This is a genomic window from Segatella salivae DSM 15606 (genome assembly GCF_000185845.1).
GTDB lineage: Bacteria > Bacteroidota > Bacteroidia > Bacteroidales > Bacteroidaceae > Prevotella > Prevotella salivae.
This window is the reverse complement of sequence record NZ_GL629647.1, coordinates 2568202-2608576: the sequence shown is the minus strand read 5'-3', so window position 1 is coordinate 2608576 and position 40375 is coordinate 2568202. Positions and strand designations below refer to the sequence as shown.

At 43.2% G+C, this 40375-nt stretch carries 34 protein-coding genes, 2 tRNA genes, 1 other RNA gene and 1 pseudogene; 18 read left to right on the top strand and 20 right to left on the bottom strand.

Annotation, left to right across the window (positions count from 1 at the left end; genetic code table 11):
* Positions 1-13: 13 nt before the first annotated feature.
* The 4 genes from ssrA to HMPREF9420_RS10300 all read right to left on the bottom strand — a co-directional run bounded on the left by ssrA (position 14) and on the right by HMPREF9420_RS10300 (position 2584).
* Positions 14-412, bottom strand: a transfer-messenger RNA (tmRNA) gene (gene ssrA, locus HMPREF9420_RS13635).
* A gap of 475 nt (positions 413-887) precedes the next feature.
* Positions 888-1442, bottom strand: coding sequence for a hypothetical protein (locus tag HMPREF9420_RS10310; protein ID WP_007135608.1), 555 nt, complete (start codon positions 1440-1442; stop codon positions 888-890).
* The gene (locus HMPREF9420_RS10305) at positions 1439-1720 is read right to left on the bottom strand and encodes a hypothetical protein (protein ID WP_007135607.1); all 282 of its coding nucleotides are present in this window, start codon (positions 1718-1720) and stop codon (positions 1439-1441) included. The genes HMPREF9420_RS10310 and HMPREF9420_RS10305 overlap by 4 nt, the downstream gene beginning before the upstream one ends.
* A 129-nt stretch (positions 1721-1849) precedes the next feature.
* Entirely contained in the window at positions 1850-2584 is a 735-nt protein-coding gene (locus tag HMPREF9420_RS10300; protein ID WP_007135606.1) for a helix-turn-helix domain-containing protein, read from the bottom strand.
* A gap of 271 nt (positions 2585-2855) precedes the next feature.
* Between HMPREF9420_RS10300 and HMPREF9420_RS10295 the strand changes: the two genes are divergently transcribed.
* The 8 genes from HMPREF9420_RS10295 (at position 2856) to HMPREF9420_RS10260 (ending at position 11758) form a co-directional block, all read left to right on the top strand.
* Positions 2856-4328 carry a leucine-rich repeat domain-containing protein gene (locus HMPREF9420_RS10295; RefSeq protein WP_052297294.1) on the top strand — a complete coding sequence of 491 codons (1473 nt, stop codon included), beginning with the start codon at positions 2856-2858 and terminating at the stop codon, positions 4326-4328.
* A gap of 11 nt (positions 4329-4339) precedes the next feature.
* Positions 4340-4789 (top strand): hypothetical protein, encoded by a 450-nt coding sequence (locus tag HMPREF9420_RS10290; RefSeq protein ID WP_007135604.1) that lies wholly within the window; start codon positions 4340-4342, stop codon positions 4787-4789.
* 7 nt (positions 4790-4796) lie between these two features.
* Positions 4797-5432, top strand: a complete 636-nt coding sequence (locus HMPREF9420_RS10285) for a DUF4903 family protein (RefSeq protein ID WP_044079232.1) — start codon at positions 4797-4799, stop codon at positions 5430-5432.
* 85 nt (positions 5433-5517) lie between these two features.
* Complete coding sequence (locus HMPREF9420_RS10280) at positions 5518-7869, top strand: TonB-dependent receptor (protein ID WP_007135602.1); 2352 nt, start codon at positions 5518-5520, stop codon at positions 7867-7869.
* Positions 7869-8567: an HmuY family protein gene (locus HMPREF9420_RS10275; RefSeq protein ID WP_007135601.1), complete on the top strand. Its 699-nt coding sequence runs from the start codon at positions 7869-7871 to the stop codon at positions 8565-8567. Before HMPREF9420_RS10280 ends, HMPREF9420_RS10275 begins: the two co-directional genes overlap by 1 nt.
* A gap of 47 nt (positions 8568-8614) precedes the next feature.
* Positions 8615-9478, top strand: a complete 864-nt coding sequence (locus HMPREF9420_RS10270; RefSeq protein ID WP_007135600.1) for a hypothetical protein — start codon at positions 8615-8617, stop codon at positions 9476-9478.
* A 72-nt stretch (positions 9479-9550) separates the two neighbouring features.
* The gene (locus tag HMPREF9420_RS10265; protein WP_007135599.1) at positions 9551-10609 is read left to right on the top strand and encodes a glycerate kinase family protein; all 1059 of its coding nucleotides are present in this window, start codon (positions 9551-9553) and stop codon (positions 10607-10609) included.
* A 111-nt stretch (positions 10610-10720) separates the two neighbouring features.
* Positions 10721-11758, top strand: coding sequence for a hypothetical protein (locus HMPREF9420_RS10260; RefSeq protein ID WP_007135598.1), 1038 nt, complete (start codon positions 10721-10723; stop codon positions 11756-11758).
* Between the two features lie 131 nt (positions 11759-11889).
* Here the strand turns inward: HMPREF9420_RS10260 and HMPREF9420_RS10255 are convergent, their stop codons facing one another.
* Positions 11890-12396, bottom strand: a complete 507-nt coding sequence (locus HMPREF9420_RS10255) for a histidine phosphatase family protein (RefSeq protein ID WP_007135597.1) — start codon at positions 12394-12396, stop codon at positions 11890-11892.
* Positions 12397-12495: 99 nt separating this feature from the next.
* Here HMPREF9420_RS10255 and HMPREF9420_RS10250 point away from each other — a divergent pair, with 99 nt between their 5' ends.
* From HMPREF9420_RS10250 to HMPREF9420_RS10230, 5 genes are all read left to right on the top strand, one after another.
* The gene (locus HMPREF9420_RS10250; protein ID WP_007135596.1) at positions 12496-13140 is read left to right on the top strand and encodes an HdeD family acid-resistance protein; all 645 of its coding nucleotides are present in this window, start codon (positions 12496-12498) and stop codon (positions 13138-13140) included.
* Positions 13141-13929: 789 nt separating this feature from the next.
* A complete protein-coding gene (locus tag HMPREF9420_RS10245; RefSeq protein WP_007135594.1) occupies positions 13930-14799 on the top strand; it encodes an electron transfer flavoprotein subunit beta/FixA family protein in 870 nt (289 codons plus the stop codon).
* 146 nt (positions 14800-14945) lie between these two features.
* The gene (locus tag HMPREF9420_RS10240; protein ID WP_007135593.1) at positions 14946-15968 is read left to right on the top strand and encodes an electron transfer flavoprotein subunit alpha/FixB family protein; all 1023 of its coding nucleotides are present in this window, start codon (positions 14946-14948) and stop codon (positions 15966-15968) included.
* 91 nt (positions 15969-16059) lie between these two features.
* A complete protein-coding gene (locus HMPREF9420_RS10235) occupies positions 16060-16452 on the top strand; it encodes an endonuclease domain-containing protein (RefSeq protein ID WP_007135592.1) in 393 nt (130 codons plus the stop codon).
* A gap of 94 nt (positions 16453-16546) precedes the next feature.
* Complete coding sequence (locus HMPREF9420_RS10230; RefSeq protein ID WP_007135591.1) at positions 16547-18277, top strand: acyl-CoA dehydrogenase family protein; 1731 nt, start codon at positions 16547-16549, stop codon at positions 18275-18277.
* Between the two features lie 510 nt (positions 18278-18787).
* Here HMPREF9420_RS10230 and HMPREF9420_RS10225 read toward each other — a convergent pair.
* Entirely contained in the window at positions 18788-19780 is a 993-nt protein-coding gene (locus tag HMPREF9420_RS10225) for a malate dehydrogenase (RefSeq protein ID WP_044079231.1), read from the bottom strand.
* A gap of 163 nt (positions 19781-19943) precedes the next feature.
* Between HMPREF9420_RS10225 and HMPREF9420_RS10220 the strand changes: the two genes are divergently transcribed.
* From HMPREF9420_RS10220 to HMPREF9420_RS10205, 4 genes are all read left to right on the top strand, one after another.
* Positions 19944-21746: an aminopeptidase P family protein gene (locus tag HMPREF9420_RS10220; protein WP_007135589.1), complete on the top strand. Its 1803-nt coding sequence runs from the start codon at positions 19944-19946 to the stop codon at positions 21744-21746.
* Between the two features lie 147 nt (positions 21747-21893).
* A tRNA-Val gene (locus HMPREF9420_RS10215) sits at positions 21894-21971 on the top strand.
* 7 nt (positions 21972-21978) lie between these two features.
* Positions 21979-22060: transfer RNA gene (locus HMPREF9420_RS10210), tRNA-Tyr, on the top strand.
* 89 nt (positions 22061-22149) lie between these two features.
* Complete coding sequence (locus HMPREF9420_RS10205) at positions 22150-22716, top strand: helix-turn-helix domain-containing protein (protein WP_187116449.1); 567 nt, start codon at positions 22150-22152, stop codon at positions 22714-22716.
* Between the two features lie 19 nt (positions 22717-22735).
* Here the strand turns inward: HMPREF9420_RS10205 and HMPREF9420_RS10200 are convergent, their stop codons facing one another.
* Both HMPREF9420_RS10200 and HMPREF9420_RS10195 read right to left on the bottom strand, forming a co-directional pair.
* Positions 22736-23650 (bottom strand): patatin-like phospholipase family protein, encoded by a 915-nt coding sequence (locus tag HMPREF9420_RS10200; protein ID WP_007135587.1) that lies wholly within the window; start codon positions 23648-23650, stop codon positions 22736-22738.
* Positions 23651-23805: 155 nt separating this feature from the next.
* Positions 23806-24663: an enoyl-ACP reductase FabI gene (locus HMPREF9420_RS10195; protein WP_007135586.1), complete on the bottom strand. Its 858-nt coding sequence runs from the start codon at positions 24661-24663 to the stop codon at positions 23806-23808.
* 804 nt (positions 24664-25467) lie between these two features.
* On the opposite strand from HMPREF9420_RS10195, the gene HMPREF9420_RS10190 reads away from it, so the two are divergent.
* Entirely contained in the window at positions 25468-27489 is a 2022-nt protein-coding gene (locus HMPREF9420_RS10190; protein ID WP_007135584.1) for a glycoside hydrolase family 127 protein, read from the top strand.
* Between the two features lie 99 nt (positions 27490-27588).
* Here the strand turns inward: HMPREF9420_RS10190 and HMPREF9420_RS10185 are convergent, their stop codons facing one another.
* From HMPREF9420_RS10185 to HMPREF9420_RS10125, 12 genes and pseudogenes are all read right to left on the bottom strand, one after another.
* Positions 27589-28707, bottom strand: a complete 1119-nt coding sequence (locus HMPREF9420_RS10185; RefSeq protein ID WP_007135583.1) for a TerC/Alx family metal homeostasis membrane protein — start codon at positions 28705-28707, stop codon at positions 27589-27591.
* 40 nt (positions 28708-28747) lie between these two features.
* Entirely contained in the window at positions 28748-29818 is a 1071-nt protein-coding gene (locus HMPREF9420_RS10180; protein ID WP_007135582.1) for a GumC domain-containing protein, read from the bottom strand.
* A 37-nt stretch (positions 29819-29855) separates the two neighbouring features.
* A complete protein-coding gene (locus HMPREF9420_RS10175; RefSeq protein ID WP_007135581.1) occupies positions 29856-32291 on the bottom strand; it encodes an SLBB domain-containing protein in 2436 nt (811 codons plus the stop codon).
* A gap of 782 nt (positions 32292-33073) precedes the next feature.
* Positions 33074-33730: a TonB-dependent receptor plug domain-containing protein gene (locus HMPREF9420_RS10165; RefSeq protein WP_007135579.1), complete on the bottom strand. Its 657-nt coding sequence runs from the start codon at positions 33728-33730 to the stop codon at positions 33074-33076.
* Between the two features lie 108 nt (positions 33731-33838).
* On the bottom strand, positions 33839-34570 hold the full coding sequence (locus tag HMPREF9420_RS10160; RefSeq protein WP_007135578.1) for a hypothetical protein: 732 nt from the start codon (positions 34568-34570) through the stop codon (positions 33839-33841).
* A complete protein-coding gene (locus HMPREF9420_RS10155; RefSeq protein WP_007135577.1) occupies positions 34567-35070 on the bottom strand; it encodes an RNA polymerase sigma factor in 504 nt (167 codons plus the stop codon). Before HMPREF9420_RS10155 ends, HMPREF9420_RS10160 begins: the two co-directional genes overlap by 4 nt.
* A gap of 171 nt (positions 35071-35241) precedes the next feature.
* Positions 35242-35880, bottom strand: a complete 639-nt coding sequence (locus tag HMPREF9420_RS10150; protein ID WP_007135576.1) for a thymidylate synthase — start codon at positions 35878-35880, stop codon at positions 35242-35244.
* 25 nt (positions 35881-35905) lie between these two features.
* Complete coding sequence (locus tag HMPREF9420_RS10145; protein WP_044078919.1) at positions 35906-36736, bottom strand: DNA adenine methylase; 831 nt, start codon at positions 36734-36736, stop codon at positions 35906-35908.
* 66 nt (positions 36737-36802) lie between these two features.
* Complete coding sequence (locus HMPREF9420_RS10140) at positions 36803-37045, bottom strand: hypothetical protein (protein WP_007135574.1); 243 nt, start codon at positions 37043-37045, stop codon at positions 36803-36805.
* Between the two features lie 186 nt (positions 37046-37231).
* Positions 37232-37717 (bottom strand): DUF4376 domain-containing protein, encoded by a 486-nt coding sequence (locus HMPREF9420_RS10135; RefSeq protein WP_044079228.1) that lies wholly within the window; start codon positions 37715-37717, stop codon positions 37232-37234.
* A gap of 10 nt (positions 37718-37727) precedes the next feature.
* On the bottom strand, positions 37728-39032 hold the full coding sequence (locus tag HMPREF9420_RS10130) for a reverse transcriptase domain-containing protein (protein ID WP_044078918.1): 1305 nt from the start codon (positions 39030-39032) through the stop codon (positions 37728-37730).
* A 473-nt stretch (positions 39033-39505) separates the two neighbouring features.
* Positions 39506-40375: pseudogene (locus HMPREF9420_RS10125) on the bottom strand (hypothetical protein); the annotation flags it as partial.

Below are 40375 nucleotides of genomic sequence, written 5' to 3'. Positions count from 1 at the left end.
TTTAGAGTACATCAAGTGGAGCTGGTGGGATTCGAACCCACGTCCGCACAAGGAAACCATACGCTTTCTACACGTTTATTCCGGCCTTCTTTTTCGTGCCATAGCAAGACCCGGACCACCAACTATGACCTTATCCTCTAAAGTTTCACGCATGAAACGAGGCATTCAAGCGCTATTTCCGATTTACCTGCACCGCTAAACCCTTAGATTCGGAACAACATCCTTGGAGCGATGTCTCGTCGCATCACCTTGTAACGCGATAAAGCCAGTAATCTACTATACTTCGATTAGGCAGCGAGAGCGTAATTGTTTTCGCCAATTAATTTTTTGACTACTCTGATTTAGGAGCGAATAATCGAGGCTCCGCGTGCTTACGTACCATTTCATCTCGCCGTCAAATCCAGTCAACCCCGAGATAAACTGCCTGAGTATATACAACAGGCAACTACGAAGATTTGTCTTTTCTGTTAGTATTTTCTCGCCTTAATGAACGAGAATGATTCTCACATACAGACAAACTCTGCTGCAAAAGTAAGTGATTTTGAGAGAAAAACAAAATAAATCGAAAGATTTTATCCTAAAAAGCTTTGTCTGCATCGCAAAGGAAAGGGGATTATAAACAGCCATAACCTGATTGAACATGCGCTATCTTTCGTGATTCTCTTTTGCACATCGCCTTACCATCATCAGCAAAGCAAATTGCAAACTGCATCAAAACATCCCACAAAATGCCTCATTTCACGACACAATCTCCGTCATTTTACCGCATGAAATCATGCACTTTACTTTCCCATGTGACTTACATCAAATCATCTCTCAAGCTTTTTAGAAAAACAGAACGATAGGAAACCTCATTCAACCGAAAAATAACAATGATGTTTCTTTTCTCATCTCGCACACTGATTCTCGTGCGTTGCGCCATGTTTTTGTTTGCTTTTCAAGCGCAATATACGCTGAAGCGACCCACCATTCGCTTGCGCAGCCTGCCAATGTTGAATCTTGTAAAGAATCCGCCCCACAGCTTTACGATAGTCAAAGGGATAGAACAGCGTCAAAACATACCAACGTTTATCCTTCCGAATATAATGAGAAGCAAACGCAATATCGGGCATATCTTGTAGCCGTCCGCGTTTAACAAAGTTGCATTCTTGATAGGTGTAGACACTCTCGGGCACCACTTTGCACTCCATAACGATATCAACGCCACTATGATATCCAAACTGCACGTGGCCGCATCCATAGCTTTCAACAAATTCTTGGCGTAAAAACGAAGGATATTCAAACTGATAACCAAAGTCCGAGTCTGTGTAAACACTAAACTGTTCGAAGTCCATCCCCTCCTTAAATCGTTGTTGTGGCGCACGCCGATCGGGCACAATGAGAAACATAACGCCACAACAAGCAGCGACAAACAACAATATAAAAAGCAATAGTTTCTTCATTTCAATATCCACATTTGTTTGTTTTCATGCCGCAATTTCCCGTCCATCGCACAATAATTCATACTCCGATGCCATCTCCATACAATGTTCAACATCTGCAGCTTGCCATTATCGGCATTGCGAGCCCACATGCCTTTACGAATCAAAGCATTACATAAACGTGTATGAAAGTCCTTTGAATGAGCCATAAAAGGACGCAGAAAACTCAATATAAAACTCCAATTTGCAACACGATAACTGCAAAATAAGTCTACAATCAACAAGATTTGTTTTTCCATTGGCTTGCATTTTATGATGCAAAGTTAGGCGAAATGCATCATAAAACACAAAAAACAAGGCTGACATTTGTCTGACAACAGGCTGACAAAGGCAGTTTCAGCAGAAATGAAGTGTTATAAACCTATCCCCTACTTCATTATTTCGAGCCGATAATCACGCCCACGTTCCGACGTGACTTTCAGTCTTCCTTCGGTTTCAAGCACAGGTTTGATGCGCTTGATAAGCGTATAAAGTGTGTCGCTTGCATCAGGTTTCTTCGGCCAAAGGGCTTCGCAGATGTGCTGTTTCGTAAGCTGATGGCGCGGGTTTTGAAAGAACATGAGAAGCAAAGCATGTTGCATCGGAGTGAGTTTCACCGTTTGATGACTCAGCGTATAAAAGCGATTTTCGGCCTCAGAGAACATTAAATTTCCATAGACTTGCATGCCTTTGTGCTGACGTTTGAAGTAACCAATGGAGAAAAGTGCCCACAACAAGGCCACTGCAGAAAACGAAAGTGGTAGTCGCTGGTCGGAGAAGGCAAACACAGAAGCCATCGAACAATTGGCAAGTCCCTGAAACTCGATGTCTGCTTTCATCCCTTTCCTGCGCATAGGTTGGGTAGAAAGTCTGTTCTCTTCATCCCCTAAGGCATAACAAACGATAGAGTTTTTGCGCAAAGCAGCTATGCGAAGATAACTGCGATAGGCCTGAATCGTGTCTAAAGTGATAGCCTCATCGTGTTTCTCTGCCAATGTTTGCCTCAATGCTTGATTCATATCAGCCACCATTTCACGTTCAGCACTGCGATAACTGTGCATGCTCGACAATGCTGCACAAGCCAAAATAATGATAAAAACAACTAAAGAATGATATGCTTTCATACGTTCTTCTCCTTCTTAAAGCCTGTTGTCACGGCTTAAAATACGATTACTTCTGTGCAAAAATAATGAAAAAACAGAAATAAACAAAATGAAAATACGATTTGTTTAAGGCTGTATAGATATATAATCGGTGGAAAACCTATACTCAAACGAGGGGACGTTTACAGAAATGAATAGTCAAATAGGACTCTATTTTATAAAAAAATCCTAAAAAATGGGTATTGTTTTATCTATTTTTAAGTTCTATCTTTGCACCAATATAATTATAGTCATGAAAAAGAAATCAATTTTATTGTCCCTCGTGGCACTATGTGTATTGGCCTTGTCCTCTTGTAGTGACAAGAACGATGCACCCTCTTTTAGTTCGCAGGCATTGCAAAATGCTGAGTTAGTAAATGTTTTGAAAGCGAAAGGGTTTACCTTTAATGAGAAGGGACAACTGGAACTTAACGACTTAGCCCAAAACACCCAGTCGCTTGATTTAAGTGGAACAAAGTTGAAAGACCTCACCGGGCTTGACGTGTTCCCCAATCTTCACGAGTTGAAACTCGCCAATAATGGGTATGGCCCAACGTTTGATTTCGATTCTATTCCCGCGAAAATCACGGCCATTGACCTCACAGGTAATGAGATATATGACTACAATCATTTGGTGAAAGTGGATGTGGCTGAGAACGGAGAGGAAACTGTTACGCCCCAACATTCCATCAATAAGCTCTTGTTACCTGCCACAGCACGTTTCAACAGCCGTGATTTAGTACCTTTCTATCGTCACAACCAAAATGATATTGTGAGTGGAAAGGTTGAAATGAAGATGGTCGATGAGCACGGAAAGGTACAGCCTTATAACACATTGCGCACCATACCTGATGTAGCTGTTCTAAAATATATCAAGGAAACATTCCCATCAATTATGGCTTCTGACGGACAGCATGTTGACTTGAGTAAGCATTTGAGTTTAGCCGACAAATCAAAAACGTTCTATTTGATTGTAGGAGCTACGATAGCGCAACAACCAACTTCAGTCGAAGGGATGCAATATATTGTTTCCAATCCATCTTGGGAGGGCATAGATTGCAGAATTATACTCAAAGAAAAGTTGCCATTGCCTTATTTTTATGTGAGCAGTAAGCTACAGAAACTCTTTCTACAGAATGTAAAGACATCCATCATCAACACACAAGATGCACATGACTTGTACGAGATGGCTGTGAGAAAAGTTGATGGTCTGCGTGATATAGACCTTTCAGTAAGTACGCTGTTTGGCCAACGCGACAAGGATAAAGAAATGAGTGACATGGTAGGATCTTTTGTAGAGATTATAGACTGTCCGGATGTTGAAAATTTAAAGCTCCCTAATAAGACAGACTTACATGCTTTGCATCTGGGTGTCTTAGTCGCTCCAAAGCTAAGAGCCCTTGATTTTTCGAACTTTATAGGTATAAGTACCATTGAGTTAGGACGCTTAAATCCTGCTTGTAAATTAACCTATCCCACAACCTTGAAGCATTGGTATGATTATGGAGGCTATGTGCCAGATGCCGATTTGAATACGACTTTTGTGATTACTGAAGATGTTTTCAACCGACAGGAAACAAAAAGTTTCATCAAGAAGTTCTATTTAGACCGCACGCCACAGCGCCTTTCTGATTACGATGCCTTTTTGTATGGTGATTTGTTCAAACCTGAAATACGAGGGATTTTTTGGACACATGAAAAATATATCTCACAAATTAAGAAATAAAGACTAAGGAAATGAAACAGAAATTTTTCTCAATACTTATTATCTTTACATGTTTATTTGGTTTTATTGCTTCTGCAAATGCTGAAAATTATGTAGGAACGCTGTCAAATGTAACGATGAATGGTAAGCATTTTAATGATGTTGCCAATACGTTTTTTTCATTGACTGATAATGGAGATGGAACTTATCTGTTGCAAGGGGAAATCCAAAAAATAGGGAAAATGCCAGGAACAATCTCTATCAATGTTCCCGTGTATATCATAAATGGCACTATTTCTCCAACAGCTAAAAATAGAGAAGCGGGGATTCTGAAGACTGCTTTTATGAAACAAAAAATCAAATTGCGTAATATTTCAGGAAGTTTGCAAGGAGGGTTATTACATTTTGTTATCGAAACTTATGCGGGATGGGACATTTTTCCAATGTTCCCAGCTTCTGTGACTTTTGATGGAACGAAGTAATAAAGATATGAAAAGAGAATTTAAATGTCTATTGTGGGGCGGCCTATTCATAGCCGTCTTTACCCTAATGGGGTGCAGCAGTGACCACAATCTTGACGAACGGCCTGTAGATGAGAGTAGCATTGAGACTGCACATCAGATTCTTGATGGTGACATTGTTCTATCTACAAAAGCTACACTCAACGGCGATGACAAGACTTTGTTGCCCGAAGGCTGCCCCACAAAATTCAGATTTGCGTGGGAGGATGCTAAAACTTTACGCTTGCAGTTACTTAACTTCACCGTAGGCAATATGCCACTAAAGATTACTTTCACCAGCTTGTGCAAGTTTATGCAACTTAATTCATGGGAGAAAGACGAGTACAGTGGTGACGGATGGTTGAAATTTAAAGGAGTTGATGGCGTGGTTTCTGCCGATGATAAGGGTACGGGTGCTGTTTCAAAGGGTAGCGGCGCCAAGGTTGATGGTTATCTCAACGTGAAAACTCATCAGATAAACTTCATCGTTAACTACAACATGATGAATGTGCGTTCGGAGTGTTTCCTGCAAACCATTGATAAAAATCGCATCAAAACATACGATGAAGACTTTAAGAAATATGAAGAAGATTTGAAGAAATACAAAGAGGAACATGGTCTGTAGTAACCACATCTCTACATAATGACATGAAAGAAATGTGGGTAATGCATGTATTATCCACATTTCTTTTTGTATAGAAAAAGTGCACATGAGAAGAAAAAAACTATTCCTTACGCTGCTTTTTTGCTTCAGCTTCATGACTTTATGGGCTCAGCAGCAAGTAAAATTCAAAGTAGAGGAACAAGGAACACAGCAACCTTTAGTAGGTGTTTATATCTCGCTTACAACCAAAAACAGCACTAAAGCAGAATTTAATGCCGTGACCGATGCTACAGGAAAAGCCGTTTTCAACATTGAAAGGCGAGGTACTTACCACTATCAGACTACAGCTGTAGGCTATATTTCAGTCTCTGGAGATATACAACTGCCGCAGAACACTACAATAAATATTGTGATGCGGGAGGATGTTATGCACCTGAATGATGTTGTTGTAACAGGTTCCCGCACTGAACGCCCTATAAAACTGTCGGCCGTTACTACGCAAGTGCTGGGTGGAAAAGCTTTAGTGGATGCCGGATACAGCGACCTTCAGCATGCACTTCAACAGGAAACGCCCGGTATGAACATCCAGAAAGTGGGCTTTGGCAATGAAATATCCATGCAAGGATTAGATGCTCGACACGTGCTTTTCCTACAAGATGGCGAACGAATGACGGGAGAAATGGCGGGAAACCTTGACTATGAGCGTTTTAATCTGCACGCAATAGACCGCATAGAGATTGTAAAAGGTGCCAGCAGTACGCTCTATGGAAGTCGTGCTTCAGGTGCAGTGATCAACCTTATCTCCAAGAAAGCCACGAAACCGATAGACATTCAAGCGGGTTTTCGCTGGGGACAGATGAACCAACGTAATTACAAACAGCCTTCAAAGCATGACTTTCTTTATATGTTTGAGAAGAATAGCGACCGTCCAAACCTACAAGCATGGGTGTCTGCAGGTATGAAATACAAGAAAATTACTTCGCAGACAGACATTTGGTACAGTGAAAGTGATGCCTTTTATATGTATCAATCCAAACATGATAAAAAGGTATACACGAAAGAAGCCAATCCTTTCTTACCGCATGACATTATTTTAAACAGCGTGGCTGAGCGCTCTCCAATGGGTATCGAGGGTACGGAACACGTTTCTATTGCACAGAAATTCTATATCGACCCTATCAAAAACCTGTCTATTGAGACTTATGGTACATTGTTTTTCATGAATTCCTATGACTTGATTCAAGACATGACATTCACACAGAGCCGTGACTTTATGACGGGATTCAAAGCAAAATACGATGTAAAAGACTGGTTTTCTGTCCACTTAAGTATGCATGCAGACTTTTATGATCGCTTCAAAAGGCATGAAAGACTTGATGAACGCAAGAAGGTTTACAAGAGCTGTATCCTCGAACCACGCCTGACTGTCACGAGTAATTACTTCAATCACCACAGTCTTATCTTCGGAATAGAGCATACCAGCGATGAATTGACGAGCGATCGCTTTGTGAATCGCAAGATGACAACACGTGCTTTGCACGAAACTGAATACTTCTTACAAGATGAATGGATACCCAATACACATTGGTTACTATCAACTGGTGTGCGTACAAACTTCTCAAAAGCTTTTGGTTTCATGTGGATGCCGAAGCTTGCCGCCAAGTATTCACTCAACAATCACTGGGCTTTTCGTGCCAATTACTCCATGGGCTACCGTGCACCGAGCATCAAAGAGCTATTCTTTAACTGGGATCATTTAGGCATGTTTCAAATCCGCGGTAACGAAGAATTACGCCCGGAGAAGAACCATTATATTTCATTCGGCACAGAATACACCACAGATCGTTTCTTCATCAACGTGAATGCATACGGAAACTTCTTCAGAAAGAAGATCGAAGGTATATGGCATATTTACGACATGCAATATAACTTTGAATATACAAATCTAAGAAATCAGCGCATGTTGGGCATTGAAGCAATTCTCAAATGGCATTTCGCGAAAGGCTTTACCCTTAATGGAACCTACAGCTATGTGAATGTAAGTAAGCAGCAAGGCATACAGGTAAACACCACATCTCCACATGCGGCAACTGGCAGTTTAGACTATACGCTCAACCAAAAGAACTATCGTTTGAAAAGCATTCTCAGTGCATCGCTCATGGGACAGAAGCAATTTGATGTGCAAGACCGCGTGTGGGTAGACGAACATCACAAGAGTTACGATGCCTATTTCCGCTGTACATTGCCTACATATGTACTTTGTAATTTAGCCGTCGTGCAGACTTTCTGCAATAAAGTAAAAGTAACCTTGGGCGTTGACAACCTATTCAACTACGTTCCTCATACCTTAGGATCGGGAATCACGATGTTCAATGTACCGGCGACATGCGGCACAAGAGGCTATATTCAAGTGGAATTCTTAGTCGATGACATTATCAAAACCTTGAAACATAAATAATGAAAACAACACTATATATACTTTTAGGCGCGCTCTTTACATTCACCTCATGTGTAAAATACGATGCCGAGCCTTTCACGGGGAAGACACTTCCCCGTGTCAGTGGTTATTCTACAGGTGTTACCAATGATTGGATTTATTTCAATCTACGTACAGGCGAGATATTCAACAGCTATCAGCCAGGCAGCGACATCAAAGAAGGTGAACAGAGAAACCGTTTGGACTGGGATCTCGCTTTCTGTGGCTACCGTCTCAGAACGAATAGTGGGACTTCGGGAAACGGTCAAGGTGGGGCTGCCGATTTAGGCAGTGGAAACTATGAAAAATGGCAAACCGTTTCACAACTTCCCAACACCATCCAATGGGCTGTAGATGATCACACAGTATCAATTACCTATTCACGCAACGACTGGAATAAGTATCTCATTGCCAATCACCTTGATTTTAATGAGAATCCATGGTTTGATCCCAACCGAGGACCAGCCACAACACAGACTGATGCCAATCCACTACTGGCACGAGCCATGACGTTTACCGGGCCACCACCCGTATATTCGCCTTCTTTCCACACCTATGTTGTGCGCACCGCCGATGGTAAACGCTACTTCAAGCTGCAGATTATAAGTTGGTATAAAGGCGACATTGAGGTCGGAGATACAGGAGGTCAGATTAGTTATTACTGTGATGAATTAAAATAAAACAAGTTTTTCAAAGTAAAATAAATAGTAGATAACGAATAGAAAAAATGGGAAATAACAAGAAGTGGTATATCAAACAGACGCTCATCTCATTCTTAGTAGTACTCTTTGCCATGCCTTTGGGACACGGAGCCATGAAGTTAATGGAAAGATTCATGAATGAGGGAAGCCTGCATGTGGCTGGTTTCATGATTGGATTGATAGGACTTGTGATGGTGATTATCGGCGTCTTTGTGAAAGGCGACACCCGACAGACTTTATGGGGACTATTCGGTGGGCTCCTCTTCTGGACGGGATGGGTAGAGTTTCTCTTTATGTATTATGCCCGCCGCTATGGAGTCCAGCCTGAAATAGAATATGGGAAGACGGTCACACAACCTGAATATCTCATCCTTCCTGCATCGTTTGGCATGTGGATGATGACGATGGTGATGTATGTGTTCAGCACAAAGAATGGCTGTCTTTTCATCACATGGGTGCAGAAAGTGTGCTTCCGCAGTCAGCGAAAAACAATTGTCGTGCAGCCCATGACACGTCACACCTCAATCGTAACCTTCATGGAAACCAACATGATGCTGTGGGCTTCCTATCTCTTGTTGATGTTCTGTTACGACAAAAACTTCTTTGGTGATCATCATCCTGTTACGTTCTTGGTTGGCTTAGGCTGTCTTGTGGGGTCGCTGTTCATGTTAGAAAGGCAACTGCATATTGCTTCCTGGGGTGCCAATATCCGTATGGCAGTAGCCACAGTGATTGTGTTTTGGGTGCCCGTAGAGATACTTGGCCGCATCAATTTCTTCAAAGAGTTCTGGGTCGAGCCTGAAAAATACGCGCTCCCCATGCTGATTATCCTGACAGCTTTTGCGGTCTTGGGCGTTTATCTATGGCGAAAAGGTCAGGTGAAGCAATAACAACAGGACTTTTCCTCTACAGAAGTATCATAAAAAAGAAGTTTTCAAAGAAGAAAAAATCAGCGTAGTGCTATGAGATATATTATTGCTATGGACTCTTTCAAAGGGAGTCTTACCTCTGAAGAAGCAGGAAAAGCGGTGGCCGATAATTTGAAAAGCCACGATGAAGAAGCAGAAATTAAAGTACTTTCGGTCTCAGATGGTGGCGAAGGTATGCTTGATGCATTCTGCAAAGCCACACATGCCACACGACTTTCTGTACCTACTCGTGATGCACTGATGCGTCGGATTGAGGCACAATATGCCATAACTCCTGACGGGACCGCTATCATAGAAGTGGCTCAAGCCTGTGGACTCATGCACATAGAACACGAGCAACGCAATCCCATGCGCACCACTTCATATGGTGTGGGCTTGCTTGTTGCAGATGCTTTGCGCCATAATTGCCACAAGATGATTATCGGATTAGGTGGTAGTGCCACAAGCGATGCTGGCATAGGGATGCTTCGTGCATTGATTGATACCTTTGCTCCAGAAGACCATTTTAATGCCATTCGCCCCTTATTCGACAATTGTGAGGTAATCTTGGCAAGCGATGTGACAAATCCTCTCTATGGAATTAATGGCGCAGCCCATGTCTTTGCGAAGCAGAAAGGGGCTACTCCATCGATGATTGAGGCCTTAGATGCACGGGCTAAACAGTTTGCTTTGCACACAAAAAGAGCCATGGGGTTTGACAAAAGCATGCAGCCCGGAGCAGGAGCAGCAGGTGGTTTGGGCTACGCTTTCATGCAGTTTCTCAATGCGAAGATGCAATCGGGTGCCGAATTGCTTTTACATTTACTCCAGTTTGACAAGCTGTTAGCCCATGCCGACATCGTCATTACAGGCGAAGGCAAGAGTGATTGTCAAACGCTGATGGGCAAACTACCGGCTGTCATCATGCAACACGCCCGCCAACATCACCTCCCCACCCTATTATTGTCTGGTCAGATTGAAGACCGCGATAGTCTTATCACAGCCGGATTCAAAGCAGCCTGCGCCGTGAAACCAAGCAATATGCCACTTGAAGAGGCTATGATTCCCGAAAAAGCCAAAGCCAATATTAGGGATTTTCCCCTCCCTATTTAGGGAAAATCCTTTCAAACGATGTTTTATTTGTTCTACTTTTGTATCGTGAAGATTAAGCGATGAGTGCTTCAATGCTCACAATTTATTCTGTAACAAATAAAAGATCGGAATATGAAAAAGTTTATATTAGCCCTCACAATGCTGTTCACACTAATGGTGTCGGCAAGCGCAATGAGTTACGAACAGGCTCGTCAGCAGGCGTTGTTCCTTACAGATAAGATGGCGTATGAACTGAATCTCACAGATGAACAGTATGAGGCTGCCTATGAAATCAACCTCGATTATCTGATGAGCATCAATGATTACAACGATGTTTACAATGTTTATTGGACACAACGCAACTTAGATTTAAGTTACATTCTACTTGATTGGCAATACAGAGCCTATTGTTCTGCCAACTATTTCTACCGCCCTTTGTATTGGGATGACGGCTATTGGAGGTTCAGAGTCTATGCCCGTTACCCTCACAGGGATTACTTTTACTTTGGTAGACCAAGCTTTTATGCAGTGTATAGAGGCGGACATAGCTGGCGAATTAATGGCGGAAGAAGTTGGTATCGTGGTAGAGATTTCGGCTTCAGAGAAGGCAGACGTTACGTAGGAATGCGTGACAACTTCAACCAAGGCAACTATGGTCGTGGTTTCAGTAGCCGCAATTTCGACAACTATAACAATGATAATCGTGTGTTTGGAGGCTCACGCAACAGCCGACTCTATGGTAATGACGACCGAGATAGTAGGGCTTTTGGAAACAACGATAATTATAACTCACGCTACAATCGTTCATTTGACAATAGTCGTTCACGCATATTCGGAGGTAGTGCAGCAACGGAGAGCCGCAGTAACAACACATTTAATAACCGACAAAGCAGCACTCGGTCTACTCTTCCGGCTGTTCCCAACCGCACTTTCGGAGCAGATCGTGGCAGCATGAACCAGGAACCAAGCCGCATTTTCGACCGCTCAAACAGCGAACGCTCATTTGGTGGCAGTGCACCGACACGCTCATTTGGCGACAATGTGCCTTCGCGCTCTTTCGGAAATAGTGCACCAAGCCGTTCGTTTGGAGGCGAAAGTGCTCCCTCTCGCTCATTCGGTGGCGGCGGAACTACGCAAGGAAGTCATGGTGTTTTTGGCGGAAGACGATAAAAGAAGAAACAAAGACCAACACATTCTAAATTATACAATATATACAATTCAATCAAATGGGATTATCAGAGGGCTTCAGCCCGACGATAATCCCATATTTCTTGGTCCACATTGGAAATCATTTTAGAACATCATAGCTGATAAATTCTGACCTCAGCATTATCCATTTTCTGTATTTCTCCCATTGGTTTATGAAAATAAACACTTTGAATGGCCTTATTGATGATGCCATGTCCCACGGCAAGCACCGTCTTGTTGGGATATGAAGTGCGAAGAAACTCCAAGAATTTTAGTGCACGTTGTTTCAAGACTTCAAGGCTTTCAACATTCTCAGGCCATGGTTTGTCCTTCAAATCAGGAATAAACTTCCCCGTGAAATCCCCCCAATCACGCTCCCGAAGCAAAGGAGTTGTTTCGACTTCTTTATGATGTGGCGCAGCAATAATCCTACATGTGTCGACAGAACGTTTCAAATCACTCGACACAAAGACATCTATCGGCTCGTCTTTCAACTTGTCGCGCGTGGTCTCGGCTTGCTGAATACCGCGTTCATTGAGTTCACCTTGCAAATGCCCCTGCAGAATCTGTGCTGCATTATCAACCGTTTCACCATGCCGCACCAAATATAATGTTGTCATAACCAATTGATTTTTACTGCAAAAATACAAAAAAGAACAGACACATAGCAGTGAGTTCATAGTTTTTTCTTATCTTTGTCGTTGGATAATAAACAAGATATGAAAGTATTCAAGACCTCACTTTTCCGCGCCATTTGTGCGATTATTGTCGGCGCATTACTCATTAAATATCGCGAAGAAACCATGCAATGGCTAACCATCACCATTGGAGTTATCTTCTTTCTTTCGGGCGTTGTGTCGCTGGCTTCCTACTATTCGGCTCGCAAATCGGCCGGAGGTCCAGAGGTATACAACAGCAATGGCGAGTTGATTTCAGGCGGTCCACGCCCTGCTTTGCCTATCGTTGGCATAGGAAGCGTAATCCTCGGTGCTATCTTAACCCTCATGCCAGACACCTTTATCAATGGACTCACCTATATTATTGCCGCACTTCTTATCGTGGGAGCTATCAGTCAATTCATCAATTTGGCTTCAGCGCGCAAGTATGCTGACATTGGTTTATTCTATTGGTTGATGCCTTCTATCATCTTGTTAACAGGACTTGTGGCCATCATCTACCCCAAAGCAATCGCCTCTGCGCCTTTATTTGTCATTGGATGGTGCATGCTAATATACGGCGTTGTGGAGTGTATCAACACCTTGAAGATATATTCTTGTCAGAAACAAATAAGCAAACAAGAGGCTGAAACGCCTGCTATTGAGGAACAAACGGAAACAAAAGACGAGCAACAACCTGCTGAATAAGTTCACAGGACGCAAAGGCTCTGCACACGATATGGCGCAACCGAACAGCTAAGGTCTATAAGACGGGCTCTCGGTTTGCGCCATATCGCTTTTTCAAGGAAGTTAATTTTATGGATTATTGCTTTCCGATTCTATGCTTTTTGAATCGTCTTTGCACCACCATTTTGTAAAATAAACAACCCGCTTTTTAACACTTCACAAAACGAGTAAATAGAAACGAAATAAGCGGGAAACACAAAACATCATTCGATTACAAGTACTTTTCTCCCTCAAAATCCCTCTTTCAAAGTTCAATCTCAGTCATTTTACGCCTCTAAACCCATCATTTCATCACGCAATATGCTTGAAAAGACAAGGCGAAATGGCACAGATTACACACTGAAACAACACAAATCATCGGCCTTTTTGCCCCATCGAAGACACTAAAATCTAATAAATTTTATAATCATCTGACTGCCAACACTTTATCAACCCACGCCAAAACTCGCGTATTTTCAACGAAAAGAAGTTGTGGTTTGAATATGCACGTTATGCAAAGCCTATTGTAAAGATGTTTAATAACAATCAACTTAGCATTGAAAGTCACTTTATCAAGGACAAACAATGAGGCAAAACGCAAGAAAAACAAACAGCTTTTCACTCGCTGGTAGAGGCAAAGTAGCTCCACTAAAAAGGGGCTTTATACACATCAAAAAGCTTTTTGTGCATATAATTTGGTCAATAACCAAAAATAATGTATCTTTGCGCGTACGCTAAAGTGAAACTATACACATACATTATATACATTCTATGAAATTGAAAATCGTTGTACTTGCCAAGCAAGTACCTGACACACGAAACGTAGGAAAAGACGCTATGACGGCTGAAGGCACAGTAAACCGCGCAGCACTCCCTGCAATTTTCAATCCGGAAGACCTGAATGCACTTGAACAGGCCTTACGAATCAAAGACCAAAATCCAGGTTCTACAGTTGGAATTCTAACGATGGGACCTCCCCGTGCAGGTGAGATTATCCGTCAAGGGCTATACCGCGGCGCTGACGAAGGTTGGCTTTTGACCGACCGAAAGAGTGCAGGCGCTGACACTTTAGCAACATCCTACTTCCTCGCTAAAGGCATAGAGAAGATTGGAAACGTTGATATTGTCATAGGAGGACGCCAAGCAATAGACGGTGATACGGCACAAGTTGGTCCGCAAGTAGCACAGAAACTCGGTTTGAACCAAGTGACTTATGCCGAAGAAGTGGTTAAGATTGAGGACGGAAAAGCAACCATTCGTCGTCACATTGATGGCGGTGTAGAGACTGTTGAGACTCCACTTCCAGTGTTGATTACCGTAAATGGCAGTGCTGCTCCAGCTCGTCCATGCAATGCAAAGCTTGTAATGAAATACAAATATGCAACTTGTCCAATGGAACGTAAAGGCGATGAACCTTGGAGTTCGCTTTATGAGACGCGCCCTTATCTGACACTTGGTCAATGGAGTATAGCCGATTGTGGAGCTGACTACGACCAATGTGGCTTGGCAGGTTCACCTACTAAGGTGAAGACGGTACAGAATATTGTGTTCCAAGCAAAGGAAAGCAAAACCTTAACAGGCAGTGACAACGATGTCGAAAGCTTGGTAAAGGAACTATTAAACGAAAAGATTATTGGCTAAAAACATAGGAATGGTTGGTTGAAGAACCTCAGTTTGTTGGACAAGCAAAGGTTGAATGAGCGGAAAAAACAAAGCCACGGGCAACCTTTTTGATTTATTCGAAATCTCAACAACATCTTCTTCATACCACAATCCTCATTCAAATTATGAACAACGTATTTGTATATTGCGAATTAGAAGAGACAACCGTTCAGGAAGTTTCACAGGAATTGCTCACTAAAGGTCGCAAACTTGCCAATAAACTTGGTGTAGACCTGCATGCAATTGTAGCCGGAAGTGGCATTAAAGGCAAGGTAGAAGATCAGATTTTACCTTATGGTGTGGACAAGTTATACGTCTTTGATGGAGACAAACTCTTTCCCTATACCTCAGCACCTCACACAGATATTCTCGTGAATCTCTTCAAAGAAGAGAAACCTCAGATATGTTTGCTTGGCGCAACAGTAATTGGTCGTGACCTGGGTCCACGCGTAAGTTCCTCTCTGACGTCTGGACTTACGGCCGATTGTACCCAACTTGAGATTGGAGATTACGACGAAAAGAAGACTGGAAAGCATTATGATAACTTGCTTTATCAAATCCGTCCCGCCTTCGGTGGTAACATTGTAGCGACCATTGTGAATCCCGATCATCGCCCACAAATGGCAACTGTGCGCTCAGGTGTAATGCAAAAAGCTCTTTATGAGGGTCAAAGTAAGGGCGAAGTAGTTTATCCTGACGTTGCAAAATATGTCCCAGAAGAAGATTATGTGGTTAAAGTCATCGACCGACACATAGAAGCTGCCAAGCACAATCTTAAGGGATCACCGATTGTTGTGGCTGGAGGCTACGGCGTAGGAAGCAAAGAAGGTTTCGATCTTCTATTCCAATTGGCGAAAGAACTCCATGGAGAAGTGGGCGCAAGTCGTGCAGCTGTTGATGCAGGATGGGTTGACCACGACCGCCAAATCGGTCAAACAGGCGTCACTGTTCATCCAAAAGTATATATCGCTTGTGGCATTTCTGGTCAAATTCAGCATATCGCCGGCATGCAAGATAGTGGCATCATCATCTCAATTAATAACGATCCTGATGCTCCTATCAATAAGATTGCCGACTATGTCATTACCGGTTCCGTTGAAGAAGTAGTGCCAAAGCTGATTAAGTACTATAAGCAGAACAGCAAATAAGGGGCCTCTCCCCCGGCCCCTCCCCAAAAAGGGAGGGGAGTAATGTGCTTTTCTATTGAATAAATACAAAGGGATAGTCTCTTAAAATCTCATGAAAAAGGTAAAGACTCCATTTGACTATATGAGTTCTTCGCCCGATCGCTATGCACTATTGAAGGCATATGCCAGAGAGAACAGACAGAAAATGACTCTTGCAGAGACTATACTTTGGAATGAATTAAGGGCATTACCTAAAACATTTAAATTCAGACGACAGCACATTATTGGTGACTTTATTGTTGATTTTGTATGCTTAGATTTACATTTAGTTATTGAAGTAGACGGTGATTATCATCAAAAGTTACAGCAAACTCACGATGACATACTACGTACTGAATGCCTAAATAGACTGGGATTTAACGTAATACGCTTCACCAATGAACAAGTTATAGAGAATCTACAAGAAGTAATAAGAGAGATTAATAACATATTATATAATGAATAAAATAATCCATCACCAACCCTTTTCCGTCTATCAAGGAGATGACATGCTACTCCCCTCCCTCTTCGGGGAGGGGTTGGGGGTGGGGCTTTAGCTTATGTCAAACTATTACACCGACCATCCAGAGATAGGTTTTCATTTGAACCATCCTCTGATGAAACGCATTGTTGACCTCAAAGAGCGCGACTATGCAGACAAAGATGCTTTTGAAGACGCTCCCGTTAACTACGAGGATGCTCTCGAAAACTACAAACGTATGCTCGATATCACGGGAGATGTCGCTGCAAATATCATCGAACCAAATTCTGAAAGCGTAGACCTTGAAGGCCCACACTTGGAGAATGGCCGTATGCTTTATGCCAGTAAGACTGTTGAAAACATTGAAGCAACACGCCAAGCTGGCCTTTGGGGCATCTCCATGCCACGCCGATATGACGGTCTGAACATCCCAAACATCGTCTTCTCTATGGCTTCTGAGCTCATCGCTGCAGCCGATGCTGGTTTCCAAAACATTTGGTCTTTGCAGTCATGTATTGATACACTCTACGAATTTGGTACGGAAGAACAACGCAAAAAGTATATTCCTCGCATCTCAGCTGGTGAGTCTATGTCTATGGACCTTACCGAACCAGACGCTGGTTCAGACCTTCAGCGCGTGATGTTAAAGGCTACTCAGGACGCAGATGGCACGTGGAGACTTAATGGAGTGAAACGTTTCATCACCAATGGAGACTCAGATATCCACCTTGTTTTGGCTCGTTCAGAGGAAGGTACACGCGATGGACGCGGACTTTCGATGTTTATCTATGACAAAAAAGACGGTGGTGTGACCGTGCGTCATATCGAAAATAAACTCGGAATCCATGGAAGTCCAACATGTGAACTTGTATATAAGAATGCAAAATGTGAGCTTTGCGGCGATCGTAAGTTAGGCTTGATCAAGTATGTCATGTCACTCATGAACGGCGCTCGACTCGGAATTGCCGCTCAAAGCGTTGGCGTTGAACAAGAAGCTTATAATGAAGCCCTCGCCTATGCTAAGGAACGTGCTCAGTTTGGCAAGAAGATTATCACCTTCCCTGCCGTATATGACATGCTCTCTCGCATGAAAGCAAAGCTTGATGCAGGTCGTTCGCTGCTCTACATGACGGCTCGTTACGTTGACATCTATAAGGCGCTTGAAGACATTTCGCGTGAACGCAAGCTCACACCTGAGGAGCGTAAGGAGATGAAACAATACACTCGACTCGCTGATGCCTTTACACCGATTGCCAAAGGTATGAACTCTGAGTATGCAAACCAAAACGCTTATGATGCTATTTCCATTCATGGCGGTTCAGGTTTCATCATGGAATACAAGAGTCAACGCCTCTATCGAGACGCTCGAATCTTCTCTATTTATGAGGGAACAACCCAACTTCAGGTCGTTGCTGCAGTGCGTTATATCACCAACGGCACTTATCTTGCCATCATGAAAGAGATGCTTGAGACTCCCGTTAGCGACAACCTACAACCTCTAAAGGTGCGTATTGCAGAGTTAGTTGACCTGTATGAAGAGGCACTCAATAAGGTAAATAGTGATGAAAATCAGGAGCAACACGACTTCCTTGCACGTCGTTTATATGATATGACGGCTGAAATCATCATGTCATTACTGATTTGTATTGATGCAAGTAAGGCGCCAGAACTCTTCGAAAAGAGTGCAAATGTTTATGTACGCATGGCAGAAGAAGATGTCATTGGTAAGGCTGCATACATCAAAGCATTCAAGGCTGAAGACTTAAAGAACTTTGTTGCAGAAGAAACAACAGAAGAAACAGAAGCTTAAGCGCTACTGATAATCAACAAAAGGCTACATCATGATGTGCATGGTGTAGCCTTTTTTATTGCCATGATGTTCCATATAGTACGCTCAAATGCCACGAACAAGAGATTGCATCATTAGCTTTGGCAGCCCCTATCAGCTTGTTCTAAATTGCATGTAAATCTAAATAGTTTTGCCAGTTCTGCCAAACCACTCTGCAGAATTACACTCCTTACAACACATTGAGTCTCAAGTTGTTATGAAAAATAACAGGACTTACACATGAAAGATTATTAAAAGTCGGTGTAATTCACATCATTTCATACCACAATTTGCGTCACTTTATCGTGTAAAATGAGGCAAATTATCAAGTGAAATGAATCAAATCGTGGCGTGAAATAAATCAAATCACCGTGTAGACTACCTCAGATGAATGCACAAGGTAAATCAAAGTACATGAAAAAAGGTTGAAAGACATGGCCTTAAACAGCCATCGTCTTCCAACCTTTTATGGTTACTAATCGTAAGTTTCGATTAGATATTTGGATTCATTTCATTCCATTTGTCAACAGAAGGAACAATACCGAGTTCAACAATCTCGTCACGCATCTTGCAAAGATGCTCGTAAGACTTCTGCAAACCATCCATTTCTTCCTTCGTACCTGTAGGCTCTGTGAAGTGAACACCAGTCTTATCAATTGTTGTTGGCATAGCCATCATAACGTTCTTGAAGCCAAGCTTGTCGTTGCATACATAGCAACCAGCTGGCAAAGTGAACTTCTCGCCGCCCATAGCAGCCTCAATCATCTTCACAGCATTATATGCAGGACTCTGGAAAGAGCTACGACCGCGGAGCTTAATGATGTTAGATCCGCCTTGAACTGTATGGTGTTTGATCTCTTCCCAACGTGTTTCAGAAAGATTCATCTCTGCCAATGGCTTACCATCTACCTTTACTTGAGAAGCGAATACAGCCATTTGCTCACCATGACCACCATAAGTGTGTGCGCCAGTAACCTTATCTTGCTGTACACCGAACTCCTCAGCGAGAGCCTGTTGCAAACGAGTTGAGTCGAGAGCAGCAAGAGATGTCAACTGATTTGGTTTCAAACCAGAGTGAATCAACGTTGTCAATGCAGTAACATCTGCAGGGTTGAAGATTACAACAACATGCTCTACGTTAGGACAATACTTCTTGATGTTATCACCAAACTCGGCAGCTATCTTGCAGTTTCCTTTCAAAAGGTCTTCACGAGTCATGCCTTCTTTACGAGGAGCACCACCAGATGAGATGATATACTTAGCGCCTGTGAAAGCCTTTTCAGGGTCAGTGGTGTAGCAAAGGTTAGCACCAGGGAATGCACATTGTGCCATTTCGTCGTATACTCCGTGTACACCTGGCTCGAAAATATCATAGAGACAGATGTTAGGAGTAAGCCCAAGCATCAACGCACTCTGTACCATGTTAGAACCAATCATACCGCCTGCACCAACGATAACAAGCTTGTCATTCGATAAATACTTCATAATTGTAATAAATATTGTTTTGTTTAGAAATCTAATTCCTATTGGTTTTACGACCACAAAGTTAGTAAAAATCCAAAGATATAATGTACTTTTTGAAGATATTATTTGTTGTTTAATCTTAAAAAACATATCTTTGTCATGTCGATTTAGCAAAACTAAGGATATGAAAACAATTGACCAACGACTTGAAGCTTTACGCGATGTCATGCGAAGTGAACATCTTAGTGCATTCATCTTTCCCAGTACAGACGCCCACAACAGTGAATATGTGGCGCCACATTGGCAAAGTCGCGAATGGATTTCAGGGTTTAATGGATCTGCTGGCACGGCAGTCGTGACATTGACTGGGGCAGCTTTGTGGACAGACTCTCGCTATTTCTTAGCTGCCGAGCAACAACTTGCAGGCACAGAATATGAACTTATGAAGCTCAAAGTTGCTGGAACACCGACAGTTTCTGAATGGATTGCGCAACAATGTGAAGCAGGAAGTGAAGTGGGAATTGATGGAACGGTGAGTAGTTTCGCGGAAACGGAGGTCCTAAAAGCCGAACTTCGGCAGCAAGGAGGAATGACATTGCGCCTTAACCTCGACCCTTTGGCGCGTATTTGGGATAATCGTCCCCCTATTCCTCAACATAAAATAGAACTTCATCCACTTGAATATGCAGGGGAAACTACGGCTTCCAAACTGGGAAGAATACGTGAAAGCTTGCGACAAAATCATTGTGATGGCATGCTGATATCAGCCTTAGACGACATTGCATGGACGCTAAACCTTCGTGGAACAGACGTGCATTGCAACCCAGTTTTTGTGGCTTACCTCCTTATGGAGCATGAAAAAACGATATTATTTGTTGATAAAGATAAGCTCACAACAGAAGTTTCAGTCTATCTATCAGCGCTTTCGATTAAGCTACTTCCATATAACGAAGTCGGGAAATACCTCAAACGCGATTACTTTGCCTATAATATCATGCTTGATTCTCACGAGACAAGTAGTTATTTAGTGGCTTGTGCGAAAGCAGGAAGAGCTTCAGTTGTGTTGAAGACTTCACCCATTCCAGCAATGAAAGCCATAAAAAACAAGACGGAAATTGAAGGATTTCGTAATGCCATGAAACGTGATGGCGTGGCCATGGTAAGGTTCCTTAAATGGCTGATTCCTGCGGTTGAAGAAGGTAATGAGACTGAAATGTCGCTGGATAAGAAATTAACAGACCTCAGAAAAGATCAGCCTTTATATCGTGGTTTGTCATTCGACACGATAGTAGGTTATGAACATCATGGTGCAATTGTACATTATGAGGCGAACGAAGCCACAGATATTGCCATCAAACCTCATGGACTTGTGCTCATTGATAGTGGTGCTCAATATCAAGATGGTACAACGGATATCACACGAACTATAGCACTTGGGCCTATCACTGAACTTCAAAAACGTATATATACCTTAGTATTAAAGGGGCACATTCAACTCGAAATGGCTCGCTTTCCCGATGGAATCAGTGGCACACAACTTGATGTTTTAGCACGTGAACCACTATGGCGTGAAGGCTATAACTACTTACATGGCACTGGACATGGTGTCGGTTCATATCTCAATGTGCATGAAGGTCCGCAACAGATTCGCATGGAATACATGCCCGCCCCATTGCATTCAGGCATGACAGTGACGGATGAACCAGGCTTATATCTGGCAGATCGTTTCGGTGTTCGTATTGAAAGCACCTTGTTAATCACAGCAGATTGTGAGACTGAATTTGGCAAATTCCTGCGTATGGAATCACTAACGCTCTGCCCTATTGATACAAAACCCATCATTATTTCTATGCTCTCTGATGAAGATATCAATTGGTTGAACCATTATCATGCGGAAGTTTATGAAACGCTTTCACCCGAATTAAACGATGAAGAACGTGAATGGTTGAGACAAGCAACGCGACCTATTGAACGCGAAAAAGCCTAACCATGATAGATTTTGCTTCCTTTCAAGTTTGAAATAATTTGAAAATGCAAGATAACTTGCTTTATTCTTAAATTTTGTAAAATAAGAACGACTAAATTTGCAGCGTTAAAATAAATTATCTACTTTTGCATCCGCCTTACAAGTTAAGGGCGTTTAGCTCAGCTGGTTTAGAGCATCTGCCTTACAAGCAGAGGGTCGGCGGTTCGAATCCGTCAACGCCCACCAACGTAAAGGGTGGTTACCAGAGTGGCCAAATGGGGCAGACTGTAAATCTGCTGGCTATGCCTTCGGTGGTTCGAATCCATCACCACCCACTCAATTAAAGAGATTTAGCAACGCTAAATCTCTTTTTTCGTATCATGAAATCTTTCATATCATATTCTTTTTGTATCTTTGCGATATCATGGATTCAGTCTTATATATTAAAAATATGGTGTGCGACCGCTGTAAAATGGCCGTTGATCAAGTGATTCGCAATAACGGATTACAGCCCATTTCGGTTGAGTTGGGCAAGGTAGTTGTTGCTCATTCGATTGATGTTCCATTGCGTTCACAAATCAAAAAGCAACTCGAAACACTGGGGTTTGAATTGCTTGATGATAGAAAACAGCAGTTAATTGAGCAAATAAAGACTGCAGTGATACAATTAGTTCATTACCATGACGGCATGACTAATACGAATTTGAGTGATTATCTCACATCAAAACTCCATAGCGATTATAGCGCCTTAAGTAAGCTTTTCAGTGAGGTTACAGGACAAACCATTGAGCGATATCTTATAGAACAACGCATTGAACGTGCCAAGGAGCTAATACGCTATGATGAATTGAGCCTTACTCAGATTGCATTTCAATTGAATTATTCGAGCGTTGCCCATTTAAGTAGCCAGTTTAAAAGCGTCACTGGCATGACACCTTCACAATTCAAAGCACTCAAAAATAATACCCGACGCAGCCTCGATGAAATTTAACCAGCTGCCAATTACAACCTTATCTTTTCCAATATTGTTGCAACAAACGACGCCAAAACGATTGCTTTGTACGCTCGAATTGCTTTAATTCCTCATCTGTTTTATCCCTTCCAAGCTGCGAAATGGCTTCAGCTTGGTCGAAATCAAAGGTATCATAGCCTTCAGTTAGTACCTTAATAACGAAATCTGGATGTGTAAGCTGAATCTGATACTGCGTATTTTGTGCTATCATAATAGCGATTGTACGCAACAACAACGTAACATAGTTGACATTAATCCCACTAACTTGCTTGACTATACGATTCATTATCGCTTCTGGTATCGACTTTTCTAACCTTTGTTTTACTTCATCTTGTTTCATCATTAGTTCCTTACGGAAGTCATGCGCGCTTACATCTACACCGAAAAGTAAGTCTCCCGAATGCCTAACTACCCTATTCAAAGGAAGTGAATTGACCAATCCGCCATCAACAAGTAACATATCTTCAAGCTTAACGGGATTGAAAAAGAGCGGTATTGAGATACTCGCACGGATGGCTTCATAAAGACTTCCGCGATCAAAGACTATCTCTTTACCACTATTCCAATCGGTTGCTACGGCCGTATAAGGAATGGGAAGGTCTTCTATATTGACATCAGGCACAATCTCTTTCAGGGCATCTATCACCTTCACTCCTTTCACCAAATGACTCAAACTAAAGGAGAAGTCTACCAAAGACAGTATCTTTCGACGGTCAAGAGCAAACATCCAGTCTTTTACTTCGGGTAGTTTTCCGGCAGCAAACATCCCTCCTATGAGTGCGCCCATAGAACAACCGGCCACTGAAGTGATTTCATAGCCATGGCGTTCCAGTGATTCTATAGCGCCAATATGAGCTAAACCACGAGCTCCTCCGCCTGACAACACTAATGCAACGCTTTTATTCGCCATCATAATGCTTGTTTAATTGTCCTTCAATATGCTGCTTCACCTTATATATATACGCTCCTTTAAGCTGTAAAAAAGAAAAGAGTTGCAGTTCAACTCCACGAGGTATGAACTACAACTCCATATTTCTTACGTGATAATAAAACGATTAACAACAGATGTTATCCATAGATAACGTTGCCGTTCTCATCCGTATAATCATCCAAAGTCTTACTATATTGGTTCATAGCACGCAGACTCATACCCATGTTTGAGAAGCCTCCATCGTGGAAAAGGGTCTGCATTGTCACCTTACGGGTTAGATCACTGAACAAAGTTACACAGTAATCAGCACACTCATCGGCTGTAGCGTTGCCGAGAGGTGACATCTTATCAGCAAAATCCATCATGTTATCAATGTCCTTAATGCCTTTACCTGCAGTTGTTTCTGTAGGAGATTGTGAGATGGTATTAATGCGAACATTCTTCTCTCTGCCATAGATATAGCCGAAACTACGTGCTATACTTTCCAATAAACTCTTTGCATCGGCCATGTCGTTATAGCCAAAGAATGTGCGATGTGAAGCCACATACGTCAATGCAACGACTGAACCATATTCTGCAATTGCGTCAACTTTCTTTGCAGCTTGCAGCATCTTGTGGAATGAAATGGCTGAAATATCAAGCGTTTTATTTAGCCAATTGTAGTCAAGATCATCGTAAGTACGGTGCTTACGAACGTTAGGACTCATCCCTATGGAATGGAGAACGAAGTCTATTTTGCCTCCCAATAGCTCTTGAGCCTTAACAAAAACATTCTCAAGATCATCGTAATTGGTCGCATCTGCCGCAATAACTGGCGCATTAATCTTCTTGGAAAGTTCATCAAGTGAACCCATACGAAGTGCCATTTCAGTGTTACTCAACACGAGAGTTGCACCTTCTTCTGCGCAGCGTTCAGCCACTTTCCATGCAATTGACATATCATTCAGTGCACCGAAAATAACACCACGTTTTCCTTTTAATAAGTTATAAGCCATAATTTTGTATTTAGTTAAACCGCTGCAAAGTTACGTTTTTCAATGAGAATAACAAAAAAAAATTGCACAAATCACGTTTTTTTGTGTAATCGTTTACGTAAAAATGGAGGCGAAAAGCATAACATCAATCGCATTATTCCCATGCAATAGTTACATACCTTGTAGTTATTGAGGTGGTAACACCATAAGCATTGTACCTTTAATAACCTATGGTTGACAAGCGAAAGCGTGGTCAACCCAGGGGCGTTTGCCGTGAGTGGTAACAACGCTGTAGCCGTTGTACCTTTAATATATTAGCTTTTTATCGTGGCATTCCACACAGAAAACGTACAACACCTAAGGCATTGACCTCCTCACTACACGCATAACCTATGGTAGACTGATGCCAACCTTAGACTGTCAAAGGTGCAACGTCTTCAGCGTTGAACTGCAATCACATTACAAACTACATCATTTTACACAATAAACAACGTCATTTTATGCAACAATTAGCGTCATTTCATCGCATGATTTGCGTCATTTCATTTTATCGTTTATTATGGATAGAATAATGGTTTATGAGATAATAAACCATTACTACATGAGAATCGTTCACTCATTGAGATTGTGTCTGTTTTCAACACCATAGGTTTTGCGCTCTTTATTGCCTAAGATTGACAAGGAATGAGATTGACTTTACAGCGCAAGCCAATCTATTAAATTATTCAAAATAATGATTATTCAATGTACACTTAATTGGTTTCAAGAAAAGAAACCCTTATTTTCGCCATATAATAACAATCATTTTATCCTTTAAACCGCAACATGAAAAAGAGTCTACTCACCCTACTCCTCGCCTCAGCAACAGCAGTTGGCGCAATCGCTCAACCTGCAATAGCAGGCTATCCCTATCAACAGGTGCCGTTTACAAGCGTTAAACTCGCGCCAAACTCATTTTTTGGCGAACGTCTGAAGGCTGCAAAGGAGGTGACAATCCCATTGGCTTTCAGCAAATGTAAAAGCGAACACCGATATGAAAACTTTGAAAAGGCAGCACATCCGAGTGATAAATACGTCGTGCAAAAGTTCATGTTGTTCCCTTTTGACGATACCGATGTCTATAAAACCATTGAGGGTGCCAGCTACATGCTACAGAGTTTTCCCGATAAAAAGCTTGTAAACTATATTGATAGTATACTTACTATTGTAGGTAAAGCACAAGAAAACGATGGCTATCTTTATACAGCTCGCACGATGAATCCAGCCCATCCACACCCTTGGTCGGGTGGAAAAAGGTGGCAGAAAGCAGAGGAATTGAGCCACGAACTCTATAATCTTGGCCACTTACTCGATGCAGCTGTGGCCCACTTTCAAGCCACAGGGTCACGCAAGTTCCTTGACATTGCACGACGATATGCCGATTGTGTAGTGCGTGAAGTGGGGCCAAAGGCGGGCCAATCTTGCGTGGTTCCGGGGCATCAAATAGCCGAAATGGGACTCGCAAAGCTTTATCTTGCAACGGGAGATAAGCGTTATCTCGATGAAGCTAAATTCTTTTTAGACTATAGAGGCAAAACAAACACACGCAACACATACACACAAAGCAACCTGCCCGTAGTCGAACAACGCGAAGCTTGGGGTCATGCTGTGCGAGCAGGATATATGTATGCCGGCATGGCGGATATCGCGGCACTCACTAAAGACAGTGCTTATATCAAGGCTATCGATAGGATTTGGAACAACATTGTAAGCAAAAAATATTATCTTACGGGTGGAGTTGGTGCACGACATGAGGGAGAAGCCTTTGGTGCTGATTACGAACTACCTAACCTTACAGCTTATAACGAGACGTGTGCAGCCATTGCTCAGTGTTATCTTAACCTGAGATTATTCATGCTTCACGGTGATTCTAAATACATAGATTGCTTAGAACGCACGCTATATAATGGCGTTATCAGTGGTATGAGCATTGATGGCGGTCGATTCTTCTACCCTAATCCTCTGTCTTCGGACGGCAAATATAAGTTTAATGCCGATGGAACAACAACACGACAACCATGGTTTGGTTGCGCCTGTTGCCCGAGTAACCTCTGTCGTTTCATTCCTTCTGTTCCGGGATATGTATATGCTGTGCGTGGGAATGACGTCTATGTGAATCTATTTATGGCTGGAGAAGCCGACATAAATGTAGGAGGAAAGCACATGAAACTCGTCACAGAGACAAACTATCCGTGGGATGGCAGGGTATCAATTCGCGTCAAAGAGTGCGGCAACAAAAAGGCTTCGGTGATGATACGCATACCTAATTGGGCGCGAGGTGAGGTCACTCCAGGAGGTCTTTACAGCTTTATCGACAAACAAGAAGAGGGTTGGAGCATTATTGTTAACGGCAAAAAACGCTATCCAGAGACATGGGATAAGGGCTACTTTCGTGTCATAAACGTGCGCAAAGGCGATGTAATCACACTGCAACTCGACATGAAACCACGCATGATTATGGCGGATAATAAGGTTAAAGATGACCGTGGTTGTATTGCTGTTGAACGCGGTCCACTCGTTTATTGCGCCGAAAGTGCAGACAACTTTGGTGCAAATACGAATCAAATCTATGTCAATAAGAAAGCTTCTTTCAAGCTTACAAAAGACTATTCAATAAAGAACACGGAAGCCGATGGAACGATTTTTAAGGTTGATGCCTTGCAAACTGAGGCACAACTATTGACTGACAACAGCGAGGGCAACCTGCAATTAAGGGATATGCAGCTTACCCTTATCCCCTATTATGCCTGGAATCATCGTGGAACGAGCTGCATGAATGTGTGGTTAAAGACTACAGAACTAAAATAAAAAGAGGCATGTGAAAGCATGACCTCAAAGAAAGAGCCTCTGACATTGATTGTTGTCAGAGGCTCTTTTCATCTCTATCATCTTATTTGAGGTGTGGAGTTATGCGTTGTTTTGTAGATTATCACGCTGCTGTTTGTTTGGTTCTGCAACAGGTTTAATCAGCAACGAGGCTGCAATACTAATCACTAAGACAGCCAAAATAATGACAAGTGACCACATCGCGTCTATCTCAACGAATTTATGAATGAGTAGTTTTACACCGATAAATAATAGTAAGACGCTCACACCTAACTTCAAATAGCGGAACTTATCGGCTATAGCGGCCAGGAGAAAGAACATTGCACGCAAGCCAAGTATAGCGAAAATGTTTGAGAAAAAGACTACATAAGGGTCGAGACTAACGGAGAATACCGCAGGAATACTATCGAAAGCGAAGATTAAATCGCTAAACTCTATCACAAGAACGGTAACGAAGAGTGGCGTGATGCAAAGCAACCCTTTTACTCCTTTGCCTACCAGCTCGTAATCATTTCCCTTCTTTATTGCTCGAACAAAGAAGTTATCACCTTCAAATCTTGGGTAAACATGGAAATATTTCGATAGGAATTTCACCATGGGATGATGCTGCACGTCGATGGATTCTTGCTTGTTGCGGTCCCGATACATCTTATATGCACTATAAACTAACACAAAGCCGAAGACTATCAATACCCAATCGAAACGATTGATGATAGCAGCGCCTGCAAAGATAAATACAAAACGCAGTACAATCGCACCCAAAATACCCCAGTTAAGTACGTGTTGATACTCGGTGTTTTTTACTCCAAAAGAAGTAAAAATCATCATCATCACGAAAAGGTTATCAACAGATAACGTCTTCTCTATTAAGTAACCAGAGAGATAAGAGATAGTCATGTAATGACGATATGACTGTAAACTCGCCTCGAAATCATTAGGATTGAGCTTGAGATGTGAGGCATATCGCGATGCAACTCCTTGCAAATCGGCGTAACTATGAATGCCATGTACAAGGTCACCATAGTACCAAAGGAACGCAGAAAAAGCCAAAGCAAGTGTTATCCAGACAAGCGTCCACGTACCAGCTTCCTTGATTGACACGACATGTGCTTTGCGATCAATAACCAACATGTCAAGAATGAGGATGCCAGCAATAAAGACTATGAAGCCAATTAAAAAGAGAATTTCTGTTGAAAACATTATATTGATTTGATTAAACGAATCTTATGATATACTGATATTATAGTCCAAGCAACGCCTTAAACTGGTGTTCTTTCCACAAAGCATAACCCGTCACACCAAAAAAGGCCAGAAACACGAAGACAAGGACAATCTTTTTACCTTGTGGACCAGCCTTTTCTATTGGCATAGTTGCACTTTGAAGCGTTGTAAAAGCAGGCGTAACCTCTTGTACTCTTGCGTAAGCTGCCTGCAAGTTTGCAGCCAAAGAGTTGTATGTATTGAACTGTAACTGCATGTCGTTCTCTAAGTCTTCCTGTTTACTTCGAACGCTTTCAAGAATCAAATCCTGATTACTGTCGCTGAAAGAGCCATAGAGTTGGCGCGCCTTTTCATAGCGGCGCTTCGCTTCTAAGCATAGTTTCTTCGTATTTTCCAAGTCATTTCGCGCCTTATTTGTACGATATTTCGTGATGAATTCTTGTAGTCGTGACTTCACGGAATCAGCCATAGTAGCCGATATTAAGGGGTCTTGATCAGTCACACTAATAGTGATTACGCCCGTCTTATCATCCACATCACAAACCACATTCTTTTGAATGGCCATCATGATTGCTGTTTGTTGCTTTGTCAAACGAAACGTATTAAGCCGCTCTTTCCTTATCGTGTCCTTCCCTGAAAATAGCGTTCGCCACCAAGGTTTCTTCTGATTGTAAAGCAAATAGTCGTAATAACTCATCATATTCTTGCTGTCTTTACGATGCACTTTAATATCAAAGAGACTACCTTTGAAGTCAACCGAGTTCATCAAATCAGGGTAAAGGTTAGGCGTAATGGCATCCATATCCTTGTTGTTACTACCTCCTAACTTCACACCGAAGCTCGAAGCAAGTGAGCTTAATGAGCCTCCTGAGCCTCCATTTAATGAGAGTTCAGGGACTAACATCACTTGACATTCATAATAAGGGGGCAGAGATTTAGTGATAATGGCACCTACAATAACTGCTGCCGGAATCCAAATGGCGTAGGCTTTCCAATGCTTTTTCAATGCCAAAAATAAGGCTTTAAAGTCTATAGAGGCATCTTCCTCTTCCCATTGAGCATTATCTTGTTGACGATTTTCTTCGTTCATACTGGATGAAATGTTTTAAGTGATTTCGTGAATCCTTTTATTTTATCAAGTTACCTATTGTTGCTATCATCGTGGCAAGCGACGCAATACTCGTTCCTATGCTAAGAACATGCGAGAAACTATTACCATTTGACTTCGGCTTACTGGGCACAATAATCTCACATCCGGGTTCAATCTTGTGCTTACCAGCTTCACTTACACGACCATTTTGATAGACAATAAACGTCTTTGAGTGCTTAGCGCGCGTACCAAATCCGCCTGCTTGATTGATGTAATACCTGTAGTTTCGTCCATCTTCATAAGCAACCGTGTTGGGATACATCACATCTCCACTAATCTTCACCGTTCCGTTATAGGTCGGAACGACAAGTTTGTCACCCTCACGAAGCACAAGATCACTGTTCGAACCAGGGTTTTTGAGCGCTTTATCAAGTTCAATTCCAACGTAATATGTTTCTGCTGAGTCGAGAAGATTCGTGTTAACACTGTCTCTTCCCGTTTGATTGTTGACGACACGCATTACTGCTTTCATGCGGATTCGCTCGTCTTCATTAATCTTTCTCTCTATTCTTGCTCCATGAACATAAGCCTCTTGTGTGACTCCTCCAGCCATTTTGACGAGATCACTCAGTCGAGTGTTCTTATTATTCAGCGTATATGTGCCTGCGAAAATCACCTCACCACTTACTGAAACATTTCGTTGTGGCTGATAACCTGGGCTTCTTCGCACATAAACTTCATCGTAAGGGTGGAGTTTAAAGCCATTCGTTCCATCGATAACAAAGCCATCTTTCAGTGTGAAATTATATGTCTTTGCAATCTCGTTTGGTGCAGTTGTTGCCGCAGGGTCAATGATTCGGCGTGACACATCGACTTTAGCTGTCGAGGCAGCATCGGTTAATCCGCCCGCTTGCATAATGAAATCTTCAATCGTTTCGTTATCCGCGTATTGGTAAACTCCAGGGAATTGCACCTCTCCATGAATCGTAATGGTGCGTGCTGTAGTGCGATCACTCTGGGTAGGAATAAAGAGAACGTCTTCGTTTTTCAATGGAATGTCGGCCACACTCCCATCGAGTATGCCCTTAACATCAACCGCAATAACCTCTAATGTGCGGTCTTTTTTCAAACGATGTAACACGGCATGCTCTGTGTAAGCATCTTCTGTAACTCCTTCTGCGTGCAGAATCAGCGAACGAACACTATTGATTTCTTTACCCAACTGATATAATCCTGGACGGAAAACAGCACCTTTTATCTCAATCATATTATCGTAACGATTGAGTATTGAGTCTACACTGATCACATCACCATCGGCAACTCGGAAGTTATTCATTTCGAATTCACCTACATTATAGACTGACTTCTCGCGACCAGTTGACCTTAACAACCTCACCGATTTGCGGTAAGCATTCCCTGCAAAGCCACCTGCATAGCGAATGATTGAAGCCACACTTTCGTTCTTTCTCATTTCATACGTCATGGGACGCTTTACAGATCCGCTCACATCTACTAAGCAATCATAAGGTCCAACAACGATAACATCATTGTCTTGTAGACGGATATTGCCGGTCAATCTGCCATTTAAGATGTAATCATATACATCAACAACTGTCGCCAAACGACCGCTTCTATAAACCTTAATGTTGCGTAATGTTCCCAAACCATTTATTCCTCCTGCCATATAAAGGGCGTGAAAGACGCTTGCAAAGGCACTAATCGTGTAAGTACCCGGCACTTTTACCTCACCCATTACATTGACTATAATCGTTCGAGTCTGCCCTATTGTCGTCTTAATCTGGCTGCTACTATAGCGAGAACCTAAGGTTCGACGTATCTTTGCATTAGCCGCTGCGACAGACATCCCACTTACATAGATTGGACCATAACCCGGAACAGTGACTGTTCCCTCTGGAGAGACGGTCAAAGTCTCGGTCTTTTGCGACGCGCCGAAAATCTCAATAACGACTTGATCGCCTGCTCCTATGGTATAATTTGTAGGAGTTGCGATATTCATATTGGGCTCAAAACTCAATAGTTTGTTGTTAAAGATGTCACGACCAAACACTTTTTTGCCTCCAGGCGATAACACTTCTTCTACATGATTGTCTATGTTTTGCTGCACTTGTGCATATTGTTGAGCCGCAAGTTCTTGCGATGTTTGGTCTAACTTCATATTTCCCGACGTCAGTGTCTGCTGTTGTGAGTCGTTATCCTTACGCAAAACACCACTTGATGTGACTGTTGTTGGCGTGCCATTCTTGGTCTGTAACTGACTCTGATATTGGTCTCTGACTCGTCGAATCTGGTCAATCTGCACGCCACGCTGCATAAGTTTCGTGACGATTTGCCCGTTTGAAGTACCCGCTTTGTGTTCTTTCTGGTAGAATTGCATTACCTGACTATCGCTCATCTGCGCAAAACAGCCTATGCAAATGATAGAGAAGAACACACAAAAGAGAATTCTTTTCATAGCTATATCTTGTATTTTATTTTTCCTTATGCAATAAAAAAAATAGAGTTAACAGACCTATTGAAAGCCCTTCTAACACATCTTCTCAGCTTCTTTGCCAACGATTATCCCATCACAGCATCAACATTAGAAAACGAAAAGACACATTTCCCTCCTATTATATGGTGCAAATTTACAAAAAACAACGATTGATAACGAATTTATTGCTATCAAAATGCAAAATAATTTAAGCCACATCGCCCGTAACCTGTTTTGAATCATTGGCATAACCAGCTGCAACGATATCATACATCAATACAAAAGAGCCTCTGCATGCAAGCCATTCTATCTATCATAAACTTCTTTTGTCACTGCTGTTCATGTAAAACGACCCAGGGTAGACTACGCTTTCGCTCATAAACCTTAATAAATTCATAATATAAAATGACGCAAATCGTCTTGTAATTTGCCGTGTTTTACCGCATGAAATGATACAGATTGTCCATCAATTTGATGCAAATTACATCGAGTTTCAACGTTATTTTAAGGCACATTTGCAACAATTCTCATAACCTTCTGACTATCATTACATTGCAACTTAGCCAAAATCAGCAATAAATTGAACAGAGAGAGCAACGGGGTTAAAATTTACTGATGATGTAAGATGAATTGTAAATATAAATCATCAGATTTAACACATACTCTTATTTGCATTATTACAAGAGATTATTTGAAACAAAAAAAGTGTCTTACAGGGAGACTACAGCCTGCAAGACACGTCATCATGATCGCTATCATGAATTTTATTTCAATTCTATGGAAATGTAATCATTTTGATTTCCGTCTTTCTTCCCGGCGAATTTCACGGCAGCTTTCGAGCCCTTTTTCATGACAATAATATTCTTTATCAGGTTAGGTGCGAGCTTATCTACCTCTATTTTCGTTGCATTCTTACCATTAATGGTATACACAATGTGGTCTTCTTTGCGCGTTTTAATAATAACTACGCCGTTCTTTCCAGCCTCTCCATAAGACAAAGCCTCTTTAGAACCAGGCTTAAACACAGTCACCGAAGCGATATTGGTTGGGTCAATACTTTCCAATCCTGATTTCTTCTCAACACCATCTACGATATATAGCAACTTGTCTTTCTTGATAACAATCTTATATTTGCCTTTATTCGCCCCCTCATCAGTTTGATTTGGGATTTCAATCCTCGTTATATCGACTACTTTATTCGATTTTTTCACACCATCGGCCGTTGTTATCCGATGAACGAAACACTCCGTTCCAGGCTCTATTTTATAATCTAATATCACCTTATCCTTTAGTTGCGAACCATCAAAATTGGTTATTTCCCTCCCATCGATGATATATTTCTCGGTGGTTTCTGACGTTTGTGCACTGCTCGAAGCCATGAAGAGAGCGGCACAAAAGATTGTAATGATAAATCGTTTCATACTATATGTTTTTAAAAATGAACTTCTATTAAAACACGGAGAAAGCCAAATTGCCCCGCTCCTGCTATCAAAGCGCCAGTCCGTTTGCCAGTAGACACCCCGCCATTCCTACTCATCTTCTAATGCAAACAGCTGCATATTGCCATTATTATCACACGGAATTGCTAAGAATTTATAAGGAGTTGCAGTATCAGCTGACACTATCACCGCTGCATTTCCTATCGGTATCATTTCTATTTCCTTATCTTTTTTAAGGGCAATATCGGCTAAATAACGCACTCTGCCTATCATTTCTGGAGTAGAAAGTCGCTCTTTTATCGACTTTTTTACCTGCTTAGGGCTGACATTCTGTTTCGTTTTATATGGAGTTTTAGCCTTTATTGTCCCAAAAATAGAATCATTTTCAATCGCTTTTTGACTCACGGAATCAGGCGAGACAAGTGCCATAGCCTTTCCGGTGGTATGCTTTTCTATCGTCGAAAGCTTAGAAACAACTGCGGTTTGATTGGATTTCAGATAAAAACTAATTGCAAACAGCACCAGGATTGAGGCTGCAATGCCCGAAAAATAAACGATAAGTTTCTTTGATTTCAGTGACTTTCGCCCCTGAATGATCGCTTCATATTCCTCAGAAAGGTCACTTTCGTCCTCTTCTTCAAAGGCAAAAGTATTGCAAATGATGTTGCATAACAGCGCCACCTCACGTTCGTCATCATCCGGTTGATGTGTAGCGAAGTAACCGCTAAGCTCCTTTTCTTCCTCAACAGAAGTCTCTGCATTGAGAAAACGCTGTATTAACGCCATGCGTTCTGCCTTGTTATCTATCGTTGTTTGGTTCATCTCAATCGCTTTAATTGGTCAGTTATTTGTTTGCGGGCAGCCGAAATAGACGTCTTAATGCTTGTTTTCGGTCGGTTAAAAAGCAGTGCAATATCATCTAAAGTCATCCCTTCCACATTACGAAGATAAAGGATTTTACGTGTGGCTTTAGGCAATTGATTAAACAACCGAAGGCCCATTTGCCCCCATTCTGTATCTTCCAACATGGCAGAAGCACTATCAGAAGCCATGAAATCTCGGTCAGAAAGCGACACGTTTCCCTTTCTTTTGAGTTGTCGATAGCGTGAAACGCAATGATTACGTGACATGCGATTAACCCACGCTTCAAGCCTTTCGACCTCGTCAAGTCGGTCACGATAGCGCCACAACAAGATGAGAACTTCCTGTACAACATCGTCAATTTCCTCTTCCATTTGTAGGGAAACAAAAAACCTTCTGACGATACTTTCAATCTCAGGTCTTGCAAGTTGTACTATATGTTCATAGGCCTTTTCGTCCATTTTCTACTGTCTGTTCATATAAATGTATAATCCGCAAAACGAAGCGTTCCGAAAAAATAAAACGAAGCGTTCCGCCTCGTAAAACGAAACGTTCTTTTTTCAGGTCCCCCCCATAATGCAAAACGCCTCAGATTTCTCTGGGGCGTTTTGCTGTTTATTCTTCATTACATTTCAGACATTCAAGTCGAACTTTACATTCTCATCACCATCAAGCAGCAACCTCGTGCGCTCCAAGTTATTCTCGTATATGTGCACATTCCCGAGGTTCAGCGTTATGTTCTTCAGCGGCAGGTCTATCTGCCGTGCCATGAGATAGAGGTGGTATATATCTGCCGGCAGTCCAAGGTTTGCGTCACTGCTTCGCTGATAGGCTGACAAGACCAGTTCGCCCTCGTCTATCTGGAACTGCACCAGGCTCAGGCATGGTGCCTGGTTGCTCTCTGCACCTGTCTCGCCGAGGAACAGCACATAGTTCTTTGAGTTGCGCTTCTCGCGGTTTATCCTCACAATCAACGGCGGCAACTTCTCAAAATAGGTCGGATAACTGTTCACAAGCACGCTCCCACAATAGTCCCACCAGTTGATACCAGCCTCGCGATATTTCTCCACCAGCCGCTCACCTTGCATGAACAGCTGTAGTTCATTCTTCAACTTCTTGCGTGCTATGCCGTGGCTCTCAAATATATCAAGCAGGTCGGCTGGAGACAACGACAGCTGCTCATTGAGCAAATAGCGGATATTGCCTTTCTTATTAGTCTGGATCTTTCCTCGTTCCAAAATCTTTCCCAGTGTCTGATAGTATTTGTTCATCGTTCAAACGGTATTAGAATATAATTCAAGCAACGTCCGTATAGAGCATGATGTCCGTATAGGACGCATTATAATTCATGTGGGCATTGAACTCTCTGCGGTGACAGTTCTCAAAGGGGTTACCGATGAGCTTGTTCTTACCTATCCATTCACAAAGCTCCACTATGGAAGACTTGTTCGAGGTGAAGTAAATGAACCGATGTCCGGAGAGGACGGTCAACACGTCAAGGTAGTCAGATAGCTTCCAGTACATCTTGTAGGTCTTGCTATCCGTACTCAGGTATGGGGGATCGACGAGGAAAACTACACCCGGCACATCCTTGTATCGCTCAAACACCTCTTTATAATCACAAGAGGTAATGGTCAGCCCGTCGAGATAGTCGCTGCAAGACGGATAGTCGGCAGCCTTGATGTTGTTGTACAGTGTCTCTTTCTCAAAGTCGGAGAATTCGGTAGCATACTTCATTGAGAACATTACCGACGAGGACAGCGTTATATAATCGACATATCCGTGGGTACGCTCATGCCTGAGTATGCAGGACAGTACGCGTTCCCGCGCCTCTCCCAATATTGGCTTGTGCCGTGGTACGTCCACGATTTTCCTCAGTTCCGCCAACAGTTCATTCGTCTGCGGAATATGCTCCAGCCGAAGCCTGTAACCGTCGAAATCATTATATACCACGGTGGAGTCCGGTTTTTGGCACTTGGCGATATGTGACAACAATCCACTGCCACCGAACAGGTCCACGAAGGTCGTATTGTCAGGGAACTGCCGGAGTACCTTGATGTACTCCTTGGCAAACATCCGCTTCTGTCCCTGAAAAGGAAGCGGTGCCGAAAGGTATTGTCTTCTCATTGTCTCACTAAATTGGTATGGCAAAGTTCGCTATATTCGGTGAGCCAGAAGAACATTCGTACCAAATCACACTGCAAGCGTTTTGCAGTCGCTTTGAAAGCGCTTGATGAGTCCGTACACCTTGCGTTCGCTTATCGCATACTTTTCAGACAACCGGGCTACGATATACGACACTTTCTCGCCGCGCCCCAGCAGCGTGGTGTAATCGGCGTATAAGTCCACATATTCAGCATCCTCCAGCCTTATACCAGACATTTTGAGCCTATTTATCAGCTCCCTGTTAAATTTCAAGACCTCTATTATCTTCATATTCACAAAATTTTGTATCTTTGCAGTGTCTCACTTATTAAACAACAAAAAGCCCATAAGATGTGGCAGAGGGTATCGGCCCCCGGTCAGCATCTTATGGGTGTGTTGTTTAATAGTAAGTGAGACGACTATTTTAACAGGCCGGGGGCTTTTTAACGCCCTACCCCCGAGGGCAGTCTTCAGAGTTTATTCAATCCGGTATTGTTCCAAATCGAACGCGTCTTTCATCTTCCAGCCGGCATCCAGCGTTTCCAGAATGTAGCGCATGGCTTTCGTATAGAAGTCCGTAAGGTCTTCCATGTTCTCAAATACGCGGTACACCGGCTTTTCGTCGGAACCGAACTTGAACTTCACCGGAAGCGTGGCACCGTCGGACTGTCTGGCAAGGTCATAGGCCGCCTTGTAGTTGAACTGGTTCTCCGTCGACAGCCACACGGTATTGCCCTCGTAACTGAATCCTGAGAGGATAGCCCGATCTGTCTGGTTGTTGTACCAGTCGATGACGGTTTCCTTGATTTCCTCGTCATTTGGTCTATGGTCGAATTCCGTTTCCATGTAGTCTGCGGCTCCATTGCTTTTTTCGTGCACGTCCCAGCGGACGCGCCACTTGTTCCTTGCCGGGCTGACACACTCCATCAGCTTGACACCGGCAGCTCCTTCTACTCTTTGCATGTCTTTTTTTCTAAGTGAATACATACTTGGTCCTGCCTTTCCCGAATGTCTCCGTCTTGATGGTTGTTTCAAACGGGAAGCCGTCCGGCATTTCCTTGATTTGTGCGAGGATATTCTTCATTTCCTCACTGTTGGTAAAGAACTTCTTGGGTTCTCCGTTCTGCTCGATGGCGACGATGCAACGGTCTTCTCCCTGCTCGGTCTTGATGCCCGTCTCAAAATCCTTGACGATGACGGGCAGGTTGACCAGTTCCCTGATACTGACGACGGCTCCGGGAAACATCCTCTTGCCGTCCGGTGGATTGTAGGCCACCTTCAATTCCTTGAATGATCTCATTGTTTTGCCTGTTAATTTATTAAACAACATATTACAGTCAGCGTGTTTTGCCATGCCGTAAAAGCTCGCTATCAATTCACGCCGCCTCTTCCTACTCTTCACCTCGTGCATTTTCCTGGCCATCTTCTGCTTGATGCGCTTGCGCAGCTCCACATGGCCGGCATCGTATATCACATAGCCCAGGAAGTCGATACCTTCACTCACGGGGAACACCCGTTCATTGGGCTTCACCGTCAGGCCTATCTCCTCCATGCACTCATGCACGATGTCATGCACCATCCACAATTCCGCTTTCGATTTACCGAGTACCACGCCGTCATCACAATAGCGGTAGAAATGACGCACGCCGCACCTGTCCTTCAGGTAATGGTCTAAAAATACAGACAACAACAGGTTGCCCAACCCCTGCGAGCTTCTCAGTCCGATACTGATACCCTTCGGCATCATGTGTACGAAACGGTCAAGCAGGACTATGAGCGTCCTGTCCTTGAAGACCCTGTTCACGCAGTACATCACGAAATCCGGTCTCACGCTGTCATAGAACTTGGAGATGTCGAACTTGTAACAGAACCGCGTACCTTCAGGGTCTTCCCGCAAGTCCCTGCGGATATAGTCCAGCAGGTCATGCATACCCCGTTCCTTGATGCTTGCGGAGGTAGTACGGATGAACCGCTTCCGCAGGTGCCTGTCCACAACGTTCATCACGGCATGCACCCCGATACGGTCTTTCATGGGGAGAACCTGGATACGGCGCAGCTTCCCGCTTTCGAGGATTTCCCGCTCACGATAGTCCGTAACATTGAACGTACCGTCCGCAATCTGACGGGACAAGTCCCGTATCACCTCTTCCCTATGCGCAAGGAGCCAGCGGCCCTGGCGGCACCGTTTCCGTTTCATGCCGCGCAAGACCGTATCAAAGGACTCGGACATGTTTCCGTAGTCCACTATCTCCTGTATGATATATCCTTCCCTGCGCATAGTTTTTCCAATTTCGGCTGTTAAGCCTTCAATCCTCAGGCCCGGCTTCTTCGAGACGTTTCCGTCCTACCAAACCCTACCTGTCAAAGTTATTTTTCACCTTTCCGGCATCTGTGGCCGCTTTTGGTGAGGCTCCGTTCCCTCAGCACCGCATCAGGGACACGTCCCCGTCGCTGTACGCTGATTTGGTTTCTTTCGGTTGTTGTCCAGACGCGACCCGATGTTCGTGTTCGAGTTCGAAGCATCGTTATTCGCATGCGAGCACGTAACGCCACCATTCGCATTCGCGTTGTTGTTGCCGCGATAGACCACACGGGACTATGGGAACTTCCGCCATATTACTTTCAGCTACAAAGGTACTCATTTTCAGCGAGGATGTCGAAAAAAATCGCGAACATCGACGGGCTTCGCCCGTATTCCGAAGTCCTCGTTCCTCGGACATGACGCTTTGTCGCTTCGCTCCCGCTTTCCGCCTACGCCACCTCGACAGCCGACTTGAACGCGGCCACGCTTTGCGCCCTAACGATTCTGCCGCGGAAGGCCAGACGCGACCCGATGTCGTGCTCGAGTCGAAGCATCGTAATCGCATGCGAGCACGTAACGCCACCATCGCATTCGCGTAGTCGTAGCCGCGATAGACCACACGGGACTGTGCGCTGCTTGTCCAGTATTTATCAGAGTAATAGGTCGATGAAGAACCGTTTACATTGCCCACCGGGACAACATCCATATATTTCCCATGCGCCACGGCAGTTATCCACCAGTCGCCATTGCTGCCACTTTTGACCATACGAATACTGCCGTCCGGCATCCAAATGCGCCATTTGAAATAATTGTTACTGTCATTCGGCAAATCAACGCCGTCCATCATTTCCCACTTGTGGCCGTAAATATCTTCGTAACCCAGACAGCAGATGTTGTTCACCTGTGTCACTGCTGCACCGCCATACTCGTCTACGCTCCTGTACCAGGCATATTGGTGCACGCCATAGTCCACGATACTATTCGTAACGCCACTGCTGACGCCGCTCGCCTCCGTATAGCCGATAGTGTCCCGCATGCCACGCTCAGCCGTGCCGCCTGTCGTGCGGTTGTTCGTGTGCTGTCCCGCTCCGCACTGTTCCTGAGCGTTCCTACGTCCGTAGCAGGCGAAGAACAGGTTGGCAATGCGTGAGTGCATCAGCGCATCTATCTGTTGCATGCCACGCTGAACACTGTAATAATGAAAGTCCGTCCAAGTCATGCTTGCCGTCGTGCTGCCGCCGGTAATGGCCGCACGCAGTTTGGAACCGATGACCGTAGAGCCGACTACGGCACAGAGATGTTCGTTGTTGGCCACCTGG

What these genes read in the sequence shown, in the direction of transcription:
- HMPREF9420_RS10300 (WP_007135606.1), bottom strand. Translation starts at nt 2,584, where the DNA reads ATGAAAGCATATCATTCTTTAGTTGTTTTTATCATTATTTTGGCTTGT.
- HMPREF9420_RS10225 (WP_044079231.1), bottom strand. Translation starts at nt 19,780, where the DNA reads ATGAAGTATTTATCGAATGACAAGCTTGTTATCGTTGGTGCAGGCGGT.
- HMPREF9420_RS10150 (WP_007135576.1), bottom strand. Translation starts at nt 35,880, where the DNA reads ATGAACAAATACTATCAGACACTGGGAAAGATTTTGGAACGAGGAAAG.
- HMPREF9420_RS10135 (WP_044079228.1), bottom strand. Translation starts at nt 37,717, where the DNA reads ATGCAAAGAGTAGAAGGAGCTGCCGGTGTCAAGCTGATGGAGTGTGTC.
- HMPREF9420_RS10195 (WP_007135586.1), bottom strand. Translation starts at nt 24,663, where the DNA reads ATGGCTTATAACTTATTAAAAGGAAAACGTGGTGTTATTTTCGGTGCA.
- HMPREF9420_RS10290 (WP_007135604.1), top strand. Translation starts at nt 4,340, where the DNA reads ATGAAACAGAAATTTTTCTCAATACTTATTATCTTTACATGTTTATTT.
- HMPREF9420_RS10155 (WP_007135577.1), bottom strand. Translation starts at nt 35,070, where the DNA reads ATGGACGAAAAGGCCTATGAACATATAGTACAACTTGCAAGACCTGAG.
- HMPREF9420_RS10240 (WP_007135593.1), top strand. Translation starts at nt 14,946, where the DNA reads ATGAACAACGTATTTGTATATTGCGAATTAGAAGAGACAACCGTTCAG.
- HMPREF9420_RS10190 (WP_007135584.1), top strand. Translation starts at nt 25,468, where the DNA reads ATGAAAAAGAGTCTACTCACCCTACTCCTCGCCTCAGCAACAGCAGTT.
- HMPREF9420_RS10265 (WP_007135599.1), top strand. Translation starts at nt 9,551, where the DNA reads ATGAGATATATTATTGCTATGGACTCTTTCAAAGGGAGTCTTACCTCT.
- HMPREF9420_RS10220 (WP_007135589.1), top strand. Translation starts at nt 19,944, where the DNA reads ATGAAAACAATTGACCAACGACTTGAAGCTTTACGCGATGTCATGCGA.
- HMPREF9420_RS10255 (WP_007135597.1), bottom strand. Translation starts at nt 12,396, where the DNA reads ATGACAACATTATATTTGGTGCGGCATGGTGAAACGGTTGATAATGCA.
- HMPREF9420_RS10175 (WP_007135581.1), bottom strand. Translation starts at nt 32,291, where the DNA reads ATGAAAAGAATTCTCTTTTGTGTGTTCTTCTCTATCATTTGCATAGGC.
- HMPREF9420_RS10130 (WP_044078918.1), bottom strand. Translation starts at nt 39,032, where the DNA reads ATGCGCAGGGAAGGATATATCATACAGGAGATAGTGGACTACGGAAAC.
- HMPREF9420_RS10310 (WP_007135608.1), bottom strand. Translation starts at nt 1,442, where the DNA reads ATGAAGAAACTATTGCTTTTTATATTGTTGTTTGTCGCTGCTTGTTGT.
- HMPREF9420_RS10140 (WP_007135574.1), bottom strand. Translation starts at nt 37,045, where the DNA reads ATGAAGATAATAGAGGTCTTGAAATTTAACAGGGAGCTGATAAATAGG.
- HMPREF9420_RS10260 (WP_007135598.1), top strand. Translation starts at nt 10,721, where the DNA reads ATGAAAAAGTTTATATTAGCCCTCACAATGCTGTTCACACTAATGGTG.
- HMPREF9420_RS10235 (WP_007135592.1), top strand. Translation starts at nt 16,060, where the DNA reads ATGAAAAAGGTAAAGACTCCATTTGACTATATGAGTTCTTCGCCCGAT.
- HMPREF9420_RS10165 (WP_007135579.1), bottom strand. Translation starts at nt 33,730, where the DNA reads ATGAAACGATTTATCATTACAATCTTTTGTGCCGCTCTCTTCATGGCT.
- HMPREF9420_RS10280 (WP_007135602.1), top strand. Translation starts at nt 5,518, where the DNA reads ATGAGAAGAAAAAAACTATTCCTTACGCTGCTTTTTTGCTTCAGCTTC.
- HMPREF9420_RS10295 (WP_052297294.1), top strand. Translation starts at nt 2,856, where the DNA reads ATGAAAAAGAAATCAATTTTATTGTCCCTCGTGGCACTATGTGTATTG.
- HMPREF9420_RS10270 (WP_007135600.1), top strand. Translation starts at nt 8,615, where the DNA reads ATGGGAAATAACAAGAAGTGGTATATCAAACAGACGCTCATCTCATTC.
- HMPREF9420_RS10250 (WP_007135596.1), top strand. Translation starts at nt 12,496, where the DNA reads ATGAAAGTATTCAAGACCTCACTTTTCCGCGCCATTTGTGCGATTATT.
- HMPREF9420_RS10205 (WP_187116449.1), top strand. Translation starts at nt 22,150, where the DNA reads ATGGATTCAGTCTTATATATTAAAAATATGGTGTGCGACCGCTGTAAA.
- HMPREF9420_RS10185 (WP_007135583.1), bottom strand. Translation starts at nt 28,707, where the DNA reads ATGTTTTCAACAGAAATTCTCTTTTTAATTGGCTTCATAGTCTTTATT.
- HMPREF9420_RS10275 (WP_007135601.1), top strand. Translation starts at nt 7,869, where the DNA reads ATGAAAACAACACTATATATACTTTTAGGCGCGCTCTTTACATTCACC.
- HMPREF9420_RS10230 (WP_007135591.1), top strand. Translation starts at nt 16,547, where the DNA reads ATGTCAAACTATTACACCGACCATCCAGAGATAGGTTTTCATTTGAAC.
- HMPREF9420_RS10180 (WP_007135582.1), bottom strand. Translation starts at nt 29,818, where the DNA reads ATGAACGAAGAAAATCGTCAACAAGATAATGCTCAATGGGAAGAGGAA.
- HMPREF9420_RS10145 (WP_044078919.1), bottom strand. Translation starts at nt 36,736, where the DNA reads ATGAGAAGACAATACCTTTCGGCACCGCTTCCTTTTCAGGGACAGAAG.
- HMPREF9420_RS10245 (WP_007135594.1), top strand. Translation starts at nt 13,930, where the DNA reads ATGAAATTGAAAATCGTTGTACTTGCCAAGCAAGTACCTGACACACGA.
- HMPREF9420_RS10305 (WP_007135607.1), bottom strand. Translation starts at nt 1,720, where the DNA reads ATGGAAAAACAAATCTTGTTGATTGTAGACTTATTTTGCAGTTATCGT.
- HMPREF9420_RS10200 (WP_007135587.1), bottom strand. Translation starts at nt 23,650, where the DNA reads ATGATGGCGAATAAAAGCGTTGCATTAGTGTTGTCAGGCGGAGGAGCT.
- HMPREF9420_RS10160 (WP_007135578.1), bottom strand. Translation starts at nt 34,570, where the DNA reads ATGAACCAAACAACGATAGATAACAAGGCAGAACGCATGGCGTTAATA.
- HMPREF9420_RS10285 (WP_044079232.1), top strand. Translation starts at nt 4,797, where the DNA reads ATGAAAAGAGAATTTAAATGTCTATTGTGGGGCGGCCTATTCATAGCC.